This is a genomic window from Streptomyces sp. NPDC003247 (assembly GCF_042888135.1).
Classification (GTDB): Bacteria; Actinomycetota; Actinomycetes; order Streptomycetales; family Streptomycetaceae; genus Streptomyces.
In genome coordinates, this window is the sequence record NZ_JBIAPF010000002.1 from 169,525 (window position 1) to 225,599 (window position 56,075).

The window sequence follows — 56,075 nt, forward strand, 5'->3', positions numbered from 1 at the left end:
GTAGCCCCAACCGAAGCCGAAGCCGAAGCCGAAGCCGAAGCCGAAGCCGAAGCCGAAGCCGAAGCTGGAGCCGGAACCGAAGCCTGCCCCGGCTCCGGTGTGTCCGGCCCGGCGAGGGAGCCGGGCGTGCCGGCGGCGAGCGCGCGGGCCGCCCGCCGGGCCGTGCGCAGCGCGTCCGCGGTGAGCAGGGTCAGCGCCAACCAGACCAGGGCGAACCCGGCCCAGCGCTCGGGCGGCATGGCCTCGTGGAAGTAGAGGACGCCGAGCAGGAACTGGAAGACCGGCGCCAGGTACTGCAAGAGCCCCAGCGTGGACAGCGGCACACGGATCGCCGCCGCGCCGAAGCAGACGAGCGGGATCGCGGTCACGATGCCGGTGGAGGCGAGCAGGAGGGCGTGCCCGGCACCCTCGCCGGTGAAGGTGGAGCTCCCGTCGGCGGAGAGCCACAGCAGGTAGCCGAGAGCGGGCACGAACTGGATCGCCGCCTCGGCGGCCAGCGACTCCACCCCACCGAGGTTGACCTTCTTCTTCACCAGCCCGTACGTGGCGAAGGAGAACGCGAGACACAGGGAGATCCACGGCGGGCGGCCGTAGCCGATGGTGAGCACCAGCACCGCGGCGAAGCCGACGCCGACCGCCGCCCACTGCACGGGCCGCAGCCGCTCCTTGAGGAGCAGCACGCCCATGGCGATGGTGACCAGCGGGTTGATGAAGTAGCCGAGGGAGGCCTCGACCACGTGCCCGCTGTTGACCGCCCATATGTAGACGCCCCAGTTGACCGTGATGACGGCCGCGGCGATCGCGATCAGACCCAGCCGGCGCGGCTGCCGCAGCAGCTCACCGGCCCACGCCCAGCGCCGCACGACCACCAGCGCCGCCGCGACGAAGACGAGGGACCACACCATGCGGTGGGCGAGGATCTCCAACGCGCCGGCGGGCTTGAGCAGCGGCCAGAAGAGCGGCACGAGCCCCCACATCCCGTAGGCGGCGAAGCCGTTCACCAGGCCGGTACGGCCCTCACCCTTCGACGTCCCGGCCACGGGTCCTCCTTCTCACGACAGGCATGCGTGAACGAAGGTAACGCCGGGCACCCCCGCATGTCATGCCCGTATCGCTATACGGTCATGACATGCGCGGGTGGGGACAGCGCCGGAGCGTGCCCGCACCCCCTCCCGGGCTGAGGAGGCAAGGGGATGGGTCAATGGGTCAGCCGGTCCTCCGGTCCTTCGGTGGACCGATCAGCCCTTGTCCTCCAGCGCGGCCGCGATCGCCACGGAGAGCGGGGTGGTCGGGCGGCCCGCCAGGCGGGACAGGTCGCCGGTCGGGACGACCAGCTCGCCCTTCTCGATCGACGCGTCCACCCCGGCGAGGATCGCCGCGAGCGGCTCGGGCAGCCCGGCGCCGGCCAGGATGCCGGTGAGGGCCTCGGTCGACACGGCGTTGTAAGCGATCTCCCGGCCGGTCCGCCGGCTCAGCTCCGCCGCGTACTCCGCGAAGCTCCACGCCTCGTCGCCACCAAGCTCGTACGTCTTGTTCTCGTGGCCCTCGCCGGTCAGTACGGCCACCGCGGCCGCCGCGTAGTCCGCGCGGGACGCGGACGAGACCCGGCCCTCGCCCGCGGCCGCGACGACCGCGCCGTGCTCCAGCACCGGGGCGAGCTGCTCGGTGTAGTTCTCGTGGTACCAGCCGTTGCGCAGCAGCGTGTACGGCAGCTCGGAGGCGAGCAGTGCGTCCTCGGTGGCCCGGTGGTCGTCGGCCAGTGCGGCGGTGAGGCTGCCCGGGGCGCTGGTGTAGGCGAGCAGAGCGGCACCGGCCGCCTTGGCGGCGTCGATGACGACCTGGTGCTGCCGCGGACGGCCCTTGTCGAACTCGTTGCCCGAGATCAGCAGCACCTTGTCCCCGGCGGCGAACAGGCCGTCGAAGGTCTCGGGGACGTTGTAGTCGGCGACCGCGAGCCGTACTCCGCGGGCCGCGAGATCGGCGGCCTTCGCCTCGTCGCGGACGACGGCGGTGATCTGCTCCGCCGGAACCTTCTCCAGCAGCTGCTCCACGACGTGGCGGCCCAGGTGTCCGGTGGCTCCGGTGACGACGATGCTCATGACGAGAACTCCTTGCGGGATGCGCGACAGGGGAAGCGGTATGACGGCAACCCTAGGAGGAGCGCTAACTATTGGAAAGTACCCACTTTGAAGTAAGGTACTGGCATGACGGTAATCAAGCAGGTGGGGACGGACGACGCGGGCATGTGCCCGTCCCGGCTCGTCCTGGAACATGTCACCAGCCGCTGGGGCGTCCTCGTCCTGATGGAGCTGCTCGACCGCCCGCACCGCTTCAGCGAGCTGCGCCGGGTGATCAGCCGGTTCGGCCGGACCGTCAGCGAGAAGATGCTGACCCAGACCCTCCAGACCCTGGAGCGCGACGGCCTGGTCCACCGGGACGCCAAGCCCGTGATCCCGCCGCGCGTCGACTACTCGCTCACCGAGCTGGGCCGCGAGGCCGCCGCACAGGTGACGGCCCTGGCGCACTGGACGGCGGAGCGGCTGCCCGACGTCCAGGAAGCACGCCGGGCATACGACGAGGCCCGCGACATCACGTCCCGGGCCTCGTGAACCGCCGCCGGTGCGGGCCGTCTCAGCCGACGACCGTCCAGGTGTCCCCACCGGCCAGCAGCGCCGCCAGATCGCCCTTGCCCTGCCGCTCGACCGCGGTGTCCAGCTGTTCGGCCATCTGCGTGTCGTAGACCGGCCGTTCGACGGCGCGGAAGACACCGATGGGCGTGTTGCGCAGGGTGTCCGGATCGGCGAGGCGGGAGAGGGCGAACGCGGTCGTCGGGGACGCGGAGCGCGCGTCGTGGACCAGCACCTCCGCCTCGTTCTCCTCGGTCACGCTGACGATCCGCAGATCACCGGTGGCCCGGTCCCGTACGACCCCCTTCGCGCCGTCGGCGCCGAACCGGACCGGCTGCCCGTGCTCCAGCCGGATCACCGCCTCCTCGGCCGACTGCTTGTCCTTCAGCACCTCGAACGCGCCGTCGTTGAAGATGTTGCAGTTCTGGTAGATCTCGACGAGAGCCGTGCCGGGATGGGCGGAGGCCTGGCGCAGCACCTCCGTCAGGTGCTTGCGGTCGGAGTCGACGGTCCGCGCCACGAACGACGCCTCCGCGCCGAGGGCCAGGGAGACCGGGTTGAAGGGTGCGTCGAGCGAACCCATCGGCGTCGACTTGGTGATCTTCCCGACTTCGGAGGTGGGGGAGTACTGGCCCTTGGTCAGCCCGTAGATCCGGTTGTTGAACAGCAGGATCTTCAGGTTGACGTTGCGGCGCAGGGCGTGGATCAGGTGGTTGCCGCCGATGGAGAGGGCGTCGCCGTCCCCGGTGACGACCCACACGCTCAGGTCCTGCCGGGAGGTGGCCAGACCGGTGGCGATGGCCGGCGCCCGGCCGTGGATGGAGTGCATCCCGTACGTGTTCATGTAGTACGGGAAGCGGGAGGAGCAGCCGATGCCGGAGACGAAGACGATGTTCTCCCTGGCCAGGCCCAGTTCCGGCATGAAGCCCTGGACGGCGGCGAGGATCGCGTAGTCACCGCAGCCGGGGCACCAGCGCACTTCCTGGTCGGACTTGAAGTCCTTCATGGACTGCCGGGCCTCGGCCTTCGGTACGAGCGAGAGCGCCTCGATCGTGCCCGTGCCTGCCCCGGACGAGCCGGTCGTCTCAGCCATCGATGGCCTCCTTCAGCGCGGTGGCGAGCTGCTCCGCCTTGAACGGCATGCCGTTGACCTGGTTGTACGAGTGCGCGTCGACCAGATACCTCGCCCGGATCAGGGTGGCGAGCTGGCCCAGGTTCATTTCGGGGACCACGACCCTGTCGTACGCCTCCAGCACCGCCCCCAGATTCCTCGGGAAGGGGTTGAGGTGCCGCAGATGGGCCTGCGCGATGCCCTCCCCGGCCGCCCGCAGCCGCCGTACGGCCGCCGTGATCGGCCCGTACGTGGAGCCCCAGCCCAGCACCAGCGTGCGCGCCCCCTGCGGGTCGTCGACCTCGAGGTCGGGGACGTCGATGCCGTCGATCTTCGCCTGGCGGGTGCGGACCATGAGGTCGTGGTTGGCGGGGTCGTAGGAGATGTTGCCGGTGCCGTCCTGTTTCTCGATGCCGCCGATGCGGTGCTCCAGGCCGGGAGTGCCCGGGACCGCCCACGGCCGGGCGAGGGTCTGCGGATCCCGCTTGTACGGCCAGAAGACCTCGCTGCCGTCCTCCAGGGTGTGGTTGGGGCCCTGGGCGAACTGCACGGTCAGGTCCGGAAGCTCGTCCGGCTCCGGGATGCGCCAGGGCTCGGAACCGTTGGCGAGGTAGCCGTCGGAGAGCAGGAACACCGGGGTGCGGTAGGTGAGCGCGATCCGGGCGGCCTCCAGGGCGGCGTCGAAGCAGTCGGCCGGGGTCCGCGGGGCGATCACCGGGACGGGTGCCTCGCCGTTGCGGCCGTACATCGCCTGGAGCAGGTCCGCCTGCTCCGTCTTGGTCGGCAGGCCGGTGGACGGGCCGCCCCGCTGGATGTCCACCACCAGCAGCGGCAACTCCAGCGACACCGCGAGCCCGATCGTCTCGGACTTCAGTGCCACACCGGGCCCGCTCGTCGTGGTCACGGCCAGCGATCCGCCGAACGCCGCCCCCAGGGCCGCCCCGATGCCCGCGATCTCGTCCTCGGCCTGGAACGTGCGGACGCCGAAGTTCTTGTGCCGGCTCAGCTCGTGCAGGATGTCGGAGGCCGGGGTGATCGGGTACGAACCGAGGAAGAGCGGCAGGTCCGCCTGGCGGGAGGCGGCGACCAGGCCGTAGGCCAGGGCCAGGTTCCCGGAGATGTTGCGGTAGGTACCGACCGGGAAGGCCTTCGCCGCCGGGGCCACCTCGTAGGAGACGGCGAAGTCCTCCGTGGTCTCGCCGAAGTTCCAGCCGGCGCGGAACGCGGCGATGTTGGCTGCCGCGATGTCCGGCTTCTTCGCGAACTTCGACCTCAGGAACTTCTCCGTGCCCTCCGTGGGCCGGTGGTACATCCATGACAAGAGGCCGAGCGCGAACATGTTCTTGCTGCGCTCGGCCTCTTTCCGGGTGAGGTCGAAATCCTTCAGGGCCTCGACGGTCAGTGTCGTCAGCGGCACCGGATGGAGCTGGTAGCCGTCGAGTGAGCCGTCCTCCAGCGGTGAGCTGTCATAGCCCACTTTCTGCATCGCCCGTTTGGTGAACTCGTCCGTGTTGACGATGATCTCCGCGCCGCGCGGCACGTCGGCGATGTTGGCCTTCAGAGCGGCCGGGTTCATCGCGACCAGCACGTTCGGCGCGTCTCCCGGGGTGAGGATGTCGTGGTCGGCGAAGTGCAGCTGGAACGAGGAGACGCCGGGAAGGGTGCCCGCGGGCGCGCGGATCTCGGCGGGGAAGTTCGGCAGGGTGGAGAGATCGTTGCCGAACGACGCCGTCTCCGAGGTGAAGCGGTCGCCGGTGAGCTGCATACCGTCGCCCGAGTCTCCCGCGAACCTGATGATCACCCGGTCGAGACGACGCACGCTCTTCGTCCCGCCCGGACCGCGCTGCTCTCCCACGACGGATCCGTCGGCCTGTTCCGCTGTGCTGCTGACCTGACTGGTCACTGAACTGGACCTCCCTCGAGGTGGCTGTCCGGGAGCGGCCTTCCCCAGGCCTCCCCGGATCAACCCTACGTCGGTAAGGGTCGCCTTCCCTCGGCCATTCGTATGACGGTCACTGCCCTGAGACGGCCCGGCGCCCTGACATGTCATGATTTCGTGCCCCACCCGCGCTGTGCCGGAAGACGCTCCGGCCCACGCGCCGGTTCTGCCGCGACGACCGTCCGGTTCGCGGCACGGTCATGAAGCCCGCCGGCGCCCGATCGGAGCCCCGGCGCCGGCCCTGACGGGGGCACAGTGCCATCCCGTCACGAATTCAGGTAGGTGAGGACCGCGAGAACGCGTCGGTGATCCCCGTCACTGGGCGACAGCCCCAGTTTGAGGAAGATGTTGCTCACGTGCTTCTCCACCGCTCCGTCGCTCACCACCAGCTGTCTGGCGATCGCCGAGTTCGTCCGCCCCTCGGCCATCAGTCCCAGCACCTCACGCTCCCGCGGGGTCAGTCCCGCCAGCACGTCCTGCTTGCGACTGCGCCCGAGCAACTGGGCGACCACCTCCGGGTCCAGTGCCGTACCGCCCTCGGCGACCCGCACCACCGCGTCCACGAACTCCCGCACCTCGGCCACCCGGTCCTTGAGCAGATAGCCCACGCCGCGGCTGGAACCGGCCAGCAGTTCGGTGGCGTACCTCTCCTCCACGTACTGCGACAGCACCAGCACCCCGAGCCCCGGATGCGACCTGCGCAGCTGCACGGCGGCCCGCACCCCCTCGTCGGTGTGGGTCGGCGGCATCCGCACGTCGGCGACCACGACGTCGGGCAGCTCGCCCGCCGCGTCCATCTCGGTGATGGTCTTCACCAGCGCCCCGGCGTCCCCGACCCCCGCCACGACGTCATGCCCCCGGTCGGTCAGCAGCCGCGTCAGCCCCTCCCGCAACAGCACCGAGTCCTCCGCGATGACCACCCGCACCCTGTTGTCCACGATCTCCGGCCCCCCAGCGCTTCCGCGTCCGTCGTCGGCCCTCAGTATCGCGCGATCCGCTCCTCGCCACCGAGCCTGTGGACAGATCCCCCGGAGCCTGTGGACAGACCCCACACGCCTGTGGACGGACGTGCGGACGGATGTGCGGACGTGCAGACGTGCGGGCGGAGGGAGGTCGTCTCAGCGACGTCCGGTCCTCGGCCCGCCCGCCGGCTCGGCCGACCGCCAGGGAAGCTCCGCCGTCACCCGGGTCGGCCCGCCGGCCGGGGAGTCCACCAGCAGGATCCCGTCCACCGCGTCCAGCCGCCCGGCCAGGCCCGCCAGACCCGAGCCGGCGGTGGCGTCCGCGCCGCCCTCACCGTCGTCGACGACCTGTACCAGCATCCGGTCCTCCACCCGCCACACGTCGACGGAGGCCGACCGCGCCCGGCTGTGCTTGCTGACGTTCTGGAGCAGCTCGGAGACGGTGAAGTAGGCGATGCCCTCGATGGCCGCCGCCGGACGCTCCTCGAGGTCGACCTCCACCGTCACCGGCACCGTGCACCGGGAGGCCACCGCCGACAGCGCCGCGTCCAGGCCGCGGTCGGTCAGGACGGCCGGGTGGATGCCCCGCGCCAGGTCCCGCAGCTCCCGCAGCGCCGTCTTCACCTCACCGTGCGCCTCGTCCACCATCCGCGCCGCCGACCGCGGATCCTCCCGCAGCTTCTCCTTCGCCAGCCCCAGGTCCATCGCCAGCGCCACCAGCCGCGCCTGCGCCCCGTCGTGCAGGTCCCGCTCGATGCGCCGCAGGTCGGCCGCCGCCGTGTCGACCACCACCCCCCGGTCGGACTCCAGCTCCACCACCCGCGACGCCAGCCGCGACGGCCCGAGCAGCCCGTGCACCAGCACCCGGTCCACCGTCGTCAACGCCCGCACGATCCATGGCGCAGCCAGCGTGAACAACAGCCCGACCAGCGCGGTCACCGTGATCTCGAACGGGTTGTCGAGGTAGATCCGGTGCTGCTCGTCCCCGTACAGCTGGAGCCCGCCCTGCCCGCCGTACATCGGGAACACCCAGAACCACAGCGGATAGGTCAGCATCGCCCAGCCGTACGTCCAGAAGGTGACCGCTACGGAGAAGGAGAACACCGCCCACGGCAGGTGCAGCACCGCGTACAGCACGTGCCGCCAGGACGCGCCGCTCCGGAGCACCGCGCCCATCCAGGCCAGGGCGCCGCTCCCGCGCTGCCGCAGCGGCTCGGGCGGCGCCACCTCCAGACCCAGCAGGGCCCGCGCCCGCGCCCGCTCCACCGAACCGAGGCCCCGGCAGCCGGCCAGCCCCGCCGCCAGTACCGGAATCCCGAGGAACGTCACCAGCAGACCCGCCCCCAGCGACAGCATCGTCACCACGAACGTGAACAGCACGATGCTGATCGGCAGGCTCAGCAGCAGATAGGCGAACTCGCGCCAGGCCCGCGCCTCGACCGGCGCCCGCAGCGCGAGCGGCAGCCGGTGCCGCCGCGCGCCGCCGGGTCCGTACCCGTCCGGGTACCGCGTGGAGTCCCCGTACTCGCTGTACTGCGTGGCCATCGGCGTGGTCCGTTCTACTCGTCGCGTCCGCGGGTGCCGTCCCCCGTCTCCACCCTCCTCGGACACCGGCCCGCGGACCATGGAGGCCATCGGCGTCCTGGACGGGGGGTTATCCCTACCTCGCGGATCCGCCCGGGTCGGTCCGGTCCCGCCACGGCAGCTCGGCGGTCACCGTCGTCGGGCCGCCGGGCGGCGAGTCCACGACGAACATGCCGTCCACGGCGCCCAGCCGCTCCGCCAGCCCCCGTATCCCGGTGCCGCCGTCGAGCCGTGCGCCGCCCCGGCCGTCGTCCACGACCTGGATCAGCAGCCGGTTCTCCACTCGCCACACGTCGACGGAGGCCGACCGCGCCCCGCTGTGCTTGCTGACGTTCTGCAACAGCTCGGAGACCGTGAAGTAGGCGATGCCCTCGATGGCCTGCGCCGGTCTTGTCGGCAGGTCGGCCGTCACCGTGACCGGCACCGTGCAGCGGGAGGCGACCGACGACAGCGCCGCGTCCAGGCCGCGGTCGGTCAGGACGGCCGGGTGGATGCCCCGGGCGAGATCCCGCAGCTCCTGGAGCGCCAGCTTCACCTCGCCGTGCGCCTCCTCGACCATCGCCGCGGCCGCGTCCGGGTCCTCCAGCAGCTTCTCCTTCGCCAGTCCCAGCCCCATCGCCAGGTTGACGAGCCTGGCCTGCGCCCCGTCGTGCAGGTCCCGCTCGATGCGCCGCAGGTCGGCGGCGGCCGTGTCCACCACGACCCCCCGGTCGGACTCCAGTTCGGCGATCCGCCGCTCCAGTTCGTCGGACGGGGACAGCAGCGCCCGCACCATCGCCCGGTCCGCGTTGGCCAGCCCGCGCGCCAGGAACGGCAGCACCGGCCACAGCACGAACAGCGAGACGAGAACGGTCGTGAAGGTGAGGATCCCCCACGGCAGCCGGACGAAGTCGTACAGCACCGTCCGCCAGGCCACCGGGTCCTTCAGCGCCAGCCACATCCCCTGGAGGAAGTTGCCCGCCCGGCGCAACGGCAGCGGACTCGGCTCGTCGATCCGCACCCCGAGCAGCCGCCGCGCCCGCCCCCGCTCGAACCGGCCGATCAGCCGCGCCCCCAGCAGCCCCAGCGCCAGCAGCGGCAGCCCGGTCACCGTCAGCGTCAACGCGGCGCCCGTGAACAGCACCGTCATCACGTACGTGAAGCCGAAGAGCGACATCGGCAGGTTCGCCAGGAGGTGCACGATCTCCTTCCACGTGTGCGCGTCGTAGGCGAGACGGGCCGGCGGCGGACGGTCGTCGCCCCGCGCCGCAGCCCGCCCGGCGACGATCACGGCGGTCGGACGCCCCGCTCCACCGGCTCCACCGGCTCCGGGTACACCAGGGGCGCCAGCGGCACTGGCGGTTCCGGTTGCTCCGGGGGTTCCCGTGGTTCCCGTGGTTCCGGGAGAGGCCGGGTGTGCGGTGGCCGTGGCCATGGCCGCGGCCGGGTGTCCGGTGGCTGCGGCCGTGGGCGGGTGCCCGGTGCCGGGCGCGGGCTGGGATACGGTCATGTGGGCTAGCGTGCCGCGTGCCGCGCGGCCGCGCCATGGAGTCCGCCGCCCCCTTCGCCTGGGGAAAACCCCACCCCCGTTGCCCCAGACGTGACGGCCTGCTTACCGTGCCTTTATCAGGCCCTAGACTCCCGTGCGTACAGATCGTCGGACAGGCCGAGGCCGGGGAGTGAGGGACGGACGGTGCCGCAGACGTCGCACGAAACGGTGAAGGGTCCGACGGTCGTCGTCGCGTCGGACTACTTCCACTCCTACGCGGTCGTCGGACTTCTCGTCGCCGTGGGCGTGCTGTTCGTCGCGGTCGCGTTCGGCGCGGGCCGCCTGCTGCGCCCGGTGGTCCCCACCCCCGAGAAGCTCCTGACCTACGAGTGCGGCGTCGACCCCGTCGGCGAGGGCTGGGCCCACACCCAGGTCCGCTACTACGTCTACGCCTTCCTCTACGTGATCTTCGCGGTCGACTCGATCTTCCTCTTCCCCTGGGCGACGGTGTTCGCGGCCCCCGGCTACGGCGCCACCACCCTCGTGGAGATGTTCCTCTTCCTCGGCTTCCTGGCCGTGGGCCTGCTCTACGCATACAAGAAGGGCGTCCTGGCATGGACGTGACCCCCTCGGAACCCGTATCGCTCCCGGAGCCGAAGCGGCTGGGCACTCTCGCCCGCCTCGCCCCCGAGCCGATGAAGGTCGTCCTGAACTGGGGCCGCCGCTACTCCCTCTGGGTCTTCAACTTCGGCCTCGCCTGCTGCGCGATCGAGTTCATCGCCGCGTCGATGGCCCGCCACGACTTCATCCGCCTGGGCGTCATCCCCTTCGCGCCCGGCCCCCGCCAGGCCGACCTCATGGTCGTCTCGGGCACGGTCACCGACAAGATGGCCCCCGCCGTCAAGCGCCTCTACGAGCAGATGCCCGAGCCGAAGTACGTCATCTCCTTCGGCGCGTGCAGCAACTGCGGAGGCCCCTACTGGGACTCGTACTCCGTGACCAAGGGCGTCGACCAGATCATCCCGGTGGACGTCTACGTCCCCGGCTGCCCGCCCCGCCCCGAGGCGCTGCTCCAGGGCATCCTCAAGCTCCAGGAGAAGATCGCGCGCGAGTCCCTCGGCGAACGGTACGCCGCCGGCCCGGCCCGCCCGTCGGCCGCGGCGCTGCAGAGCGGGCTGGTGCGGCCACCGGCCGACGCGTCGGGCCCGACGGCTCCGGGGGAGGCGGACCGATGACCGCGGCCGGCTGGCTGCCCACCCCCATCGAGGACCTTTTCGGCCCGGACGCCACGGCCGAGGAGGCCTACGACGTCCTGACCGTGGACGTCCCAGCGGGCACCTGGACCACGGCCCTGGAGACCGCCCGTGACCGCCTCGACTGCACCTACTTCGACTGGCTGAGCGCGGTCGACGAACCGGGCACCGGCTTCCGCGTCGCCGCGCACGTCGTCGCCCTGTCCCCGGTCCGCCGGCTGCTGGTGCGCACGACGGTCCCGCACGACTCCCCGGTCCTGGCCTCCGCCGTCGGCGTCTACGCGGGCGCCGCCTGGCACGAGCGCGAGACGCACGAGATGTTCGGGGTCGTCTTCCAGGACCACCCCGCCCTGGACCACCTCCTCCTGCCGGACGGCTTCGAGGGCCACCCCCTGCGCAAGGACTTCGTCCTCGCCGCCCGCGTCGCCAAGGCCTGGCCCGGCGCCAAGGAACCCGGCGAGTCCGAACACGGCGGTCCCAAGCGCCGCCAGATGCTGCCCCCGGGCGTCCCCGACCCGAACGAGTGGGGCCCCCTCAAGGGCCAGCTCCCGCCCGCACCGGCCCGCCCGGCACGGGGCGCGGCGGGCCGCGCGGCCGGCGAACGACCGGCGCGCGCGGCGGCCGGCGACCGGCCGGCACGGGCCGCGGGCGACCGGCCCGCACGGGCCGCCGGGGAGCGCCCGGCACGCCGTACCCGGTCCGCGTCCGAAGGGTCGGTCAGCCAGGCGGCGGCCGCCCCCTCGACCACACCGTCGGCCACGACCGCCCCGGCTTCGGCAGATGCCCCGGCCCCCGCGGACACTCCGGCTTCCGCGAACCCTCCGGCTTCCGCGGACACTCCGATGCCCGGGAACGCCCCGGCTTCCGCGGACACCTCAGCCTCCGCGACGGGCGCGACGGGCGCGACGGGCGCGACGGGCGCGACGGGCGCGACGGGCGCGACGGGCGCGACGGGCGGGACGGGCGGGACGGGCCGGACGGCGCCGACAGCTCCGACGGACCGCTCTGCCCCGCCTGCCCCGTCCGCCCCCCGGAGCACGAGCGGACCGCGCCGGTCCCGCAGCGCGAGCGGGGGTTCGGCCAGCCAGCGGACGCCCGCTCCCGCCGAGGCCACCCCGGACCGGTCGCCGTCGCCGTCCCCCCGCAGCTCCGACGCCCCGTGGCACCACGCCCGCCCGGCTTTCGACGAACCGGACCCGCGGGGTACCGCGGTACAGCGACGGGCCCCGGACGAGCAACCGTCCGGCGAGCACGCCACCCCAGCCGCCGAGTCCCGAGACGCCGAGTCCCGAGACGCCGAGTCCCGCGGCACCGAGTCCCGAGACGACGGGGCTCCCACCAGCGAGCCCCCCGCCGACGAGGCCCAACCCCCCGCCGACGAGACCCCCGAGAACCGCCCAGGAGGCCCGCAGTGAACGACGCTCTCGACGTCGCCCTGCGACTCCTCGTCGTCTTCGTCGTCTTCCTCACCTTCCCCCTGATCGTCGGCCAGACCGAGCACAAGGTGATGGCCCACATGCAGGGCCGTCTCGGCCCCATGTACGCCGGCGGCTTCCACGGCTGGGCCCAGCTCGTCGCGGACGGCGTGAAGTTCGCGCAGAAGGAGGACGTCGTCCCGGCCGGCGCGGACCGACGCATCTTCCAGCTCGCCCCCGCCGTCGCTCTCCTCCCGTACCTCCTCGTTCTCCTCGCCATCCCGATCGGCCCGGGCGAGGGCGCGGTCGGCGAGGTGGTCGACGCGGGTGTCTTCTTCGTCCTCGCCGTGATGGGCGTGGGCGTCCTCGGTTCGCTCATGGCCGGCTGGGCCAGCGCCAACAAGTTCTCCCTCCTCGGCGGTCTGCGCACCGCCGCCCAGCTCCTCGCCTACGAACTCCCGATGCTCCTCACCGCCGCCTCGGTGGCGATGGCGGCCGGGACGGTGTCGATCCCCGGGATCGTCGACGCCTTCGAGTGGTGGTGGCTGCCCTGGCAGATCGTCGGCGCGATCGTCTTCTTCGTCGCGGGCCTCGCCGAGCTCCAGCGCCCGCCGTTCGACATGCCCGTCGCCGACTCGGAGATCATCTTCGGGGCGTACACCGAGTACACCGGTCTCCGCTTCGCCCTCTTCCTCCTCGCCGAGTACGCCGGGATCGTCGTCCTGTGCGGCCTGACCACCGTCCTCTTCCTGGGCGGCTGGCACGGCCCCTGGGGCGCCGACGGCCTCGGCTGGGTCTGGACCCTGCTGAAGACGGCGCTGCTGGCCTTCGTCGTCATCTGGCTCCGGGTCACCTACCCCCGGCTGCGCGAGGACCAGCTCCAGAAGCTGTCCTGGACCCTCCTCGTCCCCCTCTCCCTCGCCCAGATCGCCCTCACCGGCATCGTCAAGGTGGTGATCCAGTGACCATGGCCGAGCCGTCCCCGCCCACCCGGTCCCGCATCCCCGGCAGCGGCCTCGCCAAGGGCCTGGCCGTCACCCTCCGCACGATGACGAGGAAGACCGTCACCGAGCAGTACCCGGAAACCCAGCCCGACCTCCCGCCCCGCACCCGCGGGGTGATCGGTCTGTTCGAGGAGAACTGCACGGTCTGCATGCTCTGCGCCCGTGAGTGCCCCGACTGGTGCATCTACATCGACTCCCACAAGGAGACGGTGCCGGCCGCCACCCCCGGCGGCCGTGAACGCAGCCGGAACGTCCTCGACCGCTTCGCCATCGACTTCTCCCTGTGCATGTACTGCGGTATCTGCATCGAGGTCTGTCCTTTCGACGCCCTGTTCTGGTCCCCGGAGTTCGAGTACGCCGAGACCGACATCCGCGAGCTCACCCACGAACGCGACAAGCTCCGCGAGTGGATGTGGACCGTCCCGGCACCGCCCGCCCTCGACCCCGGCGCGGAGGAACCGAAGGAGATCGCCGCCGCCCGCAAGACGGCCGAGAAGCTGGCCGCGACCCAGGCCCAGGAACAGGCCGAGCCGCAGCAGAGAGAGGGGGACGCGTGAGCCTCGCAGCCGAAGCCCACGGCTTCCTCTCCCCGACCGGTGTCGAGATCGCCTTCCTCCTCGTCGGCCTGGCCACCTTCGGCGCCGCCCTCGTCACCGTCACCACCCGGCAACTCGTGCACGCCGCCCTGTGGCTGGTGGTCAGCCTCGGCGGCCTCGCCGTCGAGTACCTGCTGCTCACCGCCGAGTTCATCGCCTGGGTGCAGGTCCTCATCTACGTCGGTTCCGTCGTCGTCCTCCTTCTGTTCGGTCTGATGCTCACCCGGGCCCCCATCGGCCGCTCACCGGACGCCGACTCCGGCAACCGCTGGGCCGCCCTCACCGTGGCCGTCGCCGCCGCGGCCGCCCTGGTGTGGGTCGTCGTCGACGCCTTCCGCACCACCTGGATCGACCTCGACGGCCCGGCCGCCGGCTCGACGGAGGTCACCGGCGCGAGCCTCTTCCAGCACTGGGTCCTCCCCTTCGAGGCCCTCTCCGTCCTCCTCCTCGCCGCACTGGTCGGCGCGATCGTCCTGTCCCGCAAGGCGAAGGCGGAGTCGGCCCCGCCCCCTGTGAACGCACGGGATGTCACCAGAAGTTCCCGGACCGTCACAGAGAGTTCCGAGCAGGAAGGCGCCCGCTGATGCACCTCGCCTACCCCGCCGTCCTCTCCGCCCTCCTCTTCTGCGCCGGCCTGTACGGCGTCCTGGCTCGGCGGAACGCGATCCTGGTCCTGATGTCGGTCGAGCTGATGCTCAACGCCGTCAACCTCAACCTGGTCGCCTTCGACGTGTGGCTCAGCCGCACCGCCGAAGAGACCCTGCACTCCGGCCAGGCCCTGACCCTGTTCACCATCGCCATCGCCGCCGCCGAGATCGGCATCGGTCTGGCGATCGTCCTCGCCGTCCACCGCAACCGCGGCACCGCGGACATCGACAAGCTCCGCGACACCGCCGAGGGCCCCCACACCGACGACCCCGACGGCCACGGCACCGACAGCGGCGCCCGGACGGCCGAACCGACCGAGCGGACCGAGAAGGCTGAGGCCACCGCGTGACCACGACCACCCTCGCCGCCCTCGTCCCCCTCCTCCCGTTCCTCGGCGCGGCTGCCGGTCTGCTCCTGGGCCGCACGGCCCCCGGCTTCGTCCGCCCACTCGCCGTCCTGCCGACCCTCACCTCTCTCGTCCTGGCCGCCCTGGTCGCCGTACGGCAGGGCGGTGGCGCGGCCGTCGACGCGGCCACCGAACTCACGCCCACCGGCTCGGTGCCGATCGAGCTCTCCCTGCACATCGACGGCTTCGCCGCCCTCGTCGCCGTCCTGGTCGGCCTCGTCGCCTCCTGCGTGCAGATCTACTCGACCGGCTACCTCCGCGAGGACCCCCGCTACCCCTCGTACGCCGCGCTCGTCTCCCTGTTCACCTCCGCGATGTTCCTGGTCGTCTACTCCGGCGACCTGATCGTGCTGCTGGTCGGCTGGGAGGTCATGGGCATCTGCTCCTACTTCCTGGTCGGCCACTACTGGGAGACCCCCGAGGCCCGCGCCGCCTCCATCAAGGCCTTCCTGGTCACCAAGCTCGGCGACGTCCCCTTCCTCATCGGCCTGTTCGCCCTCGCCACCCAGGCCGGCTCCTTCGAGATCACGAAGGTGCTCGGCGCCGTCGCGCACGGCGGACTCGACCACCCCACCCTGATCGCCCTGCTGCTCCTGGCGGGCGTGGCGGGCAAGTCGGCGCAGTTCCCCCTCCACACCTGGCTCCCGGACGCGATGGCGGGCCCGACACCCGTCTCGGCGCTGATCCACGCCGCGACGATGGTCGCCGCCGGCGTCTACTTCGTCGCCCGTCTCCTCCCGGTGTTCGAGGCCTCCCAGGCCGCGATGGCCGTCCTCGCCGTCATGGCCGCCGTCACCATGGCCGGCTCGGGTCTCGCCGCGCTCGCCCAGGACGACATCAAGCGCGTCCTCGCCTACTCGACGATCGGTCAGCTCGGCTACATGACCGGCGCCCTCGCCGTCGGCGACCGCGGTGCCGCCGTCTTCCACCTCCTGTCGCACGGAGCCTTCAAGGCGCTGCTGTTCCTCGCGGCCGGCGTGATCATCCACGCCGCCGGCACCAACTCGCTGGCCGCCATGTCCCGCATGAGCCACCTGCGCGACCGCGTCCCCGACGCCTTCTGGACCATGACCGTGGCGCTCCTCGCGCTCGCCGCGATCCCGCCGTTCTCCGGCTTCTTCTCCAAGGAGTCCGTCCTCGGCGCCGCCGAGCACGTCACCACCGGACACACCGAGCACGCCCCCGCCGTCGCCGGCTGGGTCGTCCTCGTCTCCGGCCTGTTCACCGCCCTCCTCACCGCCGCCTACGCGACCCGCCTGTGGCTGCTGGCCTTCCGCGGCCGGGGCCCCGAGGCCCCCGACCACGGCCGGCAGCCCCTGCCGATGACCGTCGTGCTGTGGGTGCTCGCCGTCCCCTCCCTGGCGCTCGGCGGGCTCGCCTACCGCACGCTCCCCGACTGGTTCGACGGCGGCGCCCTCGCCCCGACCCTCACCACCTCCGTCCTCGGCACCGGCCTCGCCCTGGCCGGCGCCCTCGTCCTCTACGGCGCCTGGCGGCACACCACCGCCACCGCCCGCGTCCCCCTGGGCGCGGTCGCCGCCCACCCCGAGGCCGACGCCGGACAGGTCGAGGCAGAGGCCATCGCCACCCACGCGCCCGCCTACGGAGACATCGCCTCCGCCCCCGACCCCGCCGACCCCGGACGGCTCCTGCTCGGCCCGCTCCACCGCCACGCGGCCGCCGGCTTCCACCTGGACGCCGTCTACCGGGCCCTGTTCGTCCGCCCGGTGCAGGCCGGAGCGAGCCTCGTCCGGTTCCTCGACCGCGAGGTCGTCGACACCTACGTACGCGGCGCGGGCACCCTGCCCCGCTGGCTCGGCACCGCCGTACGGCGCGCCCAGACCGGCAACGTCCAGACCTATGTGAGCGCGCTGCTCGCCGGCACCGTCGTCCTGGCGGTCGCCGCCCTCCTCGTCGCCACGGGAGCGTGAGCAGGCGTGATCGATATCAACGAGTCCGTGATGCAGTTCCTTCTGGCGTTCATCGTCGTCGGCCCGCTCCTCGGGGCCGCCACCGCTCTCCTCCCGGCCCCGCCCGGCCTGAAGGGGACGTCACCCGAGCAGGCCGTGCTGCGGCACGGCGTGACCGTGACCGGCGCGATCCTCGCCGCCGCGATCGTCCTCGCGCTCGGCTTCGACCACGACCAGCCGTCGAAGATGCAGGCCACGACCGACATCAGCTGGATCCCCGCACTCGACGTGCGCATCCACCTCGGCATCGACGGCATCTCCCTCCCCCTTCTGGTCCTGACCGCGCTCCTGACCTTCCTCTGCGCGCTCTACTCCTACTTCAACCCGCCCGCGGGCCCCAGCCCGAAGGCCTTCGTCGCGCTCCTGCTCGTCCTCGAGTGCGGCACCCTCGCCACCTTCGCCGTCCTCGACCTGCTGCTGTTCTTCCTCGCCTTCGAGACGGTCCTGATCCCGATGTACTTCCTCATCGCCCGCTGGGGCGGCGAGGGCCGGACCCAGGCGGCCTGGAAGTTCATCCTGTACACCCTGCTCGGATCCGTGGTCATGCTCCTCGGCCTGCTCCTGATCGGACTCGAGGCGGGCACGTTCGACATGGTGGCACTCGCCACTGACAACGGCCGGTCGCTGACCGCATCCGCGCAGGTCATCGCCGTGCTGGCGATCGGGATCGGGCTCGCGGTCAAGACCCCGATGTGGCCGCTGCACAGCTGGCTGCCCGACGCCCACACCGCCGCCCCGACGGTCGGCTCGGTCCTGCTGGCCGGTGTCCTGCTGAAGATGGGCACGTACGGGTTCGTGCGCATCCTCCTCCCGGTGGCGCCCGACGGCTTCCACACCTTCGCGCCCTACCTCGCCGCCTTCGGCGTCGTCGGCATCATCTACGGATCCCTGGCCTGCCTGGCCCTCGCCAAGCAGGGGGCGAAGGGCGACCTCAAGCGCCTCATCGCCTACTCCTCCGTCGGCCACATGGGCTTCGTCCTGCTCGGCATCGCCTCCACGACCCCGACCGGCGTGAACGGCGCCCTGTTCGCCAACATCGCCCACGGCCTCATCACCGGCCTCCTCTTCTTCCTGGTCGGCGGCCTGAAGGACCGCACCGGCACGACCGACCTCGACACCCTCGCCGAGGCCACCGGCGCCGTCCTCTACGGCAGGGCACCCCGCCTCGGCGGCCTCCTCGCCTTCGCCGCGGTCGCCTCGCTCGGCCTCCCCGGCCTGGCCGGATTCTGGGGCGAGATGCTGGCCCTGTTCGGCGCCTTCGACCCCGCCGACGACCTCAGCCGCCCCGCCTTCCTCACCTTCACCGCCATCGCGGCGTTCGGCACGCTGCTGACGGCCGCCTACCTGCTCGTCGTGGTCCGCCGCGTCTGCATGGGCGCCCTCCCGCAGGACGCCCCGCGGCTCACCGACGTCCGCAGTTACGAGTTCGCGGCCTGGACACCGCTCGTCGTCCTGACCGTCGTCGCCGGCCTCTGGCCCAAGGCCCTGCTCGGCCTGACCGACCCGGCCGTGCAGCAGCTCCTCGCAGGAGGCACCCGATGAGCTCCCTGGCCCAGCCCTTGGCCGCGTCGGTGGTCCAGTCCGTCGACTGGCTCGCGATCGCCCCGCCCACCCTCGCGGCGCTCGTCGGCCTCGTCGTCCTCGTCGCCGACCTGTTCGTGTCCGACCGCAGGAAGCCGCTCCTCGGCTGGCTGTCCGTCGCCGGGCTCGCCGCGTCCACGGCCCTCCTGCTGCCCCTCCTGGACGGCGACCGCTCCACCTTCTGCCTCACCGGAGCCCCGCGCGCGTGCAGCTACACGGCCGACCGCTTCACCCTGGTCATCCAGTTCCTGGTCCTCGCGGGAGCACTCCTGGCCGCCCTCCTGTCCGTCACGGCCCTGAAGGACGCCCGCAAGCGGCTCCCCGAAGGGGAGTTCTGGTTCCTGCTGCTGTCCTCCGCCGCCGGCGCCGCCCTCCTGCCCGCCTCCCGCGACCTCGCCACCCTCGTCGTCGCCCTGGAGGTCGCCTCCCTGCCCGCCTTCGCCCTCGTCGGCATCCGGCACGGCGACCGCAGGTCCTCCGAGGCGGCCCTGAAGTTCTTCCTGTCCTCCGTCACCGCCACCGCCGTCAGCCTCCTGGGCATCAGCTTCGTCTACGCCACGACCGGCACCCTCCACCTCACCCTGGTCGCCGACCGCATCCAGGCCGTGGACGGCCAACTGCACACCCTCGCCCAGACCGGCGTCGTCCTCACCCTCGTCGGCTTCGCCTTCAAGACGGCCGCCGTCCCCTTCCACTTCTGGGTCCCCGACACCTACATCGGCGCCCCCCTCCCCGTCGCCGCCTACCTGTCGGTCGTCGGCAAGGCCGTCGGCTTCTCCGGCCTCATCCTGGTCACGGTCGTCGCCTTCCCCTCGTACGCCGACGTGTGGGGCCCCGCCCTCGCCGCGCTGGCCGCCCTCACCATGACCGTCGGCAACGCCGGCGCCCTGCGCCAGCGCGCCACGCGCGCGTACAGCGCCGTCCGCCTGCTCGCCTGGTCATCCGTCGGCCAGGCCGGCTACCTCCTCGTCCCGATCGCCGCCGCCGCGTACTCCGACGACCGCGACCACGCGATCGGCTCCACCGTCGCCTACGCCCTCATGTACGCCGCCGTGAACCTCGGCGCCTTCGCGGTGGCGGCCCTCGTCGGCCGTACGAACCCCACGAACCGCCTCACCGACTACCGGGGCCTCTACGCGAAGAACCCCCTGGCCGCCCTCCTCATGGCCTTCTTCCTGCTCTGCCTGGCCGGACTGCCGCCGGGCATCATCGGCCTCTTCGCCAAGGTCACCGTCTTCTCCGCCGCCGTCGACGCGGGACTGGGCTGGCTCGCCGTCGTCATGGCCGTCAACGTGGTGATCGCCCTGTACTACTACCTCCAGTGGACGGCACTGCTGTTCCGCGCCCCCGAGGGCGAACCCGTCCGGCACCGCGTCCCCGCCCCCCTCACCGCCGCGCTCACCCTCACCGCGGTCCTCGCCGTCGCCCTCTCCGGAGCTCCCCAGCTGATCCTGCGCTTCGCCGACACCGCCCTGTTCTGAGCCGTCGCCCCCCACCGCGGTCCCTCACCCGGACGGCCCACGCATGCCCACGGGCGGACAAGGGAACCAGTGGACCTCGCCTGGCGTTGACCAAAACGGGAGGTTCCACTGGACGTGACACCACGACACCCGTGGCTCCGCAGACCAAAGGGCAAGATCAGCAAGCAAAGGGTTCCCCTGCCGCACGACTTGGAGGGCGTACCGTGCACCGCCGGCACAACGGGCTCAGGACCGCAGTTCTCCTCGGGGGACTGTCCGCACTCATCATCGTCATCGGCAGCTTCTTCGGCCGCACCGGGCTCGTCGTCGCGGTCCTGGTCGCGCTCGGCACCAACGCCTACGCGTACTGGAACAGCGACAAGCTGGCCCTGCGCGCGATGCGCGCCCGCCCGGTGAGCGAGTTCGAGGCCCCGGCCCTCTACCGCATGGTCCGCGAGCTCTCCACCCAGGCCCGCCAGCCCATGCCCCGCCTGTACATCTCCCCGACCGAGGCCCCCAACGCCTTCGCCACCGGCCGCAACCCGCGCAACGCCGCGGTGTGCTGCACCGAAGGCATCCTCCGCCTCCTCGACGAGCGTGAGCTGCGCGGTGTCATCGGCCACGAGCTGAGCCACGTCTACAACCGGGACATCCTCATCTCCTCGGTCGCCGGCGCCCTCGCCTCCGTGATCATGTTCCTGGTCAACTTCGCCTGGCTGATCCCGATCGGCCGCTCCAACGACGACGACGGCCCCGGCATCCTCGGCATGCTCCTGATCATGATCCTGGGCCCGCTCGCCGCCTCCGTCATCCAACTCGCCATCAGCCGCTCCCGCGAGTACGAGGCCGACTCCTCCGGCGCCCAGCTCACCGGTGACCCCCTGGCCCTCGCCAGCGCCCTGCGCAAGCTCGAGACCGGCACCAAACAGCTCCCGCTGCCCCCTGAGCCCCGCATCGAGACCGCGAGCCACATGATGATCGCGAACCCGTTCCGACCGGGCCAGGGACTGTCCAAGGTGTTCTCGACGCACCCGCCGATGGCCGAGCGCATCGCCCGTCTCGAGAAAATGGCAGGTCGCCACCAGTGAAGACCATCCTGAACGTCATTTGGCTCGTCCTCAGCGGCTTCTGGCTGTTCCTCGGATACATGCTGGCGGGCCTGCTGCTCTGCGTCACGATCATCGGCATTCCGTTCGGCCTCGCGGCCTTCCGGATCGGCGTCTACGCCCTGTGGCCCTTCGGCTACACGACGGTCGAACGCCGGGACGCGGGCGCCCCGTCCTGCGTCGGCAACGTCCTCTGGCTGGTTCTCGCCGGCTGGTGGCTGGCCCTGGCGCACATCACCACCGGCATCGCCCTCTGCCTCACGATCATCGGCATCCCGTTCGGCATCGCCAACTTCAAGCTGATCCCGGTCTCACTGCTTCCGCTGGGCCGCGAAATCGTGCCCTCGGACCGGCCGTTCACCTCACGCTGACGAACCCACCCCACCCGCACGGGTGGCTCGCTCGTCCACAACCGGCCGGTCGTCCACAGCCCCGGCCCGGTCGTCAGTGGTGGCCCGCATCATGAACGCATGACCGAGGACGAGCAGTTGCCGGGCCACGGGCCCCACAGGGGGCCGTCAGGCTCGTCAGGGGGCTCGTCAGGGCGGCGCCACCACCCGCGCCTCCCCGGAGCCGGGCGATCCGGACTGTGTCATGGGCCGCACCACCCATGACGAGGGGAACCGGAGCGCGCCGTCCCGGCGTCGTCCCCCACAACACCGCACGAACACGCACATGACGCACGAACGCACAGCCGGACCGGAGCAACATCACAGTGCCGGGACAGTGCGGGCACAGCACGAGAGGGCAGGTTCAGGGCATGAGCATCATCAGCTGGATCATTCTGGGGCTGCTGGCCGGAGTCATCGCCAAGGTTCTGCTGCCGGGCCGCGACCCGGGCGGCTTCATCGGCACGACCCTCATCGGCATCGCGGGCGCGTTCATCGGCGGCTGGATATCGGCCCGCTGGCTCGACCACCCCATCACCAAGGACTTCTACGACGGCGCCACCTGGGCGGCGGCGATCGGCGGTTCCCTCGTGCTCCTGATCGCCTACCGCATCCTGTTCGGCAACTCGCGCGACTGAGCCCGTCCCCAGGCGTGACCGGCCGGCGAGAAGGGCGGGCGCCGGCCGGGAGCCCGCCCCTCCTCGTCCCCGGTGGCGCGGGGCCACCGGCACCGGATGCCTACCGGTAGTTCACGAACTGCAGTGCGAAGTCGAAGTCCTTGCCCTTGAGCAGGGCGATGACGGCCTGCAGGTCGTCGCGGCTCTTGGAGCTGACGCGCAGCTCATCGCCCTGGACCTGCGCCTTGACGCCCTTGGGGCCCTCATCGCGGATGATCTTGGCGACCTTCTTGGCGTTCTCCTGGGAGATGCCTTCCTCGATCGACGCGAAGATCTTGTACTCCTTGCCGGAGAGCTGCGGCTCGCCCGCGTCCAGCGCCTTCAGCGAGATCCCGCGCTTGATCAGCTTCGACTGGAAGACGTCGAGGACAGCCTTCACCCGGTCCTCGGAGTTCGCCTCCAGCAGGATCTTGTCGCCGGACCACGCGATCGAGGCACCGACGCCCTTGAAGTCGTAGCGCTGCGAGATCTCCTTGGCGGCCTGGTTGAGGGCGTTGTCGACCTCCTGCCGCTCGACCTTCGAGACGATGTCGAAACTGGAGTCGGCCATGTCCTGTGGCTCCTTGTATCGGGGTGGCTGTCGGGTGCGTGTCGGCGTTCGTGAGCTGCCGCCGAGCCCGGCGTCAGACGCGGGCCGCATCCGGACAAGCCTAGCCACCCGGCCCTCTCCCGGCGCCGCGGAATCCAGGTGGCGGAGCACCCCCCTCCATCAGGTATCGTTTACGTCGTTGCCAGGGAGCACCGCCGAAAAGCGGTTCGAACGGCAGCAAACCCGGCGGTGTGCCCGAGCGGCCAAAGGGAGCAGACTGTAAATCTGCCGGCTCAGCCTTCCCAGGTTCGAATCCTGGCGCCGCCACGCTGAGGGAAACCCCCTCTGATCAGGTTACTTACCTGGTCAGAGGGGGTTTCTTGTTGGCCCACTCTGTTCGATCCGTTGTGGACGGGGCGTGGACGTGTCTCACCTCGTACCGCCCGTATTCCAGCGTTGATCAGTGCGTGTCCCCAGGCGTCCCCCGGCGGTGAGCATGATCACTCCGGCTCGTTTCACTCCCGAAGGGCCGCGTCGATTCGGCTGTTCGCGTGCTCCCGCGTCCGGTCGAGCACCTTGGCGTACACCTTGTGCAGTACCGCGACGCTGTATCCGGCACGCCGGGCGCACTCCATCGCGTCCACCCAGGAACTGAGCCAGAACGAGACGCCGGCGTGCCGGAGGTCGTAGGGGCGGCGGGCCAGGAGCGAAGCCGTTTCCGCCTCGCTGAGCACGTCTTTCCGGGCCTTCGCCCACACCTCCCCATAGCCGGTCTCTTGCAGCAGGCCGTCAACTCCGTCCGGCCCGCACGACTCCTTGCCGCAAGGTGAGCATCCCCCACCCTGTCTCTGGGAGGTGGCACTGACTTACGCGCAGTCCGGCGGCCTCAGCGGGACGCATGGCCGCGTAGTACAGGCACCCGAAGAACGCTTCCAGGTGCCGCCCACGCGGGCCCTGCTCGCGCACACCTGCCGGCAGTGCGCGGACTTGGCGGGGGTTGGCGACGCTCTCGGGGGCCACCGCTTCCACCGACTTGGGGGCGGTCCACTTCACGGCCGTGATCGGGTTGACCAGGATGGTGAAGTACTGCTCTTCCACGGCGCGCCCGAGAACGTCACTTAGGCATGCACGCTGCGCTTCGCAGTGCGCGGTGCTGCTTCCTTCCCGTCCAGTCGCAGGGATAGCGCGTCCAGGGCCAGACGCACAGTTGCGGGATCCTCCAGCGCGGAGACCGGCATGGAGTGCTTGGAGATCCAGTTGAGGGCGCGGGCCACGTCGTCCGGCGGGGTCTCGTTCCAGCGATTCCGGTTGTACGCCCACCCGTACAGCGCGCGCCGCATGAGCGCGGTGTCCGGCATCCCCGTCTTAGTCTTCACCAGCGAGGGGGTGATGGTTGCCAGCGCATCGGCGTAGTTCTTCCGCGACTTTGCCGGGGCCAGGGCCCACTTGCGGTCGATGTACGCGCGGCTGTGCTCGTACCAGGGAATGGAGCCTTGCTTGGCGCGCAGTTCGGAGACGGGCAGGCCCGTTTCCTCATCGAACTGGTCGCCGCGCCGAACGGCGGACATGAGTTCCGAGCGGCGTCCTTCGGCCTGGACCTTGAGCGTGTAGCTCTTGGAGTGCTTGCGCTCCCCGACCAGCCAGCGCAGGCGGTAGGGCTTCGGTCGGTTGACCAGGTCCCGCCGCGCGGTGAGCACCTTGTTGCGGGCCCGGCGGATGCGCCGGTTGTCCAGCTCGGTGGGGGTGCGGTCCAGCATGGTGATCTGTGCGTCCAACAGGTCGACCTCCGCCAGGATCAGCGGGGACTCCTGCTCGATCGCGTCCAGCTCAGCGGCCGTCGGCTCGATCCAGTCGGCGAACGCGGTAACAGCGTCCTGAACACTGACGATGTGTTCCATGGGTCGTGGTCTCCCTGGTAGGTGAAACGGCCCGAACAGCACCCCCGGAGTTGCCTCTCCGGGGGTGCGCGCCGTTGAAGTCGGATGTCCGGCTCCCCTCAGCGCCGCTCGTACGAGACGAGCAGCGGAGGCAACCGGCTGCCGCACGGATGCGGCGGGGGTCAGATGCGCGGGCCTGAGCCGCGCCGGACACCTTTTGCGGGAGGTGAGGGCCCGTACTACGCGATATGGATCTGTGCCTCAGTCCCGCTCCTCCGAGGAATCGCATCTCGGTCTCTTCGCGCGGCGTGGAAGCCCTTGGGCAGATCCGTTCTTTTGAGTCGGCACGTGTCCCTGACGGGAGATGACCGACTGGTCTCCACTCGCCTCAGTCGGTGCGTTCACGGCCGTCGTATCTGCGATGGATCCGTTTAGACTTCACACAGACACACGCGTGGGCCCTTCGGTTTGCGCTACTGTTCAAGTCGACGTGATTCGTGACGAGGTGTGGGGGTCGAGGATGGCCGAGGCTACTTCGAGCAGTGACCTGATTCCAATTGAGAGCCAGACAAAGACCATCCAAACCTGTTTCCAGCAGTGCCTGTATGAGGTTCCCAATTTTCAGCGGCCTTACAGCTGGTCTCAGGATCAACTCGGCGATTTTTGGGATGACGTGATCTTGGCGAAGGGTGATTTCTTCTTTGGATCCACGGTAACGTGGATCAGTAAGAAGAGGGATCTCTTTAGCGACACGTACTCAATCATCGATGGTCAGCAGCGGCTGACCACGAGCGCGATTCTCCTATCTGTTGTTCGCGACGCATTCAACGATGTGGCTGCCAAGTATATTGACGTCGATGATTTCGATGCGCATACGGCCACCAGTCAGGCGCTTACTACGCAGAAGTACCTGATGGTCAAAGATGATGACGGCAAGAGCCATCCGGTTTTGTATCGACCTGAGAAGATGTTTTATGAAGTGATCCAGAATCCGAATGCCATTCCATCCGGGGCAAAATGGAATGGGAGTGCTGAACGGATCGGAGAGGCTCGGTCATTCTTTGAGGCGAAGATTCTCGCTGCCATCAAGGGGTTGACGCCGGCTGGGCAGGTCGAGCGGCTCAAGTCAATTCGTTCAAACGCGTTGAAGGCACGCATAATCCAGGTTGAGTTGGCGTCTGAGGAAGACGGATTCCTGGTCTTCGAGACGTTGAATACGCGCGGGGCCGACTTGCGGCTGTCTGACCTCGTCAAGAACCTTCTGATCCGCGGCGGGGCCACTGACGCCGACGATCGCCAAGCGATTGCAGACCGCTGGGACCGACTCGTCGATCGCGTTCAAATAGGTCGCGTGAGCGCGGATGTCGTCGACAGATTCATTTGGCAGTCCTGGAACTCGCGACGTGAGGCGGTGAAGGAGCCTGAACTGTTCAAGGCGATTAGCCGCATCGTGGCCATCGGCCCGGCCGCACACCTTTCTTACCTGGAGGAACTGGAACGAGATTCGGAAACCTACGAGTGGCTAGAGGCTGAGCATGTACAGGTTCAACCGAAGGTTCGTGGTGTACGCAATGCTTTTGCAATACCGGAATTTGTTGACAGTGTTCGCGCACTTGCGATCTTCAATGTCTCTGTAGCGAACTCGACAGTCCTCGCCGTGGCGCGCAAGTTCCAAGAAACACGATTGATCAAGCAGGCGCAGGTTATCGAGGTGTTGAGACTCGTCGAGTCTTTCCATTTCCAATATACTGCATTGACGAATAGCGGTTCGACTGGTGGCACTCGAGGTCGATATAATCGCTTCGCTGTTCGCTTGGAGAGTGCTGCGTCTGTCAGTGACGTAGCATTGGCCATCGAGGACTTGAAAGATAAACTTCGTAAGAGTCTGCCCGATCGTGCGAGGGCGCTCCAGGCGTTCTGCTCTCTGTTCTATGCGCCCTCGCTTCAGCTGAATCAGGCGCACAAACTTCGATCTCGTAAGATTTTCATCGCTTACGTGCTGATGTCGTTCGCGAAACTGGAGGGTCTGCTGCCTGCGGGGCAGAACCTTACGACGTGGTCGATTGAGCACATCAAGCCTCAGTCAAAGGCCTCAACGAACTATCGCGATCCGATCTACGCGATAGGCAATCTGACGCTACTCACTGCTCACCTCAACAGTTCCCTTGGAGACGCTCCGTTGTCGTCCAAGGTTGAGGCGCTCAAGAAGGGAGGAGCGTATTTCGACTCGGAGCTTGCCGCGTGGGAAACGAGTGCCCCCGATTCTCCGTCTGATGCCCAGATAGAGGCGAGGTCGCAACTCCTGGCGGCCGAAGCGTTGGATCGAGTTTGGAAGCTATAGACGCAGGAGGCCCTCCAAGTCGGCATTATGGAGGTTAATCTCGGGATGTCGTGCCGCTGATCAACCGAGTCTGATGGTCGGCCAGGGCGCGGCGGGCGGGATCTGGGTCTGTGTTCCCCCAGGTGTCCCCACCAGTATCGGCTCCACCGGAACCTGCAGGTGGCGAGTGGTGGATCGGGCCCGCTGTAAATCTGCCGGCTCAGCCTTCCCAGGTTCGAATCCTGGCGCCGCCACGCTGAGGGAAACCCCCTCCGACCTGCACTTGCAGCAGGTCGGAGGGGTTTTCGCGTTTCCCGCACGCCGATCTATGTGCGCGGTGCCGTGTCGGTCCGGCTGCCGGCCCGTTCAATGGTGTCCACCCCTGCGCTCGGAGTCGTCCAGGGCGGCTCCCCGTACCTGACGTACCCTCAACTGTTCGATGGTGCCGTTCTTTGTCGTGCTCCGGCCCGCCGCGCTCCTCGACGAGCCGGCGATCCGGGCGATCGGCGGCGCTGCGGTGCTTGCTGTCCATCCGAGTGAATCCCGGGAGCGCGGATCTCGCCGGACAGGGCGTCCGCCGCGGTCCGCCGCCGGGCCGTGTCGCCCGCAGTCCCCTCCGCCGGTTCACCCTTCCCGGGCGGTCTCATCCCTCCCCGGAGGGCGTGTCGGGGGACTTCGCGGCGCGTTTCACGTCCTCCTCGACGTCCGTGCGCTGTTTGCCCTCGTTCCTGGCGTACTCGGTCACCGCGGCTTGGGCGTCACGGGCGAGGTCGCGCCAGGCGCGCCAGGCGGTTTCGTAGGTGTCGGTCTGGATCTCCGACCAGGGGGCGGCGGTGGGGGCGCCGTACGCGTCCCGCAGGTGCAGGACCCGCGTGTGGGCCTCGTCGGCCGCGCGCTGCTTCTCCACGAGTTCCTCGAAAGTGTGTGCCACATGTACGGATGCTAGGGAGAAGGGCGCACTTCCGCGCGGCGAGAGCGGCCGACGCGGCGGGTGGGGCAAGGGGGGCAAGTGGGGCGTCCGAGGCCGGCGGGCCGCGCAGGGCTGCGGTGAAACGGGAAGCGGGAAGCAGGCGCGGCCCTGGGGCGCGGATCGCGGCGGCCGCGGGGCGGAAGGGACGCGGGGGGTGCGCTCGGGCACACTGGCCCCATGTCCAGCCGCCGCAGAACCTGCCCCGAGTGCCGTCGCGAGATCGCCGTCGTCGCCGGGCGGTTCGCCCGGCACGATCCGCCCGGGGCGCGGGAGAGCGGGCGGCTCACCTCCTGCCCCGGCTCCCGCCGGACGGCGCAATTGGGTGCGGCGCAGCCGTCGTTGGACGGATACGTCGTGGCCGAGATACCCGGCCAGCTGCCGCTGTTCTGACCGCCTGACCGCCTGACCGCCTGACCGCCTGACCGCCTGACCGCCTGACCGGCGGAGCGGCGGAGCGGCGGGGCGTCCTACCTCAGCCGCGCCGCGCCGGGCTGCCGTCGCCGGACGGCGGGTCTCAGTTGCCCGCCACCGACTTCACCGCCACCGACACCGGCGTCGACCCGCCGATCAGCTCCAGGGTCAGGCCGGCCGTCGCCGGGGTGTCCAGCAGCTCCGCCAGGACGGCGGCCACGTCGTCGCGGGGGATCGCGCCGCGGCCCGTGTGCGCCTCCAGCCGGACGAGACCCGAACCCCGGTCGTCCGTCAGCGAACCCGGACGCACGATCGTCCAGTCGAGGCCGTCCAGGCCCCGGACGTACGCGTCCGCCTCGCCCTTGGCGCGCAGGTAGACGTCGAAGACCTCGGAGCCCTGGTGGCCGGCGTCCGCGCCGTACGACGACACCACCAGGAAGCGCCGTACGCCCGCCCGGACCGCCGCGTCCGCGAACAGGACCGCCGCGCCCTTGTCCACGGTCTCCTTGCGGGCCGTCCCGCTGCCCGGACCGGCTCCCGCCGCGAACACCGCCGCGTCCGCACCCCGCAGCCGCTCCGCGACCTCCTCGACCGACGCCGACTCCAGGTCCAGCACGACCGGTTCGGCGCCGACGGCCCGCAGGTCGTCGGCCTGCTCGGCCTTGCGGATGATGCCCGCGACGGCGTTCCCGCGCGCGGCGAGCAGGCGCTCGAGCCGCAGCGCGATCTGACCATGACCTCCAGCGATGACAATGCGCATGCCTCCGACCGTACGCCCGAACGGCCCCGTCCGCCGCCCAGGTCGAACGCGTGAACGGGCGCATCGATCCGCCGGGTTCAGGACACCTCGCCCCGCCCCTGCCGCGGCAGCCCCAGCTCCACGGCCGCCGCCGAGTCGCAGTACTCGCGGACCGCGCTCGTGCGCGACACCACCCGGCCCTGGTGGATCACGATCCGGCTGTACGCCAGCGACAGCGCGGCGGGCAGCCGGTCGCCCCGGACCGCGAGGAGGTCGGCGGGGAATCCCGCCTCGAGCCGGACCTCGGGGAGGCCCAGGGCCGCCCGGGCGGCCGCGCTGACGGTGTCGTAGGCGTCCTCGGGGCGCAGGCCGTGGCGGGAGGCGAGGAGGTAGGCGGCTTCCAGCGGGTCGCCGCGGCCGACCGGGTTGGACACGTCCCGCAGGGCGCCGCTGCCGGCCGCGACGCGGACGCCGGCGGCGCGCAGCAGCCGTACGGGCGCCGTGCCGCGGCGTTCCACGGAGCCGCAGCCGCCCTGGGGGAGACAGACCACCGTCACCCCGGCGGCGGCCAGTTGGTCGGCGGTGCGGGTGGCGGCCTCGGCGGGGAGGTGGGCCAGGGCGCTGCAAGGGCCGAGGGTGACGCCGGGGCGCAGCCCGCCGGCCATCGCGGCGAGGCGGGCCAGGCGGGCCGGGTCGGCCGCGTCGGTGTGCAGGTCGACGGGGCAGCCGTGCTCGGAGGCGACGGCCAGGACGGCCTCCACGTACCCGGTCGGATCGGGGTCGAGGTCCGGGCAGCCGCCGACCACGGAGGCGCCCATCTTCACCGCGTCCCGCAGCACCGCGAGCCCGTCCGCGCCGGCCAGCCCGGTCAGCACCCGGGGCATCGCCACCGTCGTCAGCTCCACCAGTCCGCGCAGGCCGCGCCGGGCCCGGAGTACGGCGGCCAGTGCGCCGAGCCCCTGGACGTCGCCCACCCGTACGTGGGCGCGGAGCGCGGTCGCGCCGTGGCCGAGTTGCAGCAGCGCGGCCTCCGTGGCGCGGCGCTGGACGTCCAGGGGGGCGTACGGGACGGGGCCGTCGGAGTCCGCGGACAGGGCGGTGTCGGCGTGGGCGTGGGGCTCGGCGGGGGCGGGCAGCAGGAGGTAGCCGCCGAGGTCCAGACGGGTTCCGGCGCCGCGGGACGGGCCGGGGGCCAGGCTGCCGGCCGTACCGACCGCCTCGATGCGTCCGCGGCTCAGCCGTACGTCCACGGTCCGGCCGTCCGTGAGGCGCGCGCCGCACAGCAGGAGGACGGCCGGGTCGGGCCGCCCGTCCGCGGGACCGTCCGACGCGCCGGGCGAGGACGTCGAGGGGGGTGACGGCGGGGCGGGCGGCGCGGGCGGGGGCGGGCACGGCGAGTGGGGCGGCTGCGGCTGGCTGTCGGGCATCGCGCTCCAGTGGCTCGGCGGTGTGGGGGAGGGGGAGAGCAAAGAGATCGGGGGTGCGGGGGAGGGGGCCGGTGGGCTTGTGGGGGGCGGGCCGGGCGGGGCTCGGCGGCGGGGAAGATCACGCAGAGTGAGTCGAGCCTAGGGCGGCCGTCCGGCGCTGTCGGGGAGGAGCGCAATAGTCGTACCGGTGTGGTTCTGGCGGGCCGGACGGGCGCAGGGGACCCGCGGGACCTGCGGGAAAGGGGCCGAGGGAGGTCCGGGGGACGGCCGGGGGAGGTCCGGGCGGAGGTGCGCGGGCGGGTCCCGCCGGGGTCCCCGGACGGGCCCGGCAAACGGATTTGGGCGAACGGCGGCGGACCGTGTAATGTCTTCATCGCTCGCCCCAATAGCTCAGTCGGCAGAGCGTCTCCATGGTAAGGAGAAGGTCTACGGTTCGATTCCGTATTGGGGCTCTGGTGTGAGAGGTTCCCGCCGCAAGGCGGGGCCCGATCGCATCGCAGCGGTGTAGCTCAGTCGGTAGAGCAAGCGGCTCATAATCGCTGTGTCACCGGTTCAAGTCCGGTCACCGCTACTGTCAGTAGCCGATTGCGGGGTCGGTCCTTCGATCGGCTACTCTTTCTTGCGTTAAATGTCCCATCCGTTCGTCAAGGAGCACTCACGTGGCTGCCACCGACGTCCGCCCGAAGATCACGCTGGCCTGCGTGGAGTGCAAGGAGCGGAACTACATCACCAAGAAGAACCGGCGTAACAACCCGGACCGTCTTGAGATGAAGAAGCACTGCCCGCGTTGCAACGCGCACACCGCGCACCGCGAAACGCGATAAAACAGGCTCGTACACGAGGCCGTCCCCGAGTGATCGGGGGCGGCCTCGCGTCGTTGAGCGACCCGTACCGGCCAGTAGAGCAACACCGGTCAGCAGAGGCGACACCGGTCAGCAGAGCAACCAGGAGGTGCCGAGCCCATGGCGCTCGACCAGTCCTTCGTGGGGCGGACCTACCCGCCCACCGACCCCTACGAGGTCGGCCGGGAGAAGATCCGTGAGTTCGCGGAGGCCGTGGGGGACACCAACCCGGTGTACACCGACCCGGAGGCCGCGAAGGCACTCGGGCACTCCGATGTGATCGCCCCGCCGACCTTCGTGTTCTCCATCACGTTCAAGGCCGCGGGACAGGTCGTCCAGGACCCGCAGCTCGGCCTCGACTACAGCCGGGTGGTGCACGGCGACCAGAAGTTCGCCTACCGGCGTCCGGTCCGCGCCGGTGACCGGCTCACGGTGACCTCGACCATCGAAGGCATCAAGTCGATGGCGGGCAACGACATCCTCGACATCCGCGGTGAGGTCCACGACGAGGCCGGCGAGCACGTCGTCACCGCCTGGACCAAGCTGGTGGCGCGCGCCGCCGAGGAGAGCTGACATGACGGCGAAGATCGCTTACGACGACGTCGAGGTCGGCACCGAGCTGCCGGCCCGGTCCTTTCCCGTGACCCGCGCCGCCCTCGTGCAGTACGCGGGTGCCTCCGGGGACTTCAACCCGATCCACTGGAACGAGCGGTTCGCCAAGGAGGTCGGCCTGCCGGACGTCATCGCCCACGGCATGTTCACCATGGCCGAGGCGATCCGTGTCGTCACCGACTGGACCGGCGACCCGGGCGCGGTCGTCGACTACGGCGTGCGCTTCACCAAGCCCGTCGTCGTGCCGGACGACGACCGGGGCGCCGTCATCGAGGTCGCCGGCAAGGTCGCGGCCAAGCTCGACGACCGCACCGTACGGGTCGACCTGACGGTGACCAGCGGCGGGCAGAAGGTGCTCGGGATGTCGCGGGCGGTCGTGCGGCTGGCCTGAGGCGGGCGAGCCACGGGCCCGGGGGCCCAGCAGTGGGTAAGGGGCGTTCTTCATTGCGGGGCGCCCCTTACGCGTGTCCGGAGCGCCTTTCCGCGCGGTGAGTGCGCGGAGAAGGCGCGGGCGGGGCTGTCGGTGCCGTCTCGTAGGCTTGGGCGCGTGCTGGAACTCCACGACGCCCCGCTCGCCCCGCTGACCACCTTCCGGCTGGGCGGCCCCGCCACCCGGCTGGTGACCGCGACGACCGACGCCGAGGTGGTCGCCGCCGTGCGCCGGGCGGACGCCGACGGCACTCCGCTGCTCGTCATCGGCGGCGGCTCCAACCTCGTCATCGGCGACAAGGGCTTCGCGGGCACCGCCCTGCACATCGCCACCAGCGGATACGAACTCACCGGTACGACGCTGGAACTGGCGGCCGGCGAGGTGTGGACCGACGCCGTCGCCCGCACCGTGGAGGCCGGCCTCGCCGGCATCGAGTGCCTGGCCGGCATCCCCGGCTCGGCCGGTGCCACCCCCCTCCAGAACGTGGGCGCGTACGGCCAGGAGGTCTCCTCCACGATCACCGAGGTCATCGCCTACGACCGCCACGCCGGCGAGACGGTCGCGCTGAGCAACGAGGAGTGCGCCTTCTCCTACCGGCACAGCCGCTTCAAGGCCGAACCCGACCGGTACGTCGTGCTGCGCGTCCGCTTCGCGCTGGAGGACGCCGGCGGACTGTCGGCGCCCCTCAAGTACGCCGAGACCGCCCGCGTGCTGGGCGTCGAGGCCGGCGACCGGGTGCCGCTGGCCGAGGCCCGGGAGACCGTGCTCAAGCTGCGCGCCGGTAAAGGCATGGTGCTCGACCCCGAGGACCACGACACCTGGTCGGCCGGGTCCTTCTTCACCAACCCGATCCTCACCGACGCCGACTTCGCCGTCTTCCACGCGCGCGTGCGGGAGCGGCTCGGGGACGGCGCGCAGCCGCCCGCCTACCCGGCGGGAGAAGGACACACCAAGACCTCCGCGGCCTGGCTCATCGACAAGGCCGGATTCACCAAGGGCTACGGCGACGGACCCGCCCGTATCTCCACCAAGCACACGCTCGCCCTCACCAACCGGGGCCGGGCCACCACCGAGGACTTGCTGACGCTGGCACGTGAGGTCGTGGCCGGAGTGCGGGAGGCGTTCGGGATCACGCTGGTCAACGAGCCGGTGATGGTGGGGGTCGGGCTGTAACGGCAGGGCCCCGTCGCTGGGAGGGGGGCGGCCGCGGGCCGAGGGCCTCCCCCGGTCCGTAGCCCTGGCCGGCGCGGGCGCCCCCTTCACGATGATGCCGGTGGCACCTCCCTCCCCACCTCCCCCGAACCCGGTTGATTGCCGGTCGTCACGGCTGAAATACGGCCGAACACCCTCCGCACCCGTCCCAGCCGCGCCACTATGTGGGCGAACGGCATCCGGGGGAGGGGCGCGTGACGGAGAGCGGCACACGGGAGACGGCGGCCGGGGGCGGGGACGGATGGCGATCCGGGGCCCTGCTCGGCCGGACCGAGAAACTCTGCCAGGCGTGGATCGCCGCCGGCGAGGGCGCCGAACCGCCCGCGGCGGGGGAGACGGAGCAGGTGCTGCTCCAGCTGGAGCGGGCGGAGGCGGAAGCGGCGGCGGAAGAGGTCGAAGCGGCCCGGCGGGATCACCGGGCCGCCCGCGGCGCGCTGCTCGCCGTCCGGTACCTCGCCGACCAGGGGGCCGGCGGCCGCGACGAGGCCGCCGCGCTGCTCCGCGAGGCCCGGGAAGCGGTCCCCGTCACGGAGCGGCAGGTCCGGCGGCGGGAGGCCCAGACCCATCTGCTGGTCAAGCTGCTGGTGCCGCGCTTCCCGGACCTGGCCATGCGCGGACGCGAGGACTTCCTGCACCTGGTGTCGGTCGGCGCCGCCTTCATGGCACCCGGCGGATCCGGGCTGCGCGACGACCTGGCCGAGGTCGGCACGCTGCTGGCCGAACTCACCGAGACGGCCGACCCCGCGCAGCAGCCCGCCCTGCACCAGTGGTCGCGGATGTTGCAGAAGATGCAGTCGGCCGATGACCCGGCCTCCCTGCTGGAACTGGGGGCCCTCGCCAACGCGACGGGGACGATGCCGCCGCAGGTGGCAACCTTCCTCAACGTCGCCATGGAACTCATCGACGGTCTGCCGGGCTCCGCGCCGTCGCCCGGCACCACCGCGGAGGCCGCGTCAGGCACGGGCACCACCCCGTCCGGCACGGGCACCACCGCGTCCGGCACGGGCACCACCGCGTCCGGCACGGGCACCACCGCGTCAGGCACGGGCACCACCGCGTCCGGCACGGACACCACCGCGTCCGGCACGGACGTCACCGAAGAGGCGCGGCGGACCATGGAGCAGCTGCTGCCGGTGCTGGAGGTGATGGGACCGGGCATCCTGAGCGAGGACGAGGCCGAGCAGGCGGTACGTGACCTCCCCCTCGACTCCTGGCAGGACCGCGCCACCGCCGGACTCGCCCGACTCGGCCTCTCCCTGCGCACGGCGGACGCGGAGGGCATCACCGAGGCGACGGAACTGCTCTTCCAGGCGTCACGCGACCAGGACGCGCCCGGCGAAGTGCTGGACATCCTGCGCGCCGGAGCACTGGCGGGCATCTCCATGAGCGGCGGGAACCTGGCGGACATCGAGGCCGCGCAACGGCTGCTCTCCGACAACTTCGACGTCGGGGACGTCGTCCGGCACATGCCCACCGGGCCGCACGGCCGGGAGCTGGTGAACTCCGGGCGCGCCCTGCTGCTGCACCAGCGCATCGGTCAGACGGCCGACGACGACCTCGACACCCTCGACGAGATCGGCGACATCCTGCTGGAGATGCGCCAGGAACTGACCGAGGACGACGCGTCCGCCAATACCGTCCTGTTCATCCTCGGGTTCCTCCAACTGCGCCGGGCCCTGGCCATCGGACGGGCCGGCGGCACGGTGGGACCGCCGCTGCGCCGGGCGGTGGCGTATCTGCGCGAGTCGCAGGAACACCCCGCGCTGCCCGTGGTCCTGCGCGGGGTGATGCCGGCGGTGCGGGTCATGACCCGGGCCCTGGAGCAGTTCGTCACCCCGTCCGCCGGCAGCCTGCTGGCCGAGGTCGACCGGATCCGGGAATCGCTGGGCAGCCCCGCCGTCGTCGCCGACCAGGACATCCGCACCCGGACGGGGATCGCCCTCGTCCTCGGCATCGAGTACGAGCGCCGGGGCGAGCCGGCCGCCCTCGACCAGGCGATCGAGGAACTGGAGGCGGCCCGCGCGGCCATCGGCGACCACACCTCCTGCGGCACCGCACAGGAGGTCTACCGGCTGCTCGCCGATTTCCTCCGGCGCCGCGGCGCGGACGGTGACACCGCACGCGCCCTCGAAGCGATCGAACGGCTGCTGGAGAAGGTCGCCGAGGACGTCCTCCTCCAGATCGGCGCCGAACACGGTCTCTCGGCGGCCCGCGCGGCCGCCGACCGCGGGGTCGCGGCCGCCGTCTGGGCCGCGGAGAGCGGTGACGCGGCCACGGCCCTGCGGGTCGTGGAAGCCGGCCGGGCCCTCGTGCTCCGGGCGGTCGCCGCGTCCGCGAGCGTGCCGGAGCAGTTGGAGGAGTGCGGCCGGGACGACCTCGCCGCGCAGTGGAGGAAGGCCGTCCGCGAGGGAGCCGAGGGAGCCGAGGGAGCCGAGGGAGCCGAGGGAGCGACGGGCGCCGCGGCGGCCGCGGACGCGCCGGGAGCCGTCGGCGGGGGGACGGAGGCCGGAGCGCTCGTCCCGAGCACCCTGCGGCGGCGCGCGCTGGAGGCGCTGCGGGACCGGGCCGCGCCCGTCGCGGTGCCGGCCTGGCAGGAGCTCGCGGACACCGCCGGGCGAGTCGGGGTGGACGCCGTGGTGCATCTGGTGGCCGGGGGCGGTGACGGGCCCGGATGGGCGTTGGTGGTGCGGCCCGGGTCGGCGCCGCTCACCGTGGAACTGCCCGGGCTGGCCGGGGCGGAGCGCGCGCCGCTGGAGGCGTACCTGGACGCGGCGCGTGACCGGTCCGCCTACGCCGCGTTCACCTCCGCGGCCACGGACCGGACCCCGAGCCGAGCGGTGGAGGTGTGGAAGGGCGCACTGGAGGAGGTGTGCGCCTGGGCCGGACCCGCCGTGCTGGAGCCGGTCCTCGGGGTCGCCCGGCCCGGCCGGCCCGCCACCCCCGACGACCCGGTGCGGCTGGTGCTCCTGCCCGCCGGGAACCTCGGGTCCGTGCCCTGGCACGCGGCCCGGCTCGGCGGCACCGTGGGGGACCGGCCGGCGTACGCCGTCGACCACGCCGTCATCAGCTACGCGGCCTCGGGCGCCGAGTTCGTACGGTCGGCGGCCCGCGAGCGGCTCCCGGTGGCCGACGCCCCCGTGCTCGTCGCGGATCCGCGGGGCACCCTCGCGTACGCCCTGTTCGAGATCCAGGGGCTGCGCGACCGCTATCCGGCGGCCCGCTGCTACGGCGACCTCATGGACCTCGACGCGCCCGTGGACGGCACGCCCGGGGAACTGCTCCCGCTGCTGCCCGGGGGCACCGGTGAACGGCCCGCGACCCTGGTGCAGTTCAGTGCCCACGGGATCGCCGGGGGCCGGCCCACCGTGTCGGGGCTGCTGCTGCACCCCCGGCCCGCGTACGGCTCCGGCGTGCGCGAGGGCGGCGAGGACGACACCGGTGTGCTCACCGTGCGGCAACTGCTGGGGGCGCCCACCGGCCCGCCCGGCGCGGCCGGGCCGCTGATCGTGCTCAGCGCCTGCGAGACCGACCTCAGCACCCGCGACCACGACGAGACGCTCACCCTCACGACGGCGTTCGTCGCCCGGGGCGCCGCCGACGTCATCGGCTCCAAGTGGGCCGTGGCGGACCGCGGCGCGGCCGTCCTGATGAACGTTCTGCACCACTTCCTGGCCGAGGGCACGGACCCCGCCCGAGCACTGCGGCGGACCCAGCTGTGGGCCCTCGACGCCCGGCGCCCCGCCGTCCCCGGCCTGTCCAGGCCGCTGGCCGCGCGGGTCGCCGGGAAGCCCGCGCTGCCACTGGAGGTCTGGGCGCCCTTCATCCACCAAGGCAGTACCGCACCCGTCCGGCACGAAGGGAACACCGTTGGACACCCATGAGCTGCTGGCCCTGCTCGCGCGCAACCGTGCCGAGATCAGACGGTGGCTGGACGACGAGCAGTTCGAAGCCTTCCTGGCCAGGCTGGAGGGACTCCGGGCGGCCGGCGCGGACCCCGCCCGGGCCGCCCGGGCCGTGACCGCCGTCCTCCAGTCCCTGTGGCCCGTGCCCGACGACGCGGGCGAACTGGGCACGATGCTGAGCCGGCAGGAGCGGTCGGCCGTCGCGCTGTCCGCGGCGCCCGCCCCGGACGCCGTCCTCGCCGCCCTGGAAGCCCTCTACGCGGCGCCGGCCGCCGACGCTCCCGACAGCGGCGGCCCCCCGGACGACCTCGATACCGGTCTCGGTGCCGGTCTCGGTGCCGGTGCCGGTGCCGGTGCCGGTGCCGGTGCGGATGCCGATCCCGTCGCCGCCGTCCTCGCCGCCGCCCGGCGGCGGCTGCTCGCCGCGCCCTCGCGTGCGGCCGCACCCGACGGGACCGCCGTCGCCGGGACGAGTCCGGCCGACGTGATCGTGCTGGCCGACCCGGAGGACCCGCGGGCCGGGCGGCGCAGCCCCGACTTCCAGTTCGACCCGGAGACCGGGCGCCCGCTCGACATCGTCGTCCGCATCAACCGCATCCTCCTCGCCGACCGGGACCCCTGGGGGGCCGCCGACTGGTGGCTGGGCGGCAACTCCTGGCTGGGCGGTGCCCCCGCCGAGTTGCTCGGCCGGGTGCCCGACGACCGACTGGCGGCCGCCGCCCTGGCACTGGTGGAGGGCGACCGATGACCAAGCAGCCTCCTCCGGCGGACGGTGTGCGGCCCCGGTTCACCGTGTTCCCGGCCGGCACTCGGCTGTGGCGCTGCTGCCGCTCCGAGTATCCGGCGACCGACTTCAACAAGACCGAGCAGCACGTCCTGTTCGGCGGCAGCCGATTCGACGGCACCACCGAGGACCCTTACCCCTATCTCTACGCCGCCCGCCGGCCCACCACCGCGCTCGCCGAGGTGCTGCTGCGGTCCATGGACTTCGACCACGACACCGGCCACCGCCTCGTGAAGTGGGCGCAGGCCGGCCAGTACACGCTCGCGGAGGTCGTCACGGGGACCGACCTCACCCTCGTCTCCCTGCGCACCGAGGAGGACCTGGCCGCCGTGTGCCAGACGACCTGGCTGCTGGATTCCGACGACTACCCCCAGACCCGCTACTGGGCACAGGAGGTCCGCCGGCAGGCGGAGGACGCGCAGGGACTGCTGTGGCTGTCCCGGCGGCACCGGCCGCGCGAGGCGCTGGTCCTCTTCGGGGACCGGTGCGGTCCGGAGCCGTTGCAGGCCGAGGTCCTGGCCTGCCACGACCTCGCGACCGACGAGGGGGTGCGGGTGGCGAACCGGCTGCTCGCCCCGCTGCGGGCGGTGATCGTGCCGGAGCGGGGGCTGCCGTAGCCGAGGGAACGGTGCGGTCCGGGGCCTGTGAGGTCGGGGGCCTGTGAGGTCGGGGCCCGGCGTGCGGTCCCGGCCCCCATGGGCCCCCCACGGCCCCGGCCCCCCACGGTCTCGGCTCGGGGCGGTCTCGCCCCCCACGGTCTCGGCTCGGGGCGGTCTCGGCCTCGCGCGGTCTCGGCTAGGGGCGGTCCCGGCCCCTCACAGTCTCGGCCTGGGGGGTCTCGGCCCGGGGCAGTCCCGGACCCGCGCGGTCCCGGCCCGGGGCCGGCCGGGGCTATCCGGCCGGGTCCGGGAGCAGCACTGTGAACGCCACCTTCTCGCCGAGGCCGATCACGTCACCGTCCTCCAGCCGGACCCGGCCGCCGCGCGGGATCCGCTCGTGGTTGACGTACGTGCCGTTCGCCGTGCCGCGGGGGTTCTCCGTCAGCCAGAGCGTGCCGTCCGGGGCGAGCTGGACGACGGCGTGACAGCGGGAGACCTCCCGCTCGCACTGGAGGGCACCGAAGACCTCGGGCCGGGCCCAGACGGGGTGCCGGCCCAGCCGGAGCGGGGCGCCCTCGCCGTGCCGCAGGTCGAGCCGCGGCCGGCTGCCGATCAGCCGGAGATGCCGGGTGGGCTCCAGGCACTCCGGGCAGGACGACGTCCCCGGGGGCAGCGGATGCCCGCACTGCCAGCAGGGCCGGACCCGCCGGGCGGCATCGACCGGCGGCGCCGCCGGGGCGTACGGCGATGTCGGAGCGTACGGCGGTGCCGCCGGGCCGTACGCCCGGCCCGTCGCCGCCCCGCCGCCCCGTGGTGCCTCCGGTGCCTCCGGTGTCTCCGTTCTGGGCGCGGGGATGTCCGTCGACACCGGTGGGGGCGGAACGTACGCCTCCTGGTCGTCGTCGATGAGGGGGTCGTCGTCGTCCGTGAGCGCCCGGTCCACGTGGTGGTGCGCCCGCGCCGCCGCTGCCGCGCCCCCCGTACCTCCCGGGTCCGTCGCAGCCGTGCTCCCGGTGCCTCCCGGGTCCGTCGCAGCAGAGCTCCCGGTGCCTCCCGGGTCCGCCGCAGTCGCGCCCCCCGTACCTCCCGGGCCCGTCGCAGCCGCGGCACCCGCGCCTCCCGGGCCCCCCGCCGGCGGCTCCGGGTCCGGTGCCGTGCCGTCCTGCGGTGTCTGCGGTGTCGGCGTCCGGGGCTGGGGGACGTCCGTCCATGCCGGTGGCGGTGTGGCGTACTCCTCCTGGTCGTCGTCGCGGAGGAGGGCGTCGTCGTCCGCGAGTCCCCGGTCCACGTACCGGGGACCGGGGCCCCCGGGCTCCTCCGTCGTCACAGGCTCTTGTCCAACATCCCTGAGATCCCGGAGATCCCCGACGCGTCCGGCATCCCCGACGCGTCCGGCATCCCCGCCGGGCCGGCCCCCGTCGTCGCCGTCGGCGTGTCCACCTCCAGGTCCAGGTCCACCCCGCCGTCCTCCGACACCACGACCCGCGAGACGGTGACCACGCTGCCCGGCGTCAGGTCCGTGCCCTGGTCGAAGACCCCCCGCGCCAGCGGATTGATCAGGTGGGTCTCCAGCTTCATGCCGATACCCCGGCCGCCGTTGTGGCGGTCCCGCACGCACTCGTCGGCGAGGGTCCGTTCGGCCTCCGGCAGCACCCGCAGCCGCAGCCCGCTCTGCCGCTCCATGTGCCGGGCGATGTTGCGCAGTTGCAGCTGGAGGATACGGCGGGCGGTGGGCTCGTCGATGTACTGGAAGACGACGATGTTGCCCCCGAACCGGTTCAGCAACTCAGGCCGTTTCAGGGTGCGTTCGAAGTGGTGGCGGACGTTGCTCAGGATCCGCCGCTCGAACTCGGCGCACTCCTCGGGCGACTCCGGGAGCCGGTCGCCGGCGGCGGAGACCAGCGGCCGGCCGTCCTCGCCCGACGGGCCGTGCACGCCCAGGTTGGACGTGAAGATCAGCACGCACTCGCTGAAGTACGTCGTCACGCCCTGGCCGTCCGTCAGCCGCCCGTCCTCCAGCACCTGGAGGAACTTGTCGAGGACGCCCTTGTCGGCCTTGTCGATCTCGTCGAAGAGCACCACCCGGAACGGGTCCTCGCGCACCGCGCGGGTCAGCTCGCCGCCCGCCTCGTACCCGACGTATCCCGGCGGGGCGCCGACCAGGCGGTCCGCCGAGTGGGGCGCCGAGAACTCGCTCATGTCGAAGCGCAGGCACGCCTCCTCCGAGCCGAACAGGGTGTGGGCCACCGCCTTGGCCAGCTCGGTCTTGCCGGTGCCGGTCGGCCCGGCGAAGAACAGCACACCGCGCGGCCGGTGTCCGGAGCCCGAGGCCTGGGCGCCGGACAGGCCGAGCGCGGCGCGTTTGAGCACGTCCAGCGTCTGGGTGACCGCCTTCTCCTGCCCCAGCACCCGCTCCCGGATGTCGTTCTCGCCGTGCCGGATGCTCTCCGCCACCGCGCCGCCCGTCCACGGGGTGCGGCTCACGCCCAGCTTGTAGGTGCGCACGGCCCGTTCCATCTCGGCGAACGGGATCTTGCGGTCGCGGGCGAGCCGCATGCTCTCCCGCATCGCGCGCAGCGTCAGCCCGCTCGCCGACCGGGCGAACCGCTCGACGTCGTCCTCGGACGCCTTCTCCAGATCGGCCCCCGGCATCAGCGGACCCACGTCCAGCGTGTTCGAGGTCGCGGACCGGCCCGCCTGGGCGGCGAGCAGGGCGGCCATCCGGCGCCGCTGGCCGAGGTCCGGCATCGGCACGCCGATGCTGCGCACCCGCACGCCGCTCGTCACCAGCCAGGCGGGCAGGTCCCGTTCGCCGTCGGCGAGCCAGACGACCGGGTTGAACAGGCAGCGGCCGGACTTGTCGCGGGTGATCGGCACCGCCTCCTCGGCGATCTTCAGGCAGCGCAGGAAGAACGTCCGCTCGGCGTCGCTGAGCTGGTTGACCTGGGTCGGGATGCGGGAGGCGTAGTCGACGAGCAGGGCCGCCGGGAGCGGCTTCTGGTAGTCGTCGTAGCGCGGATCGCCCGGGCGGGGGCCGGGCCGCTCGCCGGCCCAGCCGCGCGCGAAGGAGGCGAAGACCGCCTCCACCCGGCCGTCGTCGTCGGTGGGCTCCTTGCGGCCGCCCACCCCGCGGCTGGACTGCTGGAGCAGCGTGTTCATGTCGAGGCCGTCGACGCAGCGCGCGACGGTGAAGCCCGCGACGGCGTCGTAGCGCAGCAGGCTCGCGTAGCCGGCCCGGCGCAGCTGTTCCCACAGCAGGTCCTCCAGGCCGACGGCGTGGTAGCGGCGGCTTCCGTCGAGGAGGTCCGCGCCGACCACGTAGTCGTCGCGGACGTTGCCGTGCAGCACGTACTGGGCGTGGACGCTGAGGGTGCCGGCCAGTTCGGCCGCGAAGGGCGGGGGCACGGTCCGCCGCACGCTCGGCGAATCCAGGGGTGAGCTGGTCACAAGGGGCCTCCGAGGGGACGTCGGTGGGTGGGGCGCCGGTCGGGGCCGTCAGCTGTCGCCGCCGTCGTGGCGGCGGTGGCGGGGGCGGACGGAGGGACGGCGGGAGGGCCGCGCGGCGCCGTGGCCGGTGCGGTCGGCGTCGGCCCGGTGCGCCTGACCGGGGGCGGCGGTGACCGCCAGGCCGGGCGCCGGGTCGCCGGTCAGGACGGGACCCGGAGCCCAGGCGAAGCCGGCGCGGACGCCTTCCGCCTGGGTGAGTTCGCCCAGCTGCTTCACGTACGCCTCGCTCTCGGCGCACCGCTCGGCGTCCAGGGCGGCCCAGTCGTCGGCCTCGCCGGGCGGCACCGGGCGGCGCATGGTGAGGACCCGGGCCTGGCCGTTGCCGGCCAGGCGGAAGCGCAGCCAGTAGTGGCCGCCCCAGGCGGCCGGCGCGAAGTCCCAGTGCTCGGCGTCGGCGCGGGCGTGCACCGAGCCGTCCGCCCACCGCTCGGTCGCCCGCCGCAGCGCGGCGGCCACGTACGCCCGGTGCAGGGCGGCGGAGCGGGCCGACAGGGCCTGTTGCACGGTCAGTTCGTCCGCCGCGGAGGCCGGTTCGCCCTCGCGCAGCACCCGCTCCAGTACGGCGACGGCGGCGGAGGCGTCCGGCAGCGGGTCGATGCCGTCGGGCGCGGGGGAGCGGAGCACGTCGAGCCGGAGTGCCGCGTCCCGGCGGTTCGTCTCGGCGCGTTCGGCACGCTCGGACTCGTGGCCGGCGAGCAGCGCCGCCTCGTCGAGGTACCGGCGCACCGCCGAGGGCCGCCGGGTCACGGCGCGCCGTGCCTCCAGCAGACAGTCGTCGATCACGTCCCGGCTCTCGGAGGAGAGGGACAGCGGCAACCGGGCCAGCAGCCGGGCGCCCTCGCGCAGGACGTCGTCCTCGGTGAGCGCGGCGGAGGGCGGAGCCGGCTCGGCGGACCGCTGCTCCTCGGACTGCTTCTCGGGCGGCGGTCCCCCGTCGACGTACCGCCGTAGCGCGTCGAGCCGGCGGCGGCGCAGCCCGTCGTACCAGGCGGCGCTCGCCGGGTCGTCGCGGTACTGGAAGGGCAGGCGTCCCGTGGCCTGGGCCGCGCGGTGGGCCTCGGCCCGGCGCAGCGCCTGCTCGGTGGCCGCCAGCCGCTGCCACAGGCGGTCCAGGGGCACGCCGACGGGCTGCACCGGCGCGGGCACCGGAGGACCGTCCGGCCCGGACGGCTGGAGGTTCAGGACGGCGATGCGGGCGTTGACGCAGGCCGCGGTCTCCGCCGCGCGCCGCCAGCACTCGCTGCCCGTCTCCAGCAGCTGCTGTCTGCGGGAGAGGGCGCGCTGCTCGGCGGCGACCTTGTTGTTGAACTCCGCGAGCGCCACCGAGCCGCGCAGCGCCAGCCGGGTCGCGAGCAGCGCGCCGCTGAGGTCGGCGAGTCCGACGAGCGCCGGCACGATCATGTCCTGGAGCTGGTCGGTGACGGCGTCCGCCGCGTGGCCCAGGGCGTCGGAGGCCTGGTCCAGGACGTGCCCGGTCGCGTCGTACGCGTGGTCGCCGGCCGCGTCCGCGGCACTGTTCAGGTCGTACAGTCCGGTGGGGTCGTACAGTCCGGTGGGGTCGTACAGTCCGGTGGGGTCGGACAGTCCGGTGGGGTCGTACAGGGTCGCCGCCTGGTCGAGACCGGACGCCGAGACGTCCGGGACCACGGCGAAGAGATCTGTGCCCGCCCAGGCGCCGCTCACGCCGTTCCTCCTCTGTCTTCGTCTCTGTCGTCGTCTCTGTCTTCGTCGGGTTCCGTGGGTCCCGGGGCCGCCAGGGGACGCGCGCGGACCTCCGCGAGGTGCCGCCGCCAGGCCCGCACCCGCCACCCGGCCGACACCAGCAGCCCGAGGACGGTGGCCAGGGGCCAGATCCACGCCGCGACACGGAACGTGCCCCACGCGGCGCCGAACACGGCCGCCAGCACCAGGAGCACGGGCACCGCCCGGACCATCCGGCGCCACCCCCGGCCCCGGACCCGGCGCGTCAACGGTTCGGACCGGCGGCTGATCTGTCCCATGAGCGAGAAGTCGGGGTGGTAGCGGTAGCCGATGTACCAGGCGGTCCAGCACTCGACGGCGAGCAGCGCGGCCAGGCACGGGACGCTCAGCAGCCAGGCGGTGACCACCGTGGCCTGCGGGGCGTCGTAGAGGTCGGCCAGGGCGACCACGAAGGTGTGCGGGAAGAACAGCAGGAGGGCCCCGCCGGCGGCCCGGCCCAGCACGACGGGGAGCTCCAGCCGGCGCATCACCATCAGCCAGTGCTGCGCGTGGCGGTCGGTCGCCTGCATCAGCCGTGCCTCCTGGTCGGCGCGCCACCGCTGCCGGGCCTGCTCCAGCGCCAGGTGGTGCAGGCGCAGCGCGAGCAGCAGGGTCACCGGGTCGGTGCTCCCGGTCAGCCGGGTGAACCAGGGCACCGGGGCGGGCAGCGCGGCCCGCGCCCGCCGTACCTGCCGGCGCAGGTGCTGGAGGAACGGGGCCGGGCGGGCGGCCAGTTGCAGCAGTTCCGCGGTCAGCCGGGGCCGTACGGCGACGGCGGCGCGTACCCGGTCGCGGTCGTCGGCCAGCTCGGGGATGTGGTCGATCCGCCCGGCGGCCTCCCGCCACTGCTGGTCGTGGTCCTGCCAGCGCCGGTCGACGTACGCCAGTTCCTCGCCGCCCCGGCGGCGCCCGAGCAGCGGCAGCAGGCGGTGCTCGTGCAGGTCGGCCACGACGGAGAGGCACTGGCCGTCGCCGGCCGCCGCGTTGGCGGCGACATCGGGCAGGTCGGCCATGTCGAGCGGGAGACCGCGGTAGGAGGGCTCCTGCCGGGGCGCCAGCCAGGTGATGAGGTCGATCAGCGTGCCCGGGGCGGGGCGGCGCTGCAACCCCTCCAGCAACCGGTCCAGGGCCTCGGCGCGCGGAGCGTCCCCGTCGGGCCGGAACGTCTCCAGCCAGGCGCGCAGCCGGGCCCGTTCCCGGCCCCGGTTCAGCCGGGCGGCCATGGCGTCCCAGTGCGCGTCGAACTCCGCCCCCAGCGGCTCGGTCGCGGTGAACGTCCGGCCTTCGTGCGAGAAGGCGGGCGCGTCCGGGGCGGGCTGCGGACCGGGTGCCGTACGGGGGCCGGGAACGGGGGGGACGACCAGCGGGTCCGGGCGGTCCTCGGCGAGCCAGTCCCCGACCTGCCGTCCGCCCCAGCGGTTCTCCAGGCGCCGGGTGAGCAGGCCCTCGCACAGCAGGCGGATGCGCGCGTCCCCGATCCGCTCCAGCGCGAAGTCGCCGTCCATGACCGCCTGGCCCACGGTGCTCGGCTCCAGGTGCGGGATGGGGTGCCGGCCCAGCGCGGCCTCGGCCACGACCATGCCGAGCGCCCACCAGTCGTCCTCGGGCCGTACCGCGGCGCGGTGCAGGACGGCCTGCGGCGACGCGTAGCGCAGGGTGCCCGACCAGCCGCCGGGCGCGGTGACCGGGAACGGTCCGGTCACGGCGATCCCGAAGTCGACCAGTACCAGGCTCCCGGCGGGGTGGTCGTAGTCGCCGAGCACCAGGTTGGACGGCTTGACGTCGCGGTGCACCACCTCCGCCGCGTGCAGCGCGGTCAGCGCCTCGTGCAGCCGCGCCACCATCGTCCGTATCCCGTCCGCGGGCATCCGGTGGCCGTCCCGGCCGCGCAGGTAGGCGGCGAGGTCGGTGCTGCCGTGCGAGGGCAGCACGTGGTACGGCGCCCCGTCGGCCGTGCCCTCCTCCACCACGTACGACAGCCCCGGGTGCAGGCCGGGCCGGAGCAGCGAGGTCACCTTCGGGTCGGGGGCGGCGGCGGGGTGGAACCACTTCAGGACCCGTACGGGCTGCCCGGGGGAGCGGCGGTCCTGGACGCGGAACACCGACGCGCGCAGTTCGGCGGAGCGGGCCGCCTCCGCCTTGCGGTCCTCGGTCCGCTCCCCGTGCCGGGGCAGCGGTTCCAGCAGGTGGAAGCGGTCCGCGAGCGAGGGCGGCAGCCGGTCGGGGTCGGGGCGCGGATCGGGCTGGAAGGCGGCGCGGGCCGAGGGCTCGGGGTCGACGAGGGTCGGCGCGGCGAGCCCGTCGTCCGGATCCGCGGCCTGGAATCCGTGCGGGTCGACGCCGGTGGTCGGGTCGACGGGAAAGGTCATGGCATTCACCTGCGGGTGAAAGGGACGAGGTGGTCCACGAGCGGACGAGGGGCAATGCGGGGACGGAGTCGGGGACGTCCCATTCGGCGTCGGTCCGGCGGGAATTCCGGGCCCCGGTGGATTGCGGGTGGGACGACGGGAGAGGACGACCGCGCCGGAAGGACGGCGGGCCTTTCTCCCGGCGCACCGGGGAACGGGGAATTCCGAATCCTTCGGCGGCCGAAGGATTCGATCCGGGCAGTACTGCGAGAAGGCCCGGCGGCCGTGCCGCCGGCACGGATATCTTGGCCTTCATGACGGTCGAGAAGCCTGACGGTCTGCCCGAGCGCGCCGACCTCGTACAGGAGTTGCGGCTGCTGCGCCGCGGAGGGCTCCCGGCGCTCCAGTCGCTGGTGCCCGAGGGGCTGCGGGCCGCCACCCTGTACGCGGGGTACGCCCACGGCGAGGACGACCTGGCCGACGGCGCGGAGCGGCTGCTCCGCGCGGCCGCGCGGCGCCTGGGCGCGGACGATCTGATCGGCCGGGCCGCGCAGTGCACGTACGGTCTGCTGCCCGGCCGCCGAGGTGATCCGGCCGCCGAGCGGCGCCGGGCCGCCGCCCTGGTGTACGGGGTGACGCCCGAGCGGTTCCGGCACAGTCAGGAGCTCCAGGTCGTGGAGCAGCTGGCCGGGGCGGTGCTGGCGGAGGCACGCGAGCCGTCCGGCCCCACGGCCCGGCCGGACGGCGCCGGGGCCCAGGCCGCCGACGCTCCCGCCCTCGTCCCCCGGCTCGGGCTGCCCGGACGGGCCGGGAGCCGGCGCGTCACCGTGCACATAGCGCCCATCGAACTGCTGCGGAACATCGACATACTGGTCTCGTCGGAGAACGTGCACCTGGAGATGTCGAAGTCCTTCCGGCCCACCGTCTCCGGGGCGCTGCGCCGCTCCGCGGCCGTGGGCTGCGCGGCGGACGGTCCGGTGACCGACGTCCTCGCGGAGGAACTCGCCGCCTGGGCACGGGCCCGGCCCGGGGTGCTGCCCCTGCGGGCGGGGACCGTGGTGTCGACCGGCCCCGGCGCGCTGGCGGCGCGCGGGGTGCGCCGCGTCTACCACGCGGCCCTGGCCGTCCCCGAGGGGCTGGGCTACCGCGTCGATCCGCAGAGCATCGCCACCGCGGTCGCCGCCTGCTTCGCCCGCGCCCGCCAGGAACGCGCCGACGGCCACGCCGGTCTGCGCTCCCTGTGCTTCCCGCTGCTCGGCGCGGGCCGTGGCGGCCTCGACCGCAGGACGAGCGCGGCCTGGCTGCGCTGGGCCGTCGAGGACGCCCTCACCGCGGACCCCGACTGGCAGGTCCACGTGGTCACCCGCCACCCGGAGGCGGCGCGGCTGTTCGAGGCGGAGCCGCCGGAGGAGGGCTGAGGACGGGAGCGCACGGGCCTCCCGGTTCACCGGCTCCCTCATGGACGCCAGCTCGGGTCGGTCAGCCGCAGGCCCGTCGCCCTCAGGGAGCGTTCCAGACGGCGGAGTTCACCGCGCGCCGGAACGCCGTACACGCGCGCGTGCGTGCCGTCGGCGCGGACCGTCACCCGCGGCCCCCTCGGACAGGTGCGGGTGAGGTGCGGGGCGTACCGGCGCGCGCCCAGGGGGGTGCGGGGGACGAGCCGCTGGTTGGCCGAGCCCCGCCAGACCAGGTCCGTCGGCTCGGCGACCCGGAAGCGGCCGGTGACCACCGCGTCGGCGCCGTCCAGCGCCGCCCACACCCGCGGCGGCACCTCGTCCGGTTCGTGTCCGGTGTACACCAGCAGGTCGGCGTCCGGCCAGCCGCGGGCCAGCCGCAGCCGGCCCGCCCCCAGGAGCAGGGCGGCCAGGGCGTCCGGCTGGTGCAGCGGCTCCCCGCCGCTGACCGTGAGCCCCTCGGCTCCGTCCGCGAGCGCCACATCCCACAGCTCCAGCAGGTCGGCCACGGTGGCCGCGCGTCCGCCGTCGGCGGCCCAGGTGTGCCGTGACATGCAGCCCGGACAGGCGAGCGCGCAGCCCTGGAACCAGAGGACCAGCCGGCGGCCGGGCCCGAGGGTCTCCACGGGGAAGTACGCGTCGGCGACCTGCACGCGCCGCGCGCCACCGCCACCGCCACCGGCCACGGTCCCGGTCACGCCACCGGCGACGGTCCCGGTCCCGGTCCCGGTCACGCTTCCGGTGCCGGTCTTGGTCTCGGCCCCGGTCCCAGGCACGGCCCCGGTCACGTTCCCGGTCTCGGCCCCGGTCCCGGGCACGGCCCCGGTCACGTTCCCGGTCTCGGCCCCGGTCCCGGGCACGGCCCCGGTCACGTTCCCGCTGTCACATCCGGCGTCCCGCGTCCCATGAGTCCCCCCGGCCCCGTACTCCCCGGCGTTGCCCCCCATGTATCCCCCGATTATTCGAAGATCTATTCGCTTTCGCCGTGCGCGCCGGCCCCCTACCGGCGCGCACGGCCCACCCGGCGTGCGTGAAGAAGGGAAGCGTATTGGCTTCACTCCGGTTCCGGCCGGGGGTTTCCCGAAGTTTTTCAGGGGCGCCCGCCCCCTTCCGGTCGTTCGCCGGTCGATCTTCGGCTGTTTTCCGGACGGGCGCGGTATCCGGGAGAAATCCCTCCTGCCGGAAGCGTTTATCCCCTAGGCTGCGCCGCAAATCCCCGATTACGCCGAGGCCTCAAGCTTTGGCCATTAATTTCGGGGAGGGGGACCCGAGGGGAGGGCATATGAGTGGGGTGAGGTCCGTCCCGACGGACTACGGCCGCAGCCGCGTCACCGCGCGCACCCGATGGCGGGCCGGCCGCCGCGGCCGGCGCGACGCGGCGGCCCGGATCGGCATCGAGCACTACACCCAGCAGGTGCGGCTGGGGCTCGTGCTGGCGCTCGAAGAGCTGAGCGCACGCTTCCACACCGAGCACGCGGCCCTCGTCGACCGCATCTGCGCGGAGGCCGGGCGGATCGTGACGGAGTACGACCAACAGCACGAACCCGTGCCCGCGGCCCTGGCCCGCTTCGGCGGCTGGGTGTCCCGCTGGCGCACGGAGGTGACGGCCTGCCAGCAGCGCGGCCGGGCCCTCGCCGCCTGCGCCGACCAGGAACTGGCCCACTACGAGGCCGCCTACGCCCGCAAGGAGGACCGCCTGCGCGTGCCCTTCGAGGAACGCGCGGAGGCGACACCGCCCGGCGCGCGGCCGAGCGACCTGGTACTGGACGCGACCTGGACGGGGGAACCCGACTGGCGGCTCGACACACCGCCGGTCCCCAGGGCACTGCAGCTTCTGGAACGGCAACGGAGACAGGACCACGGACCGGCGGGCAGCATCGCCGGCCGGGCGGAGTGGGGGACGAGATGACCAGGGCGACACGCGCCCGACGGGTACGCACGGCCGGGGCCGTGGGCGCGGCGGCACTGCTGCTGGCGGCCTGTGGCCCGGACGGGCCGTTCGACGAGGAGGAGCGGCTCTCCGCCGACTGTGCCGTCGTGCTCGACGGCTCCGGCTCCGGCAGCGACAAGGAGGGCTTCCGGGCACAGGAGAAGCTCGACGACACCCTGCTCCCCTTCCTGGCCGCCAAGAAGTGCAAGTACCTGTCCTTCGCGCCGATCACCTCGGCGTCCGTCGCCTCCTCGTGCCAGGTGAAGCGGGTGGACATCGACCCGGACGAGTACACCCGGTCCGACCGCGGCACCAAGCTGTGGAAGACGACCCGGGCCATCGCCAAGAAGGGCGCCGACGACATGCTGAAGTGCGCCCGCGAACGCCAGCCCGGCTCCGACGTCCTCGGCGGGCTGGAGCGGGCCGCCGACGTCCCCCGCACGAAGGCCGACAGCACCTTCCACGTCCTGGTGATCAGCGACTTCGAACAGGCCGACCCCGACTTCAAGCTGTCCCGCTACGAACTCGCCACCGACGCCGAGCGCGACACCGCGGTCAACGCCCTGGTGAGCGGACGCGGCCTGCCGGACCTGCCGCACACCACCGTCTACCGGGTCGGCTTCGCGATGCGCGGTGGCAAGACCACCCCCGAGCGCGTCGAGCAGATGGAGCAGTTCTGGCAGCAGGTGCTGGAGGAGGAGGTGAAGGTCGATGTCGACGACGGATACGGGGCCTGAGGAGCCCCGCCGGGCACCGTACGCCCGGTGGCTGCGGCGTGGCGGCGAGGGCCGGGCGCCGGGCATGGGCCGCGGGAGCGCGGCCCCGACGCGCGGCGACGTGCCGCCGACCGACACCCGTGAGGGCAAGCGCCTGCTCAAGTCCGCCGAGGACGCCGGCCGCGACGCCGCGGGCAGAGGCACCCTCAACCCGTACGTCCTCGCCTCCCCCCACCGGCTGCCCTACCTCGGCCGGCTGATCGGCCTGCGCGGTCACGCCCGGGAACGGGTCAGAGCCCTGCACCACGGCCACGAGGAGGAGCAGCTGCGCGCCTCGGCCGACCTCTACGCGCGGACGGCGCGGTGCGAGGCCGAGGCGGGCCGGGCGCGGGCACGGCACCAGGAGGAGGCGACCCGGCAGGAGGCGGCGGTCGGCCGGCTGGACCAGGTGGCGACCCGGCTCGCCGCCCGCGAGGACCGCCGTGACCGGACGCTGCCCTGGCTGGCGGCCCGGATAGGCACCCGCCGTCCGGCCCGCACCGGCCCGGACGGCGGATACGACGACCCGTACGCCCCGGAGGGCCACGGCACCGTCCAGACCGACTGGGACGACGACTCCGTACAGGTCACCGCGTCGGCCCCGCTCGCGGCGGGGCCGCGCCCGGCCTGGGAGGGACTGACCGAGACGGCGGCCATGGCCGCCTGGCCCCGGCGGGCCCTGACCGTCCTGCTGGCCCTCGTGGAACTCCCCGTGTACCTGGGCCTGTTCCTGTCGCTGGAGCAGGGCACGCAGGACGGCAGATGGCGCGCCCTGCTGCTGTCGATCGCGATCGGCGCGGCCATGATCGTGGCCCCCTACCAGGCGGGCCGCCGCTGGCGCCGCCGGGCGGGCACCGGCTCGCTGTGGATCGTGATCCCCGCCGCGGCCCTGATCCTTGCCGTCTGGGCCTCGGCGGCCTGGTACCTGGGCGACATGCGGGCGCGGAGCATCGTCCTGGACTCGTCGTCGACGTTCCTGACGGACCTGGCGCAGCAGTACGGTGCCGAGCCGACCGAGGCGACCGAGCCGACGAGCCTCCTCGACGACCTGGGCCTGGACCAGCAGACCGTCAGCTACACCTTCATCGCGCTGCTCCTGCTGTCCGGCGGCATCGCCTTCCTGCTCGCCATGACCGAGGAGCACCCCTTCGTCGCCGCCTACCGGCACCACGGCGGACGGCTGGAGAAGGCGGCGACCGCGCTGGCCCGCGCGGAGGCGGCCGTGGCGGCGGCCCGCCGGCAGCAGGAGACGCTGGCGCAGCGGCACCGGGAGCGCGAACAGGCGCTGCTCCACGAACTCGCCGCCGTGGACGCGGTGTACGAGGCCGCCGCCCACGCCTACCTGGACGGGGTCCAGTCGGCCTCCCGTGACCCCGCCGTCACGGAGGGCGCGATGCGGCTGTCGGCCCGCTACCCGCTGCTGCCGGAAGTGGGCCCGCCGCCGGGCACGGGCTGAACCGCCGTCCCCCGGCCCCCGGGGGCTCTCAGGAGGCCAGCCAGGCGTCCACCCCCTCCAGGAGCTTGCGCCGGACCTCCTCCGGCGCCGCCGAACCCCGCACCGACTGGCGGGCCAGCTCCGCCAGCTCCGCGTCCGTGAAGGCGTGGTGCCGGCGGGCCAGCTCGTACTGGGCCGCCAGCCGGGAGCCGAACAGGAGCGGGTCGTCGGCGCCCAGGGCCATCGGGACGCCCGCCTCGAACAGCGTGCGCAGCGGTACGTCCCCGGGCTTGTCGTAGACGCCCAGGGCGACGTTCGAGGCGGGGCACACCTCGCAGGTCACGCCCCGGTCGGCCAGGCGCTTCAGCAGCCGCGGGTCCTCCGCCGCGCGCACCCCGTGCCCGATCCGCGAGGCGTGCAGATCGTCCAGGCAGTCGCGGACCGAGGCGGGGCCGGTGAGCTCGCCCCCGTGCGGGGCGGAGAGCAGGCCGCCCTCGCGGGCGATGGCGAAGGCCCGGTCGAAGTCCCTGGCCATGCCCCGGCGTTCGTCGTTGGAGAGCCCGAAGCCGACCACGCCCCGGTCCGCGTACCGCACCGCCAGCCGGGCCAGCGTCCGCGCGTCCAGCGGGTGCTTCATCCGGTTGGCGGCGACCAGCACCCGCATGCCCAGCCCGGTCTCCCGCGACGCCGTCTCCACCGCGTCCAGGATGATCTCCAGCGCCGGGATCAGCCCGCCCAGCCGGGGGGCGTACGAGGTGGGGTCGACCTGGATCTCCAGCCAGCCCGAGCCGTCCCGCACGTCCTCCTCGGCGGCCTCCCGCACCAGGCGCTGTATGTCCTCGGGCTGCCGCAGGCACGAACGGGCCGCGTCGTACAGGCGCTGGAAGCGGAACCAGCCCCGCTCGTCCGTCGCCCGCAGTATCGGCGGCTCCCCGCCGTGCAGCGCGTCGGTCAGCGCCTCGGGCAGGCGCACCCCGTACTTGTCGGCCAGCTCCAGCAGGGTGGCGGGCCGCATCGATCCGGTGAAGTGCAGGTGCAGATGGGCCTTCGGCAGCTCAGAGACATCACGTACACGCTCCATCCCAGGATCCTGCCGTACGGCGCCCGGGTCCCGGAAGCGGATTCCCCCTACGGGGGCTTGCCCGCACGAAGAAACGGGCCGCCTCCCGGAGGGAGACGGCCCGTACGCGGCGAGGGGGGACGTCAGTCCCTGGCCTCGGCCAGCAGCTTCTGGATCCGGCTCACGCCCTCGACGAGGTCCTCGTCGCCCAGCGCGTACGACAGACGCAGGTAGCCCGGCGTGCCGAAGGCCTCGCCCGGGACGACCGCGACCTCGGCCTCCTCCAGGATCAGCGCCGCCAGCTCGACGGTGTCCTGCGGGCGCTTGCCGCGGATCTCCTTGCCGAGCAGGCCCTTCACCGACGGGTACGCGTAGAACGCGCCCTCGGGCTCGGGGCACAGGACGCCGTCGATCTCGTTGAGCATCCGCACGATCGTCCTGCGGCGCCGGTCGAAGGCCTCGCGCATCTGCGCCACCGCCTCCAGACCACCGGAGACGGCCGCGAGAGCGGCCACCTGCGCGACGTTGGAGACGTTCGACGTGGCGTGCGACTGGAGGTTCGTCGCCGCCTTCACCACGTCCTTCGGGCCGATGATCCAGCCGACCCGCCAGCCCGTCATCGCGTACGTCTTCGCCACGCCGTTGACCACGATGCACTTGTCGCGCAGCTCGGGCAGGAGCGCCGGGAGCGAGGTGAACTCGGCGTCACCGTAGACGAGGTGCTCGTAGATCTCGTCCGTCAGCACCCACAGGCCGTGCTCCACGGCCCAGCGGCCGATCGCGGCGGCCTCCTCGGCGCCGTAGACCGCGCCGGTCGGGTTGGAGGGGGAGACGAAGAGCACGACCTTCGTCTTCTCGGTGCGCGCGGCCTCCAGCTGCTCCACGGAGACCCGGTAACCGGTCGTCTCGTCGGCCACCACCTCGACCGGCACGCCGCCCGCGAGGCGGATCGACTCGGGGTACGTCGTCCAGTAGGGCGCGGGCACGATGACCTCGTCGCCCGGGTCGAGGATCGCGGCGAAGGCCTCGTAGATGGCCTGCTTGCCGCCGTTGGTGACGAGGATCTGCGCCGGGTCGACCTCGTAGCCCGAGTCGCGCAGCGTCTTCGCGGCGATCGCGGCCTTCAGCTCGGGCAGGCCGCCGGCCGGCGTGTAGCGGTGGTACTTCGGGTTCTTGCAGGCCTCGATCGCGGCCTGGACGATGTAGTCCGGGGTCGGGAAGTCGGGCTCACCGGCGCCGAAGCCGATCACCGGACGCCCGGCGGCCTTCAGGGCCTTGGCCTTGGCGTCCACGGCGAGGGTGGCGGACTCGGAGATCGCGCCGACTCGGGCGGAGACCCGGCGCTCGGTGGGAGGGGTTGCAGCGCTCATGGACCCCATGTTTTCAGACACGAAACCGGCCCGGCACACGGGTTTCACGGACTGAACATCCGCGGGCAGACCACTGGACACCCGTGCGGATCCGGGCGCCGTCCGGGCGGTGGCCTGCGTGATCTTCCGGCGGATTCCCGACGATCTCCCACCCGGGGCACCCCACAGGGCACTTTCCGTTCGACGGAGCGCGCGGGACCACGTACACTCCTACGTCGTTGGCCCTCTACAGCCGTGCCACGAGCGGTGCACACCGAGCACCCGGGCGGATGCGGTACGTTGGGGGACACCACAAAGGGTCGTAGCTCAATTGGTAGAGCACTGGTCTCCAAAACCAGCGGTTGGGGGTTCAAGTCCCTCCGGCCCTGCTACACACACCTTCGCCAGGGATGTGTGCGCATGTACGTACAGCAATGCACCGCCGTGCGGCTCAAACCGGGCGCGGCACGGCCACGACCCGGAATCAGGTGAGGACGAATGGCGGATGCCGTGGGCTCCATCGATACGCCTGATGCCCAGGACGAGGTGCCTGAGGCCCAGAAGAAGGCCCGCAAGGGCGGCAAGCGCGCCAAGAAGGGCCCGCTGAAGCGGCTCGCCCTCTTCTACCGCCAGATCGTCGCGGAACTCCGCAAGGTGGTCTGGCCCTCGCGGAGCCAGCTGACGACGTACACGACCGTGGTGATCGTCTTCGTGGTCATCATGATCGGCCTGGTGACCGTGATTGACTATGGACTCAGCCACGCCGCCAAGTACGTCTTCGGCTGAGCCGAGAGCGAAGGGCGCCGGGTGATCGGCGCCCCTTTCGCGTGTTCCACCCCTATGTATCCAGGAAGAAGCAGCCACCGTGTCTGACCAGAACCTGAACGACGCCATCGAGCCCGACGAGGTCGACGACGAGCTCGACATCGTCGAGGGCGCGGACGAGGACCTGGACGAGTTCGAGGCTGCCGACGCCGAGGCGGGCGAGCCCGCCGAGGAAGCCGCGCTCCACGTCGAGGAAGAGGACGAGGACGAGGAGGAGGCCGACGAGGCCGCCGCCGAGGACGAGACCGAGGCCGAGGAAGAGCCGGCCGAGCCGGTCGACCCCGTCGCCGCCCTGCGCGAGGAGCTGCGCACCCTGCCCGGCGAGTGGTACGTCATCCACACCTACGCCGGCTACGAGAACCGGGTGAAGACCAACCTGGAGCAGCGCGCCGTCTCGCTGAACGTCGAGGACTACATCTTCCAGGCCGAGGTGCCGCAGGAGGAGGTCGTCCAGATCAAGAACGGCGACCGCAAGACGATCAAGCAGAACAAGCTCCCGGGATACGTCCTCGTCCGCATGGACCTGACGAACGAGTCCTGGGGCGTCGTCCGCAACACCCCCGGCGTCACCGGCTTCGTGGGCAACGCCTACGACCCGTACCCGCTGACCCTGGACGAGATCGTCAAGATGCTCGCCCCGGAGGCCGAGGAGAAGGCCGCCCGCGAGGCCGCCGAGGCCGAGGGCAAGCCGGCTCCGCAGCGCAAGGTCGAGGTCCAGGTCCTGGACTTCGAGGTCGGCGACTCGGTCACCGTCACCGACGGTCCGTTCGCCACGCTCCAGGCCACGATCAACGAGATCAACGCCGACTCGAAGAAGGTCAA

Annotated in this window: 49 protein-coding genes, 4 tRNA genes and 1 pseudogene (2 of these 54 only partly in view); 33 read left to right on the top strand and 21 right to left on the bottom strand. The window is 72.3% G+C overall.

The genetic code is table 11. The features are described from left to right. Both rarD and ACFYWQ_RS05635 read right to left on the bottom strand, forming a co-directional pair. Positions 1–1,040 carry the 5' portion of an EamA family transporter RarD gene (gene rarD, locus ACFYWQ_RS05630; protein WP_389513139.1) on the bottom strand. 40 nt of this gene lie to the left of the window's left edge, so only the first 1,040 of its 1,080 coding nucleotides appear in the window; its start codon is at positions 1,038–1,040; its stop codon lies beyond the left edge, outside the window. Positions 1,041–1,238: 198 nt separating this feature from the next. Further along, a complete protein-coding gene (locus tag ACFYWQ_RS05635) occupies positions 1,239–2,099 on the bottom strand; it encodes an NAD(P)H-binding protein (protein WP_389513142.1) in 861 nt (286 codons plus the stop codon). Positions 2,100–2,204: 105 nt separating this feature from the next. On the opposite strand from ACFYWQ_RS05635, the gene ACFYWQ_RS05640 reads away from it, so the two are divergent. Then, positions 2,205–2,609: a winged helix-turn-helix transcriptional regulator gene (locus ACFYWQ_RS05640; RefSeq protein ID WP_389513144.1), complete on the top strand. Its 405-nt coding sequence runs from the start codon at positions 2,205–2,207 to the stop codon at positions 2,607–2,609. Between the two features lie 22 nt (positions 2,610–2,631). Here the strand turns inward: ACFYWQ_RS05640 and ACFYWQ_RS05645 are convergent, their stop codons facing one another. The 5 genes from ACFYWQ_RS05645 to ACFYWQ_RS05665 form a co-directional block, all read right to left on the bottom strand. After that, positions 2,632–3,720, bottom strand: a complete 1,089-nt coding sequence (locus ACFYWQ_RS05645) for a 2-oxoacid:ferredoxin oxidoreductase subunit beta (protein WP_389513146.1) — start codon at positions 3,718–3,720, stop codon at positions 2,632–2,634. Next, positions 3,713–5,641, bottom strand: a complete 1,929-nt coding sequence (locus ACFYWQ_RS05650; RefSeq protein WP_389513148.1) for a 2-oxoacid:acceptor oxidoreductase subunit alpha — start codon at positions 5,639–5,641, stop codon at positions 3,713–3,715. Before ACFYWQ_RS05650 ends, ACFYWQ_RS05645 begins: the two co-directional genes overlap by 8 nt. 302 nt (positions 5,642–5,943) lie before the next feature. Then, a complete protein-coding gene (locus tag ACFYWQ_RS05655; protein WP_389513150.1) occupies positions 5,944–6,615 on the bottom strand; it encodes a LuxR C-terminal-related transcriptional regulator in 672 nt (223 codons plus the stop codon). A 180-nt stretch (positions 6,616–6,795) separates the two neighbouring features. Beyond that, the gene (locus tag ACFYWQ_RS05660) at positions 6,796–8,184 is read right to left on the bottom strand and encodes a sensor histidine kinase (protein WP_389513152.1); all 1,389 of its coding nucleotides are present in this window, start codon (positions 8,182–8,184) and stop codon (positions 6,796–6,798) included. A gap of 115 nt (positions 8,185–8,299) precedes the next feature. Beyond that, entirely contained in the window at positions 8,300–9,493 is a 1,194-nt protein-coding gene (locus tag ACFYWQ_RS05665; protein WP_389513154.1) for a sensor histidine kinase, read from the bottom strand. 402 nt (positions 9,494–9,895) lie between these two features. On the opposite strand from ACFYWQ_RS05665, the gene ACFYWQ_RS05670 reads away from it, so the two are divergent. The 13 genes from ACFYWQ_RS05670 (at position 9,896) to ACFYWQ_RS05730 (ending at position 22,157) form a co-directional block, all read left to right on the top strand. Beyond that, entirely contained in the window at positions 9,896–10,315 is a 420-nt protein-coding gene (locus ACFYWQ_RS05670; protein WP_389513156.1) for an NADH-quinone oxidoreductase subunit A, read from the top strand. After that, positions 10,306–10,926 carry an NADH-quinone oxidoreductase subunit B gene (locus tag ACFYWQ_RS05675; RefSeq protein WP_389513157.1) on the top strand — a complete coding sequence of 207 codons (621 nt, stop codon included), beginning with the start codon at positions 10,306–10,308 and terminating at the stop codon, positions 10,924–10,926. Before ACFYWQ_RS05670 ends, ACFYWQ_RS05675 begins: the two co-directional genes overlap by 10 nt. Then, complete coding sequence (locus ACFYWQ_RS05680) at positions 10,923–12,359, top strand: NADH-quinone oxidoreductase subunit C (protein WP_389513159.1); 1,437 nt, start codon at positions 10,923–10,925, stop codon at positions 12,357–12,359. Before ACFYWQ_RS05675 ends, ACFYWQ_RS05680 begins: the two co-directional genes overlap by 4 nt. Then, positions 12,356–13,324: an NADH-quinone oxidoreductase subunit H gene (locus ACFYWQ_RS05685; RefSeq protein WP_389513161.1), complete on the top strand. Its 969-nt coding sequence runs from the start codon at positions 12,356–12,358 to the stop codon at positions 13,322–13,324. Before ACFYWQ_RS05680 ends, ACFYWQ_RS05685 begins: the two co-directional genes overlap by 4 nt. A 2-nt stretch (positions 13,325–13,326) precedes the next feature. Continuing rightward, positions 13,327–13,920, top strand: a complete 594-nt coding sequence (locus ACFYWQ_RS05690; protein WP_389513163.1) for a NuoI/complex I 23 kDa subunit family protein — start codon at positions 13,327–13,329, stop codon at positions 13,918–13,920. Then, positions 13,917–14,543, top strand: a complete 627-nt coding sequence (locus ACFYWQ_RS05695; protein ID WP_389513165.1) for an NADH-quinone oxidoreductase subunit J — start codon at positions 13,917–13,919, stop codon at positions 14,541–14,543. Before ACFYWQ_RS05690 ends, ACFYWQ_RS05695 begins: the two co-directional genes overlap by 4 nt. Next, entirely contained in the window at positions 14,543–14,956 is a 414-nt protein-coding gene (gene nuoK, locus ACFYWQ_RS05700) for an NADH-quinone oxidoreductase subunit NuoK (protein ID WP_389513167.1), read from the top strand. Before ACFYWQ_RS05695 ends, nuoK begins: the two co-directional genes overlap by 1 nt. Then, positions 14,953–16,944: an NADH-quinone oxidoreductase subunit L gene (locus ACFYWQ_RS05705; RefSeq protein ID WP_389513169.1), complete on the top strand. Its 1,992-nt coding sequence runs from the start codon at positions 14,953–14,955 to the stop codon at positions 16,942–16,944. The genes nuoK and ACFYWQ_RS05705 overlap by 4 nt, the downstream gene beginning before the upstream one ends. A 6-nt stretch (positions 16,945–16,950) precedes the next feature. Next, positions 16,951–18,525 carry an NADH-quinone oxidoreductase subunit M gene (locus ACFYWQ_RS05710; protein ID WP_389513170.1) on the top strand — a complete coding sequence of 525 codons (1,575 nt, stop codon included), beginning with the start codon at positions 16,951–16,953 and terminating at the stop codon, positions 18,523–18,525. Beyond that, positions 18,522–20,045 (top strand): NADH-quinone oxidoreductase subunit N, encoded by a 1,524-nt coding sequence (locus tag ACFYWQ_RS05715; protein ID WP_389513171.1) that lies wholly within the window; start codon positions 18,522–18,524, stop codon positions 20,043–20,045. Before ACFYWQ_RS05710 ends, ACFYWQ_RS05715 begins: the two co-directional genes overlap by 4 nt. A gap of 203 nt (positions 20,046–20,248) precedes the next feature. Beyond that, the gene (gene htpX, locus ACFYWQ_RS05720; protein WP_389513173.1) at positions 20,249–21,112 is read left to right on the top strand and encodes a zinc metalloprotease HtpX; all 864 of its coding nucleotides are present in this window, start codon (positions 20,249–20,251) and stop codon (positions 21,110–21,112) included. Continuing rightward, positions 21,109–21,501, top strand: a complete 393-nt coding sequence (locus ACFYWQ_RS05725; protein ID WP_389513175.1) for a YccF domain-containing protein — start codon at positions 21,109–21,111, stop codon at positions 21,499–21,501. Before htpX ends, ACFYWQ_RS05725 begins: the two co-directional genes overlap by 4 nt. A 389-nt stretch (positions 21,502–21,890) precedes the next feature. Next, positions 21,891–22,157, top strand: coding sequence for a GlsB/YeaQ/YmgE family stress response membrane protein (locus ACFYWQ_RS05730; RefSeq protein ID WP_389513177.1), 267 nt, complete (start codon positions 21,891–21,893; stop codon positions 22,155–22,157). A 100-nt stretch (positions 22,158–22,257) separates the two neighbouring features. Here ACFYWQ_RS05730 and ACFYWQ_RS05735 read toward each other — a convergent pair whose 3' ends face one another. Next, a complete protein-coding gene (locus ACFYWQ_RS05735) occupies positions 22,258–22,746 on the bottom strand; it encodes a YajQ family cyclic di-GMP-binding protein (protein ID WP_389513179.1) in 489 nt (162 codons plus the stop codon). 224 nt (positions 22,747–22,970) lie between these two features. Here ACFYWQ_RS05735 and ACFYWQ_RS05740 point away from each other — a divergent pair. Further along, a tRNA-Tyr gene (locus ACFYWQ_RS05740) sits at positions 22,971–23,052 on the top strand. A 188-nt stretch (positions 23,053–23,240) separates the two neighbouring features. Here ACFYWQ_RS05740 and ACFYWQ_RS05745 read toward each other — a convergent pair. From ACFYWQ_RS05745 to ACFYWQ_RS05755, 3 genes and pseudogenes are all read right to left on the bottom strand, one after another. After that, positions 23,241–23,459: a hypothetical protein gene (locus tag ACFYWQ_RS05745; protein WP_389513181.1), complete on the bottom strand. Its 219-nt coding sequence runs from the start codon at positions 23,457–23,459 to the stop codon at positions 23,241–23,243. A gap of 55 nt (positions 23,460–23,514) precedes the next feature. Beyond that, on the bottom strand, positions 23,515–23,823 hold the full coding sequence (locus ACFYWQ_RS05750) for a hypothetical protein (RefSeq protein WP_389513183.1): 309 nt from the start codon (positions 23,821–23,823) through the stop codon (positions 23,515–23,517). 566 nt (positions 23,824–24,389) lie between these two features. Next, positions 24,390–24,623: pseudogene (locus tag ACFYWQ_RS05755) on the bottom strand (DUF6284 family protein); the annotation flags it as partial. A 469-nt stretch (positions 24,624–25,092) separates the two neighbouring features. Here ACFYWQ_RS05755 and ACFYWQ_RS05760 point away from each other — a divergent pair. Beyond that, on the top strand, positions 25,093–26,943 hold the full coding sequence (locus ACFYWQ_RS05760) for a DUF262 domain-containing protein (RefSeq protein ID WP_389513185.1): 1,851 nt from the start codon (positions 25,093–25,095) through the stop codon (positions 26,941–26,943). Positions 26,944–27,565: 622 nt separating this feature from the next. Here the strand turns inward: ACFYWQ_RS05760 and ACFYWQ_RS05765 are convergent. After that, positions 27,566–27,853 (bottom strand): hypothetical protein, encoded by a 288-nt coding sequence (locus tag ACFYWQ_RS05765; RefSeq protein ID WP_389513187.1) that lies wholly within the window; start codon positions 27,851–27,853, stop codon positions 27,566–27,568. Between the two features lie 216 nt (positions 27,854–28,069). Here ACFYWQ_RS05765 and ACFYWQ_RS05770 point away from each other — a divergent pair, with 216 nt between their 5' ends. Next, positions 28,070–28,282 (top strand): hypothetical protein, encoded by a 213-nt coding sequence (locus ACFYWQ_RS05770; protein WP_389513189.1) that lies wholly within the window; start codon positions 28,070–28,072, stop codon positions 28,280–28,282. 124 nt (positions 28,283–28,406) lie between these two features. Here ACFYWQ_RS05770 and ACFYWQ_RS05775 read toward each other — a convergent pair whose 3' ends face one another. After that, positions 28,407–29,063, bottom strand: coding sequence for an SDR family oxidoreductase (locus ACFYWQ_RS05775; protein WP_389513190.1), 657 nt, complete (start codon positions 29,061–29,063; stop codon positions 28,407–28,409). A gap of 77 nt (positions 29,064–29,140) precedes the next feature. Continuing rightward, entirely contained in the window at positions 29,141–30,469 is a 1,329-nt protein-coding gene (locus ACFYWQ_RS05780; RefSeq protein WP_389513192.1) for an amidohydrolase family protein, read from the bottom strand. A 379-nt stretch (positions 30,470–30,848) separates the two neighbouring features. On the opposite strand from ACFYWQ_RS05780, the gene ACFYWQ_RS05785 reads away from it, so the two are divergent. The 9 genes from ACFYWQ_RS05785 (at position 30,849) to ACFYWQ_RS05825 (ending at position 38,868) form a co-directional block, all read left to right on the top strand. Beyond that, positions 30,849–30,921, top strand: a tRNA-Thr gene (locus ACFYWQ_RS05785). A 46-nt stretch (positions 30,922–30,967) separates the two neighbouring features. Next, positions 30,968–31,040, top strand: a tRNA-Met gene (locus ACFYWQ_RS05790). An 88-nt stretch (positions 31,041–31,128) separates the two neighbouring features. After that, a complete protein-coding gene (gene rpmG / locus ACFYWQ_RS05795) occupies positions 31,129–31,293 on the top strand; it encodes a 50S ribosomal protein L33 (RefSeq protein ID WP_003948671.1) in 165 nt (54 codons plus the stop codon). A 138-nt stretch (positions 31,294–31,431) separates the two neighbouring features. Beyond that, positions 31,432–31,884 carry a MaoC family dehydratase N-terminal domain-containing protein gene (locus ACFYWQ_RS05800; RefSeq protein WP_389513194.1) on the top strand — a complete coding sequence of 151 codons (453 nt, stop codon included), beginning with the start codon at positions 31,432–31,434 and terminating at the stop codon, positions 31,882–31,884. A gap of 1 nt (position 31,885) precedes the next feature. Continuing rightward, entirely contained in the window at positions 31,886–32,314 is a 429-nt protein-coding gene (locus tag ACFYWQ_RS05805) for a MaoC family dehydratase (RefSeq protein ID WP_389513196.1), read from the top strand. Positions 32,315–32,470: 156 nt separating this feature from the next. Then, on the top strand, positions 32,471–33,526 hold the full coding sequence (locus tag ACFYWQ_RS05810; RefSeq protein WP_389513199.1) for a UDP-N-acetylmuramate dehydrogenase: 1,056 nt from the start codon (positions 32,471–32,473) through the stop codon (positions 33,524–33,526). A 233-nt stretch (positions 33,527–33,759) separates the two neighbouring features. Next, positions 33,760–37,446, top strand: coding sequence for a CHAT domain-containing protein (locus ACFYWQ_RS05815; RefSeq protein WP_389513202.1), 3,687 nt, complete (start codon positions 33,760–33,762; stop codon positions 37,444–37,446). After that, positions 37,433–38,215: a hypothetical protein gene (locus tag ACFYWQ_RS05820; protein ID WP_389513204.1), complete on the top strand. Its 783-nt coding sequence runs from the start codon at positions 37,433–37,435 to the stop codon at positions 38,213–38,215. The genes ACFYWQ_RS05815 and ACFYWQ_RS05820 overlap by 14 nt, the downstream gene beginning before the upstream one ends. Beyond that, entirely contained in the window at positions 38,212–38,868 is a 657-nt protein-coding gene (locus ACFYWQ_RS05825; RefSeq protein WP_389513205.1) for an RES family NAD+ phosphorylase, read from the top strand. The genes ACFYWQ_RS05820 and ACFYWQ_RS05825 overlap by 4 nt, the downstream gene beginning before the upstream one ends. 274 nt (positions 38,869–39,142) lie before the next feature. Here ACFYWQ_RS05825 and ACFYWQ_RS05830 read toward each other — a convergent pair whose 3' ends face one another. From ACFYWQ_RS05830 to ACFYWQ_RS05845, 4 genes are all read right to left on the bottom strand, one after another. Then, positions 39,143–39,793: an FHA domain-containing protein gene (locus tag ACFYWQ_RS05830; RefSeq protein WP_389513207.1), complete on the bottom strand. Its 651-nt coding sequence runs from the start codon at positions 39,791–39,793 to the stop codon at positions 39,143–39,145. A 380-nt stretch (positions 39,794–40,173) separates the two neighbouring features. After that, a complete protein-coding gene (locus ACFYWQ_RS05835) occupies positions 40,174–42,297 on the bottom strand; it encodes an AAA family ATPase (RefSeq protein WP_389513209.1) in 2,124 nt (707 codons plus the stop codon). A gap of 48 nt (positions 42,298–42,345) precedes the next feature. After that, positions 42,346–44,040, bottom strand: a complete 1,695-nt coding sequence (locus ACFYWQ_RS05840) for a hypothetical protein (protein WP_389513211.1) — start codon at positions 44,038–44,040, stop codon at positions 42,346–42,348. Further along, complete coding sequence (locus ACFYWQ_RS05845; RefSeq protein WP_389513214.1) at positions 44,037–46,466, bottom strand: serine/threonine protein kinase; 2,430 nt, start codon at positions 46,464–46,466, stop codon at positions 44,037–44,039. The genes ACFYWQ_RS05840 and ACFYWQ_RS05845 overlap by 4 nt, the downstream gene beginning before the upstream one ends. Positions 46,467–46,759: 293 nt before the next feature. Here ACFYWQ_RS05845 and ACFYWQ_RS05850 point away from each other — a divergent pair, with 293 nt between their 5' ends. Beyond that, a complete protein-coding gene (locus tag ACFYWQ_RS05850; RefSeq protein ID WP_389513215.1) occupies positions 46,760–47,863 on the top strand; it encodes a macro domain-containing protein in 1,104 nt (367 codons plus the stop codon). 38 nt (positions 47,864–47,901) lie between these two features. On the opposite strand, the gene ACFYWQ_RS05855 is transcribed toward ACFYWQ_RS05850, so the two are convergent. Next, a complete protein-coding gene (locus tag ACFYWQ_RS05855; protein ID WP_389513217.1) occupies positions 47,902–48,675 on the bottom strand; it encodes a 4Fe-4S single cluster domain-containing protein in 774 nt (257 codons plus the stop codon). A 506-nt stretch (positions 48,676–49,181) separates the two neighbouring features. On the opposite strand from ACFYWQ_RS05855, the gene ACFYWQ_RS05860 reads away from it, so the two are divergent. Genes ACFYWQ_RS05860 through ACFYWQ_RS05870 form a run of 3 tightly spaced genes read left to right on the top strand, consistent with a single transcriptional unit; the run spans position 49,182 to position 52,040 of the window. Then, positions 49,182–49,808 (top strand): hypothetical protein, encoded by a 627-nt coding sequence (locus tag ACFYWQ_RS05860; RefSeq protein ID WP_389513218.1) that lies wholly within the window; start codon positions 49,182–49,184, stop codon positions 49,806–49,808. Beyond that, a complete protein-coding gene (locus ACFYWQ_RS05865) occupies positions 49,805–50,566 on the top strand; it encodes a hypothetical protein (protein WP_389513220.1) in 762 nt (253 codons plus the stop codon). Before ACFYWQ_RS05860 ends, ACFYWQ_RS05865 begins: the two co-directional genes overlap by 4 nt. Next, entirely contained in the window at positions 50,541–52,040 is a 1,500-nt protein-coding gene (locus tag ACFYWQ_RS05870) for a hypothetical protein (RefSeq protein WP_389513222.1), read from the top strand. Before ACFYWQ_RS05865 ends, ACFYWQ_RS05870 begins: the two co-directional genes overlap by 26 nt. A 28-nt stretch (positions 52,041–52,068) precedes the next feature. On the opposite strand, the gene ACFYWQ_RS05875 is transcribed toward ACFYWQ_RS05870, so the two are convergent. Together ACFYWQ_RS05875 and ACFYWQ_RS05880 are read right to left on the bottom strand one after the other, a co-directional pair. Next, positions 52,069–53,100, bottom strand: a complete 1,032-nt coding sequence (locus tag ACFYWQ_RS05875) for an adenosine deaminase (RefSeq protein ID WP_389513224.1) — start codon at positions 53,098–53,100, stop codon at positions 52,069–52,071. A gap of 122 nt (positions 53,101–53,222) precedes the next feature. Then, positions 53,223–54,449, bottom strand: a complete 1,227-nt coding sequence (locus ACFYWQ_RS05880) for a pyridoxal phosphate-dependent aminotransferase (RefSeq protein WP_389513226.1) — start codon at positions 54,447–54,449, stop codon at positions 53,223–53,225. A 295-nt stretch (positions 54,450–54,744) separates the two neighbouring features. Between ACFYWQ_RS05880 and ACFYWQ_RS05885 the strand changes: the two genes are divergently transcribed. The 3 genes from ACFYWQ_RS05885 to nusG all read left to right on the top strand — a co-directional run. After that, a tRNA-Trp gene (locus ACFYWQ_RS05885) sits at positions 54,745–54,817 on the top strand. A 109-nt stretch (positions 54,818–54,926) separates the two neighbouring features. Then, entirely contained in the window at positions 54,927–55,214 is a 288-nt protein-coding gene (gene secE, locus ACFYWQ_RS05890) for a preprotein translocase subunit SecE (RefSeq protein WP_389513228.1), read from the top strand. 79 nt (positions 55,215–55,293) lie between these two features. Then, positions 55,294–56,075, top strand: partial view of a transcription termination/antitermination protein NusG gene (nusG, locus tag ACFYWQ_RS05895; RefSeq protein WP_389513230.1) — the 5' portion only. The gene runs 70 nt beyond the window's last position; the window shows 782 of its 852 coding nt (coding positions 1–782); the start codon lies at positions 55,294–55,296; the stop codon falls past the right edge of the window.

What these genes read in the sequence shown, in the direction of transcription:
- ACFYWQ_RS05645 (WP_389513146.1), bottom strand. Translation starts at nt 3,720, where the DNA reads ATGGCTGAGACGACCGGCTCGTCCGGGGCAGGCACGGGCACGATCGAG.
- ACFYWQ_RS05735 (WP_389513179.1), bottom strand. Translation starts at nt 22,746, where the DNA reads ATGGCCGACTCCAGTTTCGACATCGTCTCGAAGGTCGAGCGGCAGGAG.
- ACFYWQ_RS05850 (WP_389513215.1), top strand. Translation starts at nt 46,760, where the DNA reads ATGACGGTCGAGAAGCCTGACGGTCTGCCCGAGCGCGCCGACCTCGTA.
- ACFYWQ_RS05865 (WP_389513220.1), top strand. Translation starts at nt 49,805, where the DNA reads ATGACCAGGGCGACACGCGCCCGACGGGTACGCACGGCCGGGGCCGTG.
- ACFYWQ_RS05680 (WP_389513159.1), top strand. Translation starts at nt 10,923, where the DNA reads ATGACCGCGGCCGGCTGGCTGCCCACCCCCATCGAGGACCTTTTCGGC.
- ACFYWQ_RS05635 (WP_389513142.1), bottom strand. Translation starts at nt 2,099, where the DNA reads ATGAGCATCGTCGTCACCGGAGCCACCGGACACCTGGGCCGCCACGTC.
- ACFYWQ_RS05660 (WP_389513152.1), bottom strand. Translation starts at nt 8,184, where the DNA reads ATGGCCACGCAGTACAGCGAGTACGGGGACTCCACGCGGTACCCGGAC.
- nuoK (WP_389513167.1), top strand. Translation starts at nt 14,543, where the DNA reads ATGCACCTCGCCTACCCCGCCGTCCTCTCCGCCCTCCTCTTCTGCGCC.
- ACFYWQ_RS05805 (WP_389513196.1), top strand. Translation starts at nt 31,886, where the DNA reads ATGACGGCGAAGATCGCTTACGACGACGTCGAGGTCGGCACCGAGCTG.
- ACFYWQ_RS05715 (WP_389513171.1), top strand. Translation starts at nt 18,522, where the DNA reads ATGAGCTCCCTGGCCCAGCCCTTGGCCGCGTCGGTGGTCCAGTCCGTC.
- ACFYWQ_RS05675 (WP_389513157.1), top strand. Translation starts at nt 10,306, where the DNA reads ATGGACGTGACCCCCTCGGAACCCGTATCGCTCCCGGAGCCGAAGCGG.
- ACFYWQ_RS05875 (WP_389513224.1), bottom strand. Translation starts at nt 53,100, where the DNA reads ATGGAGCGTGTACGTGATGTCTCTGAGCTGCCGAAGGCCCATCTGCAC.
- ACFYWQ_RS05825 (WP_389513205.1), top strand. Translation starts at nt 38,212, where the DNA reads ATGACCAAGCAGCCTCCTCCGGCGGACGGTGTGCGGCCCCGGTTCACC.
- ACFYWQ_RS05800 (WP_389513194.1), top strand. Translation starts at nt 31,432, where the DNA reads ATGGCGCTCGACCAGTCCTTCGTGGGGCGGACCTACCCGCCCACCGAC.
- ACFYWQ_RS05860 (WP_389513218.1), top strand. Translation starts at nt 49,182, where the DNA reads ATGAGTGGGGTGAGGTCCGTCCCGACGGACTACGGCCGCAGCCGCGTC.
- ACFYWQ_RS05870 (WP_389513222.1), top strand. Translation starts at nt 50,541, where the DNA reads ATGTCGACGACGGATACGGGGCCTGAGGAGCCCCGCCGGGCACCGTAC.
- ACFYWQ_RS05730 (WP_389513177.1), top strand. Translation starts at nt 21,891, where the DNA reads ATGAGCATCATCAGCTGGATCATTCTGGGGCTGCTGGCCGGAGTCATC.
- ACFYWQ_RS05640 (WP_389513144.1), top strand. Translation starts at nt 2,205, where the DNA reads ATGACGGTAATCAAGCAGGTGGGGACGGACGACGCGGGCATGTGCCCG.
- ACFYWQ_RS05845 (WP_389513214.1), bottom strand. Translation starts at nt 46,466, where the DNA reads ATGACCTTTCCCGTCGACCCGACCACCGGCGTCGACCCGCACGGATTC.
- secE (WP_389513228.1), top strand. Translation starts at nt 54,927, where the DNA reads ATGGCGGATGCCGTGGGCTCCATCGATACGCCTGATGCCCAGGACGAG.
- ACFYWQ_RS05880 (WP_389513226.1), bottom strand. Translation starts at nt 54,449, where the DNA reads ATGAGCGCTGCAACCCCTCCCACCGAGCGCCGGGTCTCCGCCCGAGTC.
- ACFYWQ_RS05775 (WP_389513190.1), bottom strand. Translation starts at nt 29,063, where the DNA reads ATGCGCATTGTCATCGCTGGAGGTCATGGTCAGATCGCGCTGCGGCTC.
- ACFYWQ_RS05690 (WP_389513163.1), top strand. Translation starts at nt 13,327, where the DNA reads ATGGCCGAGCCGTCCCCGCCCACCCGGTCCCGCATCCCCGGCAGCGGC.
- ACFYWQ_RS05780 (WP_389513192.1), bottom strand. Translation starts at nt 30,469, where the DNA reads ATGCCCGACAGCCAGCCGCAGCCGCCCCACTCGCCGTGCCCGCCCCCG.
- ACFYWQ_RS05770 (WP_389513189.1), top strand. Translation starts at nt 28,070, where the DNA reads ATGTCCAGCCGCCGCAGAACCTGCCCCGAGTGCCGTCGCGAGATCGCC.